The 53514-nt window shown below is 68.5% G+C and carries 59 protein-coding genes, 1 tRNA gene and 1 pseudogene (1 of these 61 only partly in view); 31 read left to right on the forward strand and 30 right to left on the reverse strand.

All coding sequences use genetic code 11. The features are described 5' to 3' along the window. The 3 genes and pseudogenes from Q8N10_RS11080 to rimM all read left to right on the forward strand — a co-directional run. Positions 1 to 961: pseudogene (locus Q8N10_RS11080) on the forward strand (signal recognition particle protein); the annotation flags it as partial. 19 nt (positions 962 to 980) lie between these two features. Beyond that, positions 981 to 1556 (forward strand): 30S ribosomal protein S16, encoded by a 576-nt coding sequence (rpsP, locus tag Q8N10_RS11085; protein WP_304775379.1) that lies wholly within the window; start codon positions 981 to 983, stop codon positions 1554 to 1556. Positions 1557 to 1582: 26 nt separating this feature from the next. Continuing rightward, the gene (gene rimM, locus Q8N10_RS11090; protein ID WP_304775382.1) at positions 1583 to 2104 is read left to right on the forward strand and encodes a ribosome maturation factor RimM; all 522 of its coding nucleotides are present in this window, start codon (positions 1583 to 1585) and stop codon (positions 2102 to 2104) included. Positions 2105 to 2114: 10 nt separating this feature from the next. Here rimM and Q8N10_RS11095 read toward each other — a convergent pair whose 3' ends face one another. Next, positions 2115 to 2912, reverse strand: coding sequence for an isocitrate lyase/phosphoenolpyruvate mutase family protein (locus tag Q8N10_RS11095; RefSeq protein WP_304775384.1), 798 nt, complete (start codon positions 2910 to 2912; stop codon positions 2115 to 2117). A 98-nt stretch (positions 2913 to 3010) separates the two neighbouring features. After that, the gene (locus Q8N10_RS11100) at positions 3011 to 3259 is read right to left on the reverse strand and encodes a zinc-finger domain-containing protein (protein WP_304775452.1); all 249 of its coding nucleotides are present in this window, start codon (positions 3257 to 3259) and stop codon (positions 3011 to 3013) included. A 246-nt stretch (positions 3260 to 3505) separates the two neighbouring features. On the opposite strand from Q8N10_RS11100, the gene Q8N10_RS11105 reads away from it, so the two are divergent. From Q8N10_RS11105 to Q8N10_RS11115, 3 genes are all read left to right on the forward strand, one after another. After that, entirely contained in the window at positions 3506 to 4456 is a 951-nt protein-coding gene (locus Q8N10_RS11105; RefSeq protein WP_304775387.1) for an ABC transporter ATP-binding protein, read from the forward strand. 46 nt (positions 4457 to 4502) lie between these two features. Continuing rightward, a tRNA-Arg gene (locus tag Q8N10_RS11110) sits at positions 4503 to 4579 on the forward strand. 298 nt (positions 4580 to 4877) lie between these two features. Next, positions 4878 to 6395 (forward strand): MFS transporter, encoded by a 1518-nt coding sequence (locus Q8N10_RS11115; RefSeq protein ID WP_304775389.1) that lies wholly within the window; start codon positions 4878 to 4880, stop codon positions 6393 to 6395. Here Q8N10_RS11115 and Q8N10_RS11120 read toward each other — a convergent pair. The 6 genes from Q8N10_RS11120 to Q8N10_RS11150 all read right to left on the reverse strand — a co-directional run bounded on the left by Q8N10_RS11120 (position 6392) and on the right by Q8N10_RS11150 (position 10460). After that, positions 6392 to 7168 (reverse strand): tyrosine-protein phosphatase, encoded by a 777-nt coding sequence (locus Q8N10_RS11120; protein WP_304775391.1) that lies wholly within the window; start codon positions 7166 to 7168, stop codon positions 6392 to 6394. The two genes, Q8N10_RS11115 and Q8N10_RS11120, sit on opposite strands and share 4 nt — an antisense overlap. A 49-nt stretch (positions 7169 to 7217) precedes the next feature. Then, positions 7218 to 7424 carry a hypothetical protein gene (locus Q8N10_RS11125; RefSeq protein ID WP_304775394.1) on the reverse strand — a complete coding sequence of 69 codons (207 nt, stop codon included), beginning with the start codon at positions 7422 to 7424 and terminating at the stop codon, positions 7218 to 7220. Between the two features lie 186 nt (positions 7425 to 7610). Further along, the gene (locus Q8N10_RS11130; protein WP_304775395.1) at positions 7611 to 8357 is read right to left on the reverse strand and encodes a hypothetical protein; all 747 of its coding nucleotides are present in this window, start codon (positions 8355 to 8357) and stop codon (positions 7611 to 7613) included. A gap of 226 nt (positions 8358 to 8583) precedes the next feature. Further along, entirely contained in the window at positions 8584 to 9243 is a 660-nt protein-coding gene (locus Q8N10_RS11140) for a hypothetical protein (protein ID WP_304775400.1), read from the reverse strand. 51 nt (positions 9244 to 9294) lie between these two features. Next, the gene (locus Q8N10_RS11145; protein ID WP_304775402.1) at positions 9295 to 10107 is read right to left on the reverse strand and encodes a heme-dependent oxidative N-demethylase subunit alpha family protein; all 813 of its coding nucleotides are present in this window, start codon (positions 10105 to 10107) and stop codon (positions 9295 to 9297) included. Next, the gene (locus Q8N10_RS11150) at positions 10104 to 10460 is read right to left on the reverse strand and encodes a VanZ family protein (protein WP_304775404.1); all 357 of its coding nucleotides are present in this window, start codon (positions 10458 to 10460) and stop codon (positions 10104 to 10106) included. The genes Q8N10_RS11145 and Q8N10_RS11150 overlap by 4 nt, the downstream gene beginning before the upstream one ends. Before the next feature lie 68 nt (positions 10461 to 10528). On the opposite strand from Q8N10_RS11150, the gene Q8N10_RS11155 reads away from it, so the two are divergent. Together Q8N10_RS11155 and Q8N10_RS11160 are read left to right on the forward strand one after the other, a co-directional pair. Then, positions 10529 to 11185, forward strand: a complete 657-nt coding sequence (locus tag Q8N10_RS11155) for an HAD-IA family hydrolase (protein ID WP_304775406.1) — start codon at positions 10529 to 10531, stop codon at positions 11183 to 11185. Next, complete coding sequence (locus Q8N10_RS11160) at positions 11182 to 11490, forward strand: 4a-hydroxytetrahydrobiopterin dehydratase (protein WP_304775409.1); 309 nt, start codon at positions 11182 to 11184, stop codon at positions 11488 to 11490. The genes Q8N10_RS11155 and Q8N10_RS11160 overlap by 4 nt, the downstream gene beginning before the upstream one ends. Here the strand turns inward: Q8N10_RS11160 and Q8N10_RS11165 are convergent. Then, entirely contained in the window at positions 11487 to 11879 is a 393-nt protein-coding gene (locus tag Q8N10_RS11165; protein ID WP_304775412.1) for a Tat pathway signal protein, read from the reverse strand. The genes Q8N10_RS11160 and Q8N10_RS11165 overlap by 4 nt on opposite strands. A 189-nt stretch (positions 11880 to 12068) precedes the next feature. Between Q8N10_RS11165 and pseB the strand changes: the two genes are divergently transcribed. Then, complete coding sequence (pseB, locus tag Q8N10_RS11170; protein WP_304775415.1) at positions 12069 to 13133, forward strand: UDP-N-acetylglucosamine 4,6-dehydratase (inverting); 1065 nt, start codon at positions 12069 to 12071, stop codon at positions 13131 to 13133. Further along, on the forward strand, positions 13133 to 14296 hold the full coding sequence (gene pseC / locus Q8N10_RS11175; protein ID WP_304775416.1) for a UDP-4-amino-4,6-dideoxy-N-acetyl-beta-L-altrosamine transaminase: 1164 nt from the start codon (positions 13133 to 13135) through the stop codon (positions 14294 to 14296). The genes pseB and pseC overlap by 1 nt, the downstream gene beginning before the upstream one ends. 58 nt (positions 14297 to 14354) lie before the next feature. Here the strand turns inward: pseC and Q8N10_RS11180 are convergent, their stop codons facing one another. Next, positions 14355 to 16076: a hypothetical protein gene (locus Q8N10_RS11180; RefSeq protein ID WP_304775418.1), complete on the reverse strand. Its 1722-nt coding sequence runs from the start codon at positions 16074 to 16076 to the stop codon at positions 14355 to 14357. A gap of 183 nt (positions 16077 to 16259) precedes the next feature. Here Q8N10_RS11180 and Q8N10_RS11185 point away from each other — a divergent pair, with 183 nt between their 5' ends. The 5 genes from Q8N10_RS11185 to Q8N10_RS11205 are packed head-to-tail and all read left to right on the forward strand — an operon-like array spanning position 16260 to position 19703. Beyond that, positions 16260 to 16967, forward strand: coding sequence for a response regulator transcription factor (locus Q8N10_RS11185; RefSeq protein WP_305337389.1), 708 nt, complete (start codon positions 16260 to 16262; stop codon positions 16965 to 16967). Next, complete coding sequence (locus Q8N10_RS11190) at positions 16936 to 18537, forward strand: stimulus-sensing domain-containing protein (protein ID WP_304779895.1); 1602 nt, start codon at positions 16936 to 16938, stop codon at positions 18535 to 18537. The genes Q8N10_RS11185 and Q8N10_RS11190 overlap by 32 nt, the downstream gene beginning before the upstream one ends. Further along, positions 18534 to 19019 (forward strand): HPr kinase/phosphorylase, encoded by a 486-nt coding sequence (locus Q8N10_RS11195; protein ID WP_304779892.1) that lies wholly within the window; start codon positions 18534 to 18536, stop codon positions 19017 to 19019. Before Q8N10_RS11190 ends, Q8N10_RS11195 begins: the two co-directional genes overlap by 4 nt. A gap of 10 nt (positions 19020 to 19029) precedes the next feature. After that, entirely contained in the window at positions 19030 to 19434 is a 405-nt protein-coding gene (locus Q8N10_RS11200; protein ID WP_304779890.1) for a PTS sugar transporter subunit IIA, read from the forward strand. Further along, positions 19431 to 19703 (forward strand): HPr family phosphocarrier protein, encoded by a 273-nt coding sequence (locus Q8N10_RS11205; protein ID WP_304779887.1) that lies wholly within the window; start codon positions 19431 to 19433, stop codon positions 19701 to 19703. Before Q8N10_RS11200 ends, Q8N10_RS11205 begins: the two co-directional genes overlap by 4 nt. A gap of 72 nt (positions 19704 to 19775) precedes the next feature. Here the strand turns inward: Q8N10_RS11205 and Q8N10_RS11210 are convergent, their stop codons facing one another. The 5 genes from Q8N10_RS11210 to bioB all read right to left on the reverse strand — a co-directional run bounded on the left by Q8N10_RS11210 (position 19776) and on the right by bioB (position 23443). Beyond that, positions 19776 to 20177 (reverse strand): GxxExxY protein, encoded by a 402-nt coding sequence (locus Q8N10_RS11210; protein ID WP_304779882.1) that lies wholly within the window; start codon positions 20175 to 20177, stop codon positions 19776 to 19778. Positions 20178 to 20229: 52 nt separating this feature from the next. Then, the gene (locus Q8N10_RS11215; protein WP_305663922.1) at positions 20230 to 20991 is read right to left on the reverse strand and encodes an ABC transporter permease; all 762 of its coding nucleotides are present in this window, start codon (positions 20989 to 20991) and stop codon (positions 20230 to 20232) included. Continuing rightward, on the reverse strand, positions 20988 to 21947 hold the full coding sequence (locus Q8N10_RS11220) for an ABC transporter ATP-binding protein (protein ID WP_370690215.1): 960 nt from the start codon (positions 21945 to 21947) through the stop codon (positions 20988 to 20990). The genes Q8N10_RS11215 and Q8N10_RS11220 overlap by 4 nt, the downstream gene beginning before the upstream one ends. Before the next feature lie 78 nt (positions 21948 to 22025). Then, on the reverse strand, positions 22026 to 22412 hold the full coding sequence (locus Q8N10_RS11225; protein ID WP_304779901.1) for an MmcQ/YjbR family DNA-binding protein: 387 nt from the start codon (positions 22410 to 22412) through the stop codon (positions 22026 to 22028). A gap of 38 nt (positions 22413 to 22450) precedes the next feature. Further along, positions 22451 to 23443 carry a biotin synthase BioB gene (bioB, locus tag Q8N10_RS11230; protein WP_370690214.1) on the reverse strand — a complete coding sequence of 331 codons (993 nt, stop codon included), beginning with the start codon at positions 23441 to 23443 and terminating at the stop codon, positions 22451 to 22453. A 56-nt stretch (positions 23444 to 23499) separates the two neighbouring features. On the opposite strand from bioB, the gene Q8N10_RS11235 reads away from it, so the two are divergent. The 4 genes from Q8N10_RS11235 (at position 23500) to Q8N10_RS11250 (ending at position 28520) form a co-directional block, all read left to right on the forward strand. Next, the gene (locus tag Q8N10_RS11235) at positions 23500 to 24942 is read left to right on the forward strand and encodes a CYTH and CHAD domain-containing protein (protein WP_304779874.1); all 1443 of its coding nucleotides are present in this window, start codon (positions 23500 to 23502) and stop codon (positions 24940 to 24942) included. A gap of 96 nt (positions 24943 to 25038) precedes the next feature. Next, positions 25039 to 26430: an adenosylhomocysteinase gene (gene ahcY / locus Q8N10_RS11240; RefSeq protein ID WP_305336614.1), complete on the forward strand. Its 1392-nt coding sequence runs from the start codon at positions 25039 to 25041 to the stop codon at positions 26428 to 26430. A 123-nt stretch (positions 26431 to 26553) separates the two neighbouring features. Beyond that, the gene (locus tag Q8N10_RS11245) at positions 26554 to 27399 is read left to right on the forward strand and encodes a bifunctional hydroxymethylpyrimidine kinase/phosphomethylpyrimidine kinase (RefSeq protein WP_304776209.1); all 846 of its coding nucleotides are present in this window, start codon (positions 26554 to 26556) and stop codon (positions 27397 to 27399) included. After that, positions 27396 to 28520 (forward strand): serine hydrolase domain-containing protein, encoded by a 1125-nt coding sequence (locus tag Q8N10_RS11250; protein ID WP_304776217.1) that lies wholly within the window; start codon positions 27396 to 27398, stop codon positions 28518 to 28520. The genes Q8N10_RS11245 and Q8N10_RS11250 overlap by 4 nt, the downstream gene beginning before the upstream one ends. Positions 28521 to 28768: 248 nt before the next feature. Here Q8N10_RS11250 and rarD read toward each other — a convergent pair whose 3' ends face one another. Both rarD and Q8N10_RS11260 read right to left on the reverse strand, forming a co-directional pair. After that, positions 28769 to 29677, reverse strand: a complete 909-nt coding sequence (rarD, locus tag Q8N10_RS11255) for an EamA family transporter RarD (protein ID WP_304776208.1) — start codon at positions 29675 to 29677, stop codon at positions 28769 to 28771. A 161-nt stretch (positions 29678 to 29838) separates the two neighbouring features. After that, positions 29839 to 30876 carry an aspartate-semialdehyde dehydrogenase gene (locus Q8N10_RS11260; protein WP_304776206.1) on the reverse strand — a complete coding sequence of 346 codons (1038 nt, stop codon included), beginning with the start codon at positions 30874 to 30876 and terminating at the stop codon, positions 29839 to 29841. A gap of 95 nt (positions 30877 to 30971) precedes the next feature. Between Q8N10_RS11260 and Q8N10_RS11265 the strand changes: the two genes are divergently transcribed. Further along, the gene (locus tag Q8N10_RS11265) at positions 30972 to 31436 is read left to right on the forward strand and encodes a PaaI family thioesterase (protein ID WP_304776204.1); all 465 of its coding nucleotides are present in this window, start codon (positions 30972 to 30974) and stop codon (positions 31434 to 31436) included. A gap of 86 nt (positions 31437 to 31522) precedes the next feature. On the opposite strand, the gene Q8N10_RS11270 is transcribed toward Q8N10_RS11265, so the two are convergent. After that, positions 31523 to 31933: an EVE domain-containing protein gene (locus Q8N10_RS11270; RefSeq protein ID WP_304776202.1), complete on the reverse strand. Its 411-nt coding sequence runs from the start codon at positions 31931 to 31933 to the stop codon at positions 31523 to 31525. 94 nt (positions 31934 to 32027) lie between these two features. Between Q8N10_RS11270 and Q8N10_RS11275 the strand changes: the two genes are divergently transcribed. From Q8N10_RS11275 to Q8N10_RS11285, 3 genes are all read left to right on the forward strand, one after another. After that, the gene (locus tag Q8N10_RS11275; RefSeq protein ID WP_304776200.1) at positions 32028 to 32627 is read left to right on the forward strand and encodes a DUF6134 family protein; all 600 of its coding nucleotides are present in this window, start codon (positions 32028 to 32030) and stop codon (positions 32625 to 32627) included. Positions 32628 to 32737: 110 nt separating this feature from the next. Continuing rightward, entirely contained in the window at positions 32738 to 35539 is a 2802-nt protein-coding gene (locus Q8N10_RS11280) for a pitrilysin family protein (RefSeq protein ID WP_304776197.1), read from the forward strand. Next, the gene (locus Q8N10_RS11285; RefSeq protein ID WP_304776195.1) at positions 35536 to 37659 is read left to right on the forward strand and encodes a tetratricopeptide repeat protein; all 2124 of its coding nucleotides are present in this window, start codon (positions 35536 to 35538) and stop codon (positions 37657 to 37659) included. Before Q8N10_RS11280 ends, Q8N10_RS11285 begins: the two co-directional genes overlap by 4 nt. A 6-nt stretch (positions 37660 to 37665) precedes the next feature. Here Q8N10_RS11285 and leuB read toward each other — a convergent pair whose 3' ends face one another. The 6 genes from leuB to Q8N10_RS11315 all read right to left on the reverse strand — a co-directional run bounded on the left by leuB (position 37666) and on the right by Q8N10_RS11315 (position 42990). Then, positions 37666 to 38718 (reverse strand): 3-isopropylmalate dehydrogenase, encoded by a 1053-nt coding sequence (gene leuB, locus Q8N10_RS11290; protein ID WP_304776194.1) that lies wholly within the window; start codon positions 38716 to 38718, stop codon positions 37666 to 37668. A gap of 21 nt (positions 38719 to 38739) precedes the next feature. Further along, positions 38740 to 39042: a putative quinol monooxygenase gene (locus Q8N10_RS11295; RefSeq protein WP_304776192.1), complete on the reverse strand. Its 303-nt coding sequence runs from the start codon at positions 39040 to 39042 to the stop codon at positions 38740 to 38742. Further along, the gene (leuD, locus tag Q8N10_RS11300; protein WP_304776189.1) at positions 39039 to 39650 is read right to left on the reverse strand and encodes a 3-isopropylmalate dehydratase small subunit; all 612 of its coding nucleotides are present in this window, start codon (positions 39648 to 39650) and stop codon (positions 39039 to 39041) included. Before leuD ends, Q8N10_RS11295 begins: the two co-directional genes overlap by 4 nt. Before the next feature lie 7 nt (positions 39651 to 39657). After that, the gene (locus tag Q8N10_RS11305; protein WP_304776187.1) at positions 39658 to 40509 is read right to left on the reverse strand and encodes a VOC family protein; all 852 of its coding nucleotides are present in this window, start codon (positions 40507 to 40509) and stop codon (positions 39658 to 39660) included. Beyond that, positions 40506 to 41933, reverse strand: coding sequence for a 3-isopropylmalate dehydratase large subunit (gene leuC, locus Q8N10_RS11310; protein ID WP_304776215.1), 1428 nt, complete (start codon positions 41931 to 41933; stop codon positions 40506 to 40508). Before leuC ends, Q8N10_RS11305 begins: the two co-directional genes overlap by 4 nt. A 79-nt stretch (positions 41934 to 42012) precedes the next feature. Beyond that, positions 42013 to 42990, reverse strand: coding sequence for an NAD-dependent epimerase/dehydratase family protein (locus Q8N10_RS11315; RefSeq protein ID WP_304776185.1), 978 nt, complete (start codon positions 42988 to 42990; stop codon positions 42013 to 42015). An 89-nt stretch (positions 42991 to 43079) separates the two neighbouring features. Between Q8N10_RS11315 and Q8N10_RS11320 the strand changes: the two genes are divergently transcribed. Continuing rightward, positions 43080 to 43973, forward strand: coding sequence for a LysR family transcriptional regulator (locus Q8N10_RS11320; RefSeq protein ID WP_304698263.1), 894 nt, complete (start codon positions 43080 to 43082; stop codon positions 43971 to 43973). After that, positions 43973 to 44443: a GFA family protein gene (locus Q8N10_RS11325; protein ID WP_304776183.1), complete on the forward strand. Its 471-nt coding sequence runs from the start codon at positions 43973 to 43975 to the stop codon at positions 44441 to 44443. Before Q8N10_RS11320 ends, Q8N10_RS11325 begins: the two co-directional genes overlap by 1 nt. Positions 44444 to 44502: 59 nt before the next feature. Here Q8N10_RS11325 and rplS read toward each other — a convergent pair whose 3' ends face one another. Both rplS and trmD read right to left on the reverse strand, forming a co-directional pair. Next, positions 44503 to 44916: a 50S ribosomal protein L19 gene (gene rplS, locus Q8N10_RS11330; RefSeq protein ID WP_304698266.1), complete on the reverse strand. Its 414-nt coding sequence runs from the start codon at positions 44914 to 44916 to the stop codon at positions 44503 to 44505. A gap of 25 nt (positions 44917 to 44941) precedes the next feature. Next, complete coding sequence (trmD, locus tag Q8N10_RS11335) at positions 44942 to 45652, reverse strand: tRNA (guanosine(37)-N1)-methyltransferase TrmD (RefSeq protein ID WP_304776181.1); 711 nt, start codon at positions 45650 to 45652, stop codon at positions 44942 to 44944. Between the two features lie 106 nt (positions 45653 to 45758). On the opposite strand from trmD, the gene Q8N10_RS11340 reads away from it, so the two are divergent. Continuing rightward, the gene (locus Q8N10_RS11340) at positions 45759 to 46625 is read left to right on the forward strand and encodes an acyl-CoA thioesterase II (RefSeq protein ID WP_304776179.1); all 867 of its coding nucleotides are present in this window, start codon (positions 45759 to 45761) and stop codon (positions 46623 to 46625) included. 15 nt (positions 46626 to 46640) lie between these two features. Here the strand turns inward: Q8N10_RS11340 and grpE are convergent, their stop codons facing one another. Then, positions 46641 to 47279, reverse strand: a complete 639-nt coding sequence (grpE, locus tag Q8N10_RS11345) for a nucleotide exchange factor GrpE (protein WP_304776177.1) — start codon at positions 47277 to 47279, stop codon at positions 46641 to 46643. A gap of 2 nt (positions 47280 to 47281) precedes the next feature. Further along, on the reverse strand, positions 47282 to 48358 hold the full coding sequence (gene hrcA, locus Q8N10_RS11350) for a heat-inducible transcriptional repressor HrcA (RefSeq protein ID WP_304776175.1): 1077 nt from the start codon (positions 48356 to 48358) through the stop codon (positions 47282 to 47284). A 98-nt stretch (positions 48359 to 48456) separates the two neighbouring features. Between hrcA and rph the strand changes: the two genes are divergently transcribed. After that, positions 48457 to 49176, forward strand: coding sequence for a ribonuclease PH (gene rph, locus Q8N10_RS11355; RefSeq protein WP_304776173.1), 720 nt, complete (start codon positions 48457 to 48459; stop codon positions 49174 to 49176). Between the two features lie 330 nt (positions 49177 to 49506). Here the strand turns inward: rph and Q8N10_RS11360 are convergent, their stop codons facing one another. After that, positions 49507 to 49746: a helix-turn-helix transcriptional regulator gene (locus tag Q8N10_RS11360; protein ID WP_304776171.1), complete on the reverse strand. Its 240-nt coding sequence runs from the start codon at positions 49744 to 49746 to the stop codon at positions 49507 to 49509. 2 nt (positions 49747 to 49748) lie between these two features. After that, a complete protein-coding gene (locus Q8N10_RS11365; protein ID WP_304776168.1) occupies positions 49749 to 50279 on the reverse strand; it encodes a DUF2975 domain-containing protein in 531 nt (176 codons plus the stop codon). A 420-nt stretch (positions 50280 to 50699) separates the two neighbouring features. Here Q8N10_RS11365 and rdgB point away from each other — a divergent pair, with 420 nt between their 5' ends. The 4 genes in view from rdgB to Q8N10_RS11385 are tightly spaced (at most 43 nt apart) and all read left to right on the forward strand, a layout consistent with a single transcriptional unit that may run on beyond the window. Beyond that, complete coding sequence (rdgB, locus tag Q8N10_RS11370; protein WP_304776165.1) at positions 50700 to 51299, forward strand: RdgB/HAM1 family non-canonical purine NTP pyrophosphatase; 600 nt, start codon at positions 50700 to 50702, stop codon at positions 51297 to 51299. Continuing rightward, a complete protein-coding gene (hemW, locus tag Q8N10_RS11375) occupies positions 51296 to 52450 on the forward strand; it encodes a radical SAM family heme chaperone HemW (protein WP_304776163.1) in 1155 nt (384 codons plus the stop codon). Before rdgB ends, hemW begins: the two co-directional genes overlap by 4 nt. A 43-nt stretch (positions 52451 to 52493) precedes the next feature. Continuing rightward, positions 52494 to 53366 (forward strand): 16S rRNA (cytidine(1402)-2'-O)-methyltransferase, encoded by an 873-nt coding sequence (gene rsmI / locus Q8N10_RS11380; protein WP_304776160.1) that lies wholly within the window; start codon positions 52494 to 52496, stop codon positions 53364 to 53366. Then, positions 53363 to 53514, forward strand: the start of a protein-coding gene (locus tag Q8N10_RS11385) for a YraN family protein (protein WP_304776158.1). The gene runs 223 nt beyond the window's last position; the window shows 152 of its 375 coding nt (coding positions 1–152); it begins with the start codon at positions 53363 to 53365; its stop codon lies beyond the right edge, outside the window. The genes rsmI and Q8N10_RS11385 overlap by 4 nt, the downstream gene beginning before the upstream one ends.

Raw genomic sequence — 53514 nt, forward strand, 5'->3', positions numbered from 1 at the left:
CGCCGGGCGCACGACGCTCGACGAGGCGATGATGAGCGAGGCCGCCGAGATCGCGCGGATCGCCAATCCGTCGGAAACCCTGCTGGTGGCCGACAGCCTCACCGGCCAGGACGCGGTGCGCACCGCCAAGGCCTTCCATGAACGCCTGCCGCTCACCGGCCTGGTGCTGACCCGGGCCGACGGCGACGGCCGCGGCGGCGCGGCGCTCTCGATGCGCGCGGTCACCGGCCTGCCCATCAAGTTCCTGGGCGTCTCGGAAAAGATCGACGGCCTGGACGTCTTCGACGCCGCCCGCGTCGCCGGCCGTATCCTGGGCCAGGGCGACGTCATCGCCCTGGTGGAGAAGGCCAGCGCCGATCTCGACGTCGCCAAGGCCGAGGCCATGGCCAAGAAGCTGGCCAAGGGCCAGTTCGACCTGGACATGATGGCCGACCAGTTCGCCCAGATGAAGAAGATGGGCGGCATGGAAGGCCTGATGGGCTTCCTCCCCGGCGTCCAGAAGATGAAGAAGCAGATCGCCGAGGCCAATATTTCCGACAAGGCCCTCGAACGGCAGGCGGCGATCATCTCCTCGATGACCAAGCTGGAGCGCAAGAAGCCCGACATCCTGGCCGCGTCGCGCAAGCGCCGGATCGCCAAGGGCGCGGGCGTCGACGTCTCCGAGGTCAACCGCCTGCTGAAGCAGCATCGCCAGATGGCCGACGCCTTCAAGGCGATGAGCAAGGACGGCGGCAAGGGCTTCGCCCGCATGGCCGGCATGATGGGCGGAGGCGGCGGGGCGGACCGGCTGAAGTCGCTCGGTGGCGGCAAGCTGGCCATGCCCGACCAGAACCAACTCGAGGAGCTCGGCAAGATGGCCGGGGGCGGGGGCAAGCTGCCCGGCCTCGGCGACGGGCTCCCCAAACTTCCTGGCCTGGGCGGCGGCCTGCCCCCCGGCTTCAATCCCTTCAAGAAATCCTAGAGATAACAAGGACTGAACTATGCTGAAGATCCGTCTCGCCCGTGGCGGCGCCAAGAAGCGCCCCTACTATTCCATCGTCGTCGCCGACAGCCACTCGCCCCGCGATGGCCGCTTCATCGAGAAGGTGGGCACCTACAACCCGCTGCTGAAGCGTGACGACCCCAGCCGCGTCACCCTGAAGCTGGAAAGCATCCAGGCCTGGATCGCCAAGGGCGCCCAGCCCACCGACCGCGTCGCGCGCTTCCTGGCCCAGGCCGGCGTCGTGAAGTGGGAACACGGCAACAACCCCAACAAGGGCAAGCCCGGCAAGAAGGCCGTCGAGCGTACGGAAGAGCGCGCCCAGCGCGACGCCGCCGCCGCCGCCGCCCTGGAAGAAGCCAAGAACGCCCCGGCTCCCGAGCCGGAACCCGAAGCCGCTCCGGTTGAAGAGGCTCCGGCCGCTGAAGCCCCCGCCGCCGAGGAAGCCCCGGCTGCTGAAGACGCGCCCGCCGCTGAAGCTGCTCCGGCCGCTGAAGAAGCCCCTGCCGCTGCTGAACCGGTCGCCGAGGAAGCCGCTGCCGAGCCGGCCGCCGCGGAAGACAAGGCTGAAGGCTAAGGCTTGAGACGGAGGCGGTAAGTCCCATGGCTGACCGCCTCCTCCAGGTCGCCCGCGTCGCCGGAGCCTTCGGCGTGCGCGGGGAGATCCGCATCACCACCTTTACCGAAGACCCTCTTGCGCTCGCGACCTACAGGGTCCTGACGCGTGAGGACGGGTCCCCGGGCCTGACCATCACGGCGGCGCGGGCGGTGAAGGGGGCGGTGATCGCCAGGGCTGCGGGTATAGACACCCGGGACCAGGCTGAGGCCCTGCGCGGCCTCAAGCTGTTCATCGCCCGCGAGGCCCTCCCCGCTCCCGATGAAGACGAATTCTATCACGCCGACCTGCTGGGCCTGACCCTCGAGACTCCCGAGGGCGAGCTGATGGGCAAGGTGAAGACCATCCAGGACTTCGGGGCCGGCGACCTCATCGAGGTCCAGCCGCCGATGGGCGCGAGTTGGTGGCTGCCCTTCACCCGAGAGACGGTGCCGGAAGTCCGCATCGCCGAGGGCAAGCTGATCGCCGTGCGCCCCGCCGAGATCGACGGCGACGCCGAAGAGGGCTGAGCCTATCGGCTTAGCCGAACCGCTTGTTGAAGCTCGGCAGACCTTCCGACAGCGGGGTGAGGCGATCGGACTCACCGTCCTTCAGATAGGCCGCCGTGGCCCGCGCCAGGGTCCCGTAGGCCGCCGCGAACAGGCCGCCTCCGGAGGATAGCCGCCGGACGCCCGCCGCCTCCAACCTGGCCGCGTTGGGCAGGCCGGGTCGCGCCATGGCGTTGACCGGCAGGGCGATCTCCTTGGCGAGCACCGTCAGCAGGGCTTCGTCGGTGGGGCCGGGAACGAAAATCCCGTCCGCGCCGGCCGCGGCGTAGGTTCTGGCCCGCGCCAACACCTCCGCCTGCGCGGCCTCGCCGGCGGCCAGGCCCTTCAGATAGACGTCGGTGCGGGCGTTGATGAACAGGGCGACGCCGGCCTGGTCGGCGGCTTTGCGCACCGCTTCGATCTTGCGGGCGTGCAGGGCGGCGTCACGCCGGCCGTCCTCCAGGTTGATTCCGACGGCGCCGGCGCCCACCACCGCCTTGACGGTTTCGGCCAGCTCAGCGAGGTCATCGGTGTAACCGCCCTCGATGTCGGCGGTCAGCGGGACCTTCAGGACCCGGCTGATCTCGGCGATGGCGGTCAGCAGCAGGGGGACCGGGAAGAAATCGCCGTCCGCATAGCCGTGGGCCCAGGCGACGGCGGCGCTGGAGGTGGCCACGGCCTTGGCGCCGGCGTCCTCCATGATCGCGGCGCTGGCGGCGTCCCAGGCATTTGGGAGGACCAGGATTTCGGGGCCGGCGTGCAGGGCCTTGAAGGCGGCGGCTTGGATCATGGGCGTCTCCTCTTATCGTCTAGGACGGTATAGGAGGCGCCACCGTGACATGCTCGCGGATATCGGACGCAAACAGAGCCCGCGAACCGGCAGAACGATCAGTGGCCGTGCGGGCCCTCATAGACGCCCGGCGCCAGACGCTCGTCCTCGGGGCCCTCGGTTCCGTGGGCCAGGACGAAGCGGCGGTCGCAATAGGGGCACTCGACAAAGGTCGCCTCACCCATCTCCAGCCAGACCCGCGGATGGCCCAGAGCCCCGCCGACGCCGTCACAGGCGATGCGGCCCGAACGCACCACGACAGTTTCCGGGGCGGGCAAGTCGGGCGTCAGGGCCGGCTTGGCCGGCATGGGCTCGACGTGAGCGCCCTGGTTGGGGACGGGGGTGGCTTTACGGGCCATGATGCAGACTCTCCGACAGCGGACGCCTTGGCGAAGGGTCCACAGGAGCCCCAATCTTTTTGAGAATCAAAAAGCAGGGACCAAAACTTCAGGGCGTGACGGGCGTCCGAACCGGCTTCCACTTCGGACTGTCACGCCCTAGGTATGCGACCATAGCTTTACGCGTCAATCGCGCCTGTTTTCGAAAAGTCCCGCATGACCCTTCCCGACTACGCCATCGAGGCCAAGGGCCTGGTGAAGACCTATCCCGCCACCAAGACCACCCCCGAGATGCTGGCGCTGAAGGGCATCGACCTGGTCATTCCGCGCGGCTCGATCTTCGGCCTGCTGGGGCCAAACGGGGCGGGCAAGTCGACCTTCATCAACATCCTGGCGGGCCTTTGCAAGAAGACCTCCGGCACGGTCTCCATCTGGGGCCGGGACATTGACGAGCGTCCCCGCGACGCGCGCGCCGCCATCGGGGTGGTGCCACAGGAGATCGCCGCCGACCCCTTCTTCACCCCCCGCGAGAGCCTGGAGGTCCAGGCGGGCATGTACGGCGTGCCGGCCAAGGAGCGCCGGACCATGGAGCTGCTCAACGCGCTCGGCCTCGGCGACAAGGCCAACGCCTATGTCCGCCAACTCTCCGGCGGCATGAAGCGCCGGCTGATGGTGGCCAAGGCGATGACCCATAACCCGCCCGTCCTGATCCTTGACGAGCCCACGGCGGGCGTCGACGTCGAACTTCGCAAACAGCTCTGGAACTATGTGGTGGAGCTGAATCGCAAGGGCGTCACCATCGTGCTCACCACCCACTATCTGGAAGAAGCCCAGGAGCTCTGCGACCAGATCGCCATCGTCAACCGGGGCCAGGTGGTGGCCTGCGAACCCACCGGCACCCTGCTGGCCCGCATGGACATCCGCAACGTGGTGGTGACGCCGGAAGAACCGGTGACCGCGGCCCCGACCCTGCCAGGCTTCGAGACCAAGCTGCGCCCGGCCGGCGCCTTCGCCGTGTCCTATCGCACGGGTCAGTCCAGCGTGGAGCAGGTGCTCGCCGCCGTGCGCGCCGCGGGCCTGCACATCAAGGATATCGCCACCGAGGACCCGGACCTGGAGGACGTCTTCGTGTCCCTCACCTCGGCCCCCGCGCCCATCGACGCGTGAGCCTTCCGTTCGGCGCGGCTTTCCGCTAGAAGCGCGTTTCCGAAACGCACCCGTAGCTCAGCTGGATAGAGCGTTGCCCTCCGAAGGCAAAGGTCACACGTTCGAATCGTGTCGGGTGCGCCAACGGACTTCCCAAGAAACTCGGGCTTCGGGCCCGCCAGTTGGTGGCCGAGCGGACCGTTGTCGGCTGCGCGCTGGCTAGCGGGCGGTGAGCCAGGCGACCGTCTTGCCCGACGCTTCAAGAGTTCCCGCACCCTTGTGCTGAGGGACACCGCGGCCGGCTGACAACCGACGCAGGCCCGTCCTGCGGATAGATCCCGGCGCGTGACGTCGGGCCCGATTGACACCCCCCGCGGCCGGCCCACTGATAGGCGAATTCATCCGGCGTTACGACCGGCGTCTATTTTTGTAGGAAACCATAATGGCCAGCTCGGCGCAGATTCCCGGCGCGCGCGTACCTCTTCGCACCAAATTCTTCTTCGGCCTCGGCGCCACCGCCGAAAGCATCACCCTGGCCGCGGTCGGCGGCTATGCGATGTTCTACTACAATCAGGTCCTGGGCTTGCCCGCGACGCTCGCGGGTCTCGCGATCACGGTCAGCCTGGTGCTGGACGGCTTCGCTGATCCCATCGTCGGCTCACTGTCGGACCGAACGCGCGGCAAGCTCGGCCGCCGCCACCCCTACATGTATCTCGCCCCCGTCCCGGTGGCCCTCTGCATCGTGGCGCTGTTCAATCCCCCAGCGGCCTTCTCGCACCTGTGGCTGTTTGTCTGGTTCTCGGGCTTCATCGTCACCCTGCGGGTGTTCATGGCCGTCTACCACGTGCCGCACCTGGCGCTGGGGGGCGAGCTTTCGGGCGACTACACCGAGCGCAGCCGGATCATGAGCTGGAACAACCTGCTCGGCATGATCGGCACGGCCGGCACCAGCTTCGTGGCGCTGACCTTCTTCTTCCACAAGACCGCGGAGTATCCGCGCGGCCTGCTGAACCCCCACGCCTATACGCCCTTCGCCTTCGCAGTGGCCGGCTCGGGCATGCTGCTGCTGCTCGCCTCGGCCTGGTTCACCCGCGACCGCATCGCGCTGCTGCCCAAGACCCCCGACGACCTGCCGGCCTTCAGCCCCTTCGAGTTCATGAAGGACATGGGCAGCGCCTTCTCCAACCGGAACTATGTCTTCCTGCTGATCGCCTATTTCTTCCTGTCCCTGATGCTTGGTATTCGCCAGGGCCTGGGGCTCTACATGAACACCTTCTTCTGGGAGTTCACGTCCGAGCAGATCCGCTGGTTCGTGATCGGCACCATCAGCGGCTACTTCCTCGGGTTCGCCACCGCGGCCAGGCTGCACGGGCGGTTCGACAAGAAGATCGCCATCATCGTCACCTGCGTCCTGCTCGCGACGATCCCGGCCATCGCGCCGAGCCTGCGGATTCTCGGGCTGTTCCCCGAACCGGGCCAGCCGATGCTGCTGCCGTTGATCATCATCTTCACCGGCCTGGGCTCCTGCGTGGCCAGCATCATGAGCATCAGCGTCATGTCGGCCCTGGCCGATATCGCCGACGAGAATGAGGTCCGCTACGGCTACCGGCAGGAGGGGGTGCTCTATTCGACGCGGGCCCTGTTCTCCAAGATCGATGCCGCCATCGGTCACTTCTTCGCCGGCATGGCCCTGGACATCGTGGCCTTCCCCGAGAAGGCGCAGCCGGGACAGGTCGATCGCCAGACCCTGATGGACCTGGCTCTGGTGGACGCGCCCATCGCCACCATTCCGGGCCTGATCGCGGTGTTCTTCTACGCCCGCTACAAGATCAACCGGAAGAGCTACGACGCGACCCAGGCCCAGCTCCAGGTCCTGCGCCGCGAGCGTGCCGCCAAGGCCGCGCCGGCCGGCCAGCCGGGCGCCGAGCCGGACGGCATGGTGGGTGAAACCACGACCTAGACGATCAGGCGGGCGCGGATGGCCTCACGGGTCGCCGCGTCCGCCCCTATCGCATCGAGATAGGCCTCGATCGAACCGCTGCGCGCCTGGATCGAGGCGAAGGCGGCGTCCAGATAACTGGCCTCGACCCCCAGGAAGGCGCGCACCGCGGTTTCCGACGGCCGCTTGCCGAGAGACGCCTCCAGGGCCTGGGTGATCATCGGCAGTCGCGCATCGACCCGGGCGGCGAGGTTGGTGAGCAGGTAGTCGGCGCGGACGTCGTCGTCGTGGACGCCGAGCACGTGGTGGGTCAGGGCCGCCAGCAGACCCGTGCGGTCCTTGCCGGCCGTGCAGTGGATCAGCACCGGGCCTTCGTCCTTGGCCAGGGCGGCGAAGTAACGGCCGAACAGCTCCTGATGGCGCGGCTCGAAGGGCGCCTTGTCGTAGTAGTCGAGGAAGAAGGCCCGCGCGCTTTCCGGGGTCAGGTCGGTCTCGCGAAGAAAGGCCACATGCGGCGCCTCGGTCTGATCGCCCAGGTCACACTGGATCACCTGGGCCGCGAAGCCCTCGTGGCGCAGGCTGGGATCATTGTCCCGCTCGCGAGGGCGGCGCAGGTCCACCACGATGGCGAGCTTGAGGTCGGCCATCACCGCCAGATCGGCCGGCGTGGCGCGGGCCTGATGGGCGGCGCGGAACAGCTGGCCCGAGGCCACGCGTCCCCCGCGCACGGCATACCCACCGTAGTCGCGGAAGTTCTCGACGCCCTCGAGGGGCAGGATGCGGGGATCGGTCATGAGCGCTTCCATGAGGCTCATGACCTAGACAACAAGTGTGACGGCTGGCCTAGAGCTGGTTGTACTCGCCGCAGCGGCACTTCACGACCACTTCGCGGGCCGAGGCTTCATCCTGGCCCACGAGGATCACCGCGTCGCAGGCGCCGCAGGTGAAGGCCGCGCCGATGTCTGAGGTCTTGTCGAGGTCGATGGCGACCGCTTCCACCAGGTCCCGACGGCCGATGAACAGGCTGGGGAACACACGCATCGAAGTCATAATCATCGAAATCGCCTCACTATGGCTCAAACTCACGGGGTCCAGAGCTGACCCTGCAAGAACCAAGGTTATGAACTGCAATTGCTGCAATGCAATGACAACCAGCGCCCTTTGCGCGCAAAGGTTCCCGGCGCTCGATGGGCGAACAACTTGCGCGGCGCAGCATCGCCAGCGCCCGATTTGCGATCAGCGGGCCTGAGCGTCCATCAGGCTGCCCGCATAGGCGGCGTGACCGACATGGGTCAGGCGGGTTTGGAAGTCGGCGAACACCTGACCTCCCAGGTCACGCCATCGGCTGCAAAAGGCATAGTCCTCCGAGAGATGCTCGCCGGTGTCCGGCTCGATGAAGGTCTCGAAGATCATGGCGGCCTGCTTCGGCCCGCCACCGGAGGTGTCGCTGAGCCGCGCCTTGAGTTCCGGATGGGCGGCGGCGACCCGCTCCACCACGACGCGCTTGATCAGCATGAAGCCCGTCCCGAGATAGGCCACCGGGCCAAAGCCGTCGTCATCGATCTCGACACTGTTGTTGGGCGTGGGGATGAAGCGGACCACATAGCCCACGGAGGCGGCCATCAGGTCGCGTTTGCCGTCGATCGCGGCCTGGCGCACCTTGGCCCAGTCGATGCTCTTGATGGGATAGACGCCGCCCACCAGGTCGCGATCGGCGTCCAGCAACCGGAAAACCTGCTCGGGCCGAAAACCGATGTCGGCGTCAACGAACAGCAGGTGGCTGGCGTCGCTTGTCAGGAACTTGTCGGCCATGGCCGCACGGGCCCGGGTGATCAGGGCGTCGCCGCCTCCCAGTTCCACGGTCAGTCCCACGCCCCGCGCCGCGCAGGCGGCCTGGAGGTCCAGGACCGAGCGCATGTAGTGGATGTGAGCCAACCCGCCATAGCAGGGTGTCGCCAGAAAGATCGATGCGGCCTTGGCCATGAAGCCCCCTTGTTTCGGAGTGAGCTTCCCGTGCGCCGCCCCGCAGGGCAAGGCGTCTAGTAGACCAGATCAAAGCTCGCGAGCGCTGCGGCGGCGGTGAGGAAGAGGATCACCGCCAGGATTTCATAGCGTTTGAAGAGGGGGCCGTTCGGCGATCGCATCTTGGTCTCCTGGGCGTCCCGGGATGGGACACCGAGGTTTTGTCAGGGCAAGCGTGAGGCCAGCCTCAGGGGCGCGCGGGAACCTTGCCGGGCCAGGTGAGGAAGCCGTTGCGGTCGCGGCCGGCGGATTCGCGCGGGGCGCAGCCTCCGCAGCCACGCCCGCCACCACGACTGTCGTAGCCGCCGCGCTCCTGGTAGCCGCCGTGGTGCTCATAACCTCCGGCATAGCGACGACCGCCGGAGCTTTCCGACTGTTCGGAATAGCGCTCGCTGAAGGTTTCACGGTCCTCGACGCTCACCACCCGGCCCTGGATGCGGCGATCTTGGACGTCGACATAGCCGTCATACTCGGGGGCGGGCGCGGCCGCATATGAGCGCTGCTGGGCATAGGCGTACTCGCGCACCTCCCCATAGTCGCGCTCGACTGCACGCTCGGCATCATGGCGCTGGACTTGGGTGACACGGCGCGCGGCGGGGCGAGCCGCCTGACGGTGTACGGCCGGACGATAGGCAGGTTGTTTCGGCTCCGGCGTCATGGCGGTTGGCTGATCGGCGATCGGGGTGGGCGCGGCGGCCGGCGGACAGCTGGCCGGCGTCGCGGCCGGCTTGCAGCAGCAGTCGGCGGGCTTGGCCGCAGGCGCCTGGGCGATCCTCAGGGCGCCGGTGGAATCGCAGGCGGCTAGGGCCAGGAAGGCCAGGGGGGGAATGAGGGAGCGCAGGCGCATAGCTGGGTCTTCCGGCGGCTCGAAAACGAGGGTCGGAGCCACCGTTGGAGATCAGGCGCCGTTAACGCTGTGACTTTCACCGTGCGCGCGAAGAAAGCTCTCCACCAACTCGGCGTAGAGGTGAAATCCCTTATAGGCCGCGAAATCCGGGGCGGCCGAACGCCAGGCGCGGGCGAAGGCCGCCAGGCGCTCCGGACTTTCCAGCAGGGCCGCAAACGGCGTCAGCCACACCCGGATGGTGAAGAGCACGCCGCCGGTGTCGGGCAGCCGGCGCACGGTCTGGCGTTCCACCCGGGTGAACAGCGCCTGTTCGACATCCCCAGGCGAGATCTCGGCGATGCGAGCGCGGACCGGGGCGGAGAACGGGGTGAAGGATTGATCGGAATTGACCACCGACCAGTTGCGCCGTTGCAGGATCAGGCCGGGACGCAGGCCGTCGAAGATGCGCGCCAGCCGCACCAGGAAGCGGTCATTGAAGCCGTTCACCGGGCCGTGGATGTCGGCCAGGCTCTTTCCCAACACGTCGGCGGCGGTGAAGAAGGTCGGCGCCGAGAGGCTCAGCGCGCTGACCCGCCAGTGACCGCCGGCCTTCTCCACCAGCACCAGGTCGTCGGCGACGGCGCGCGAGGCGGCGTAGAGCGGCGGCAGGTCGGCGGCGGGCGCGACCCCGATCAGAGCGGCGACCTCCTTCTGACCTGGCCGTGACGCCCCCGTCTCACCCCAGACCAGGTCGCGGTGGTGGGCGTAGAGGGCGTCCTTGCGCGCCGCGGGGTCGGCCTCTCCCCCCTCCAGCCAGCGGGCCTCGTCGATAGGCGCCAGGCCGATGGCGAAGTCGGCGCCCTCCTCCCAGGGACGGTGGCTCATCGCCGCCGCAGCCTCTCGATCAGGGCGTAGAGCGCCAAGGCCGCCACGACCCCCAGGGTGTCGGCCATCAAATCGCGCCAGTCGCCGTGCCGGCCGAACCCCATGGTCGCCTGCAGCAACTCCACCACCGCGCCCACGGCGATGGCGAAGGCGGCGATGGCGCGAGGCCGATGGTGCGAAAGCAGCAGGCCCGTCATCGTCAGGACGAACCAGGCGATGCTGTGCTCGATCTTGTCGCCCATGGGCGCCGAGGGCAGCTCCTGCTGCGGGATCAGGCACATGGCCAGCAGGATGGCGGTGGCCACGGCATAGAGGGCCAGGCGCAGCGGGCGAGGCAGGGAAGCGAGAAACATGTCCCCTAACTTGCACGTCTCCCCTTGCGTCTCTAGCGTCGCGCCGATTTTCAAGGACGGAGCGGGTAATGGCGGTCGAGGCGGTGATCTGGGATTTCGGCGGGGTGTTCACCTCCTCGCCCTTCGAGGCTTTCGCCCGCTATGAGAGCGAGAACGGCGTGCCCAAGGACCTGATCCGACGGGTCAATTCCACCAATCCCGACACCAACGCCTGGGCGCTTTTTGAGCGGAACGAGATAGACACCAAGGGCTTCGATCAGCTCTTCCTGGAGGAGTCGACCGTGCTCGGTCATCCGATCCCCGGCAGCCACGTCCTGCCCCTGCTGTCGGGCATGGTGCGGCCGCGCATGGTGGCGGCGCTGAAGGCCTGCAAGGAACACTTCAAGGTGGGCTGCATCACCAACAACATGGTCAGCATGCATTCCCCGGGCGCCGACGCCCCGCAGCGTGCGGCGGGCGCCATGGGTCAGATCATGCCGCTGTTCGACCACATCATCGAAAGCTCCAAGGCCGGCGTCCGCAAGCCCGACCCGAAGATCTACCTGATGATGTGCGAGGCCCTGTCGGTTGATCCCCAGAGCTGCGTCTATCTCGACGACCTGGGGATCAACTGCAAACCGGCCGCGGCGCTCGGGATGAAGGCCATCAAGGTGGTGGATGTCGACCAGACCCTGGCCGAGTTGGGCCTCGCCACCGGCCTCACCTTCGACGGGGTCGCCGCGTGAGCCGCCCAGACAAGATCGGCGCGGCGGCGGCCCTGGCCAAGCTGCCCGGCTGGAACGCCCTGGGCGGCGACCGCGACGCCATCACCCGCACCTATCTGTTCCCCGACTTCAACACCGCCTTCGGCTTCATGGCCCGGGCCGCCCTGATGGCCGAGAAGCTGGACCACCATCCGGAGTGGTTCAATGTCTACAACCGGGTCGAGGTCACCCTGGCCACCCACGACGCCGACGGGGTGACCGAGCTGGACGTGACCCTGGCCGCCTTCATGGATAACGCGGCCCACCACGCGGGGCTGAAGAACTAGTTCACCAGGATGGTGCCCAGCAGCAGCTTGCCGCCCGGGCCGCCGAGCACTCGGTCGGTCTCGCGCTGCAATTCGCGGGCGATGAACTCGGCGTTGGGGGCGGTGGAGGGCGACAGGCCCGAGGCGTAGATCTGCAGGGCCTGCACAAATCCCGCCCGGAACCGAGGGACCAGCAGATCAGCCCTGGCCCGCTGGTCGGTGTTGGGAATGTCGATTCCCGTCTCCACGGTCAGTACGCCGCGCCGGCCGTCGGGCCGCATGATGGTGGCCGTCAGGGTTGGAAGCTGCAGGTAGGAAAGCCCGCCGCCCTTCTTCTTTTCGGTCTTCTCCCCGCCGCCAGACGCCTGGGCGGCCACCGGCAGGGCGGCGGCGAGGGCGGCGAGACTCATCAGACGGCGGCGATCCATGCGTGACGGTGTGCCGCATTATGGTTAGCGGTCTCTTTACGCGGGGCGTTCGACAGTGCGGCGAAGATTCGCACGACCGATCACGCATGTGATCGGTCTTCTGGGTTAGAGCGGGCGCGGGCGGAAAACCGGTTCCCACTTTTTCTCGCCCGCTCTTGATGGAGCCCGCCCTTGGGCCGTTTCGCGCCAACCTCTCTCGATCTCGACGGCAAGGTGATCCTGGTCACCGGCGGCACGGGATCCTTCGGCAAACGCTTCATCGAAACCGTGCTGCTGCGCGCCAGGCCGCGCAAGCTGATCGTCTATTCCCGCGATGAGCTGAAGCAGAGCGAGATGCAGACCGACCTGGCCGAGAAGTTTCCGGCCGAGCAACTGACCTGCATGCGGTTCTTCCTCGGCGATGTCCGCGACCGCGAGCGCCTTACCCTGGCTCTGCGCGGGGTCGACATCGTGATCCACGCCGCGGCCCTCAAGCAGGTGCCAGCGGCGGAGTACAACCCGTCCGAGTGCATCCACACCAACATCATCGGCGCCGAGAACGTGGTCTGGGCCTGCCTGACCAACCGGGTGCAGCGGGTGATCGCGCTCTCCACCGACAAGGCCTGCAACCCGGCCAATCTCTACGGCGCCACCAAGCTGGCCTCCGACAAGACCTTCGTGGCGGCCAACAACCTGTCGGGCGACATCGGCGCCAAGTTCTCCGTCGTCCGCTATGGCAATGTGGTGGGTTCGCGGGGCTCGGTGGCCCCGGTCTTTCAGCGGCTGCTGGCGCGAGGCGCCACCGAGCTGCCGATCACCGACCCGCGGATGACCCGGTTCTGGATCACCCTGAACCAGGGGGTCGACTTCGTGCTGTCATCTCTGTCGCTGATGCGCGGCGGCGAGATCTTCGTGCCCAAGATCCCGTCGATGAAGATGACCGCTCTCGCCGAGGCCATGGCGCCCGGCGTGCCCATCAAGGTGATCGGCATCCGGCCGGGCGAGAAGCTGCACGAGATGATGATCTCGGTGGACGACGCCCGCACCACCGTCGACCTGGGGGACCGCTACGCCATCGAGCCGGCCTTTGTGGAATACACCCGCGAGAGCTACGCCAAGACCCATCCCATGGCGGCGGACGGCTTCTGCTACGCCAGCGACACCAATGACGAGTGGCTGAGCGGCGAGGGGCTGATGGAGCTGATCAACGATCCGGCGCCGGTGGCCCCGCCCCTGCGGCGGCGGCTGACCGACTGATGGCGGGGCCGCTGCTCCCCTATGGCCGCCAGACCATCGAGGACGACGATATCGCCGCCGTCGCCGAGGCCCTGCGCGGCGACTTCCTGACCACCGGCCCCCTGGTCGAGGCCTTCGAGACCGCCTTCGCCGAGGAGGTCGGGGCGCGCCACGCCGTCGCCTGCGCCAACGGCACGGCGGCCCTGCACCTGGCCATGCTAGCGCTCGATGTGCAGCCGGGCGAGGTCTGCATCGTCCCCTCCATCACCTTCCTGGCCACCGCCAACTGCGCCCGATATGTCGGCGCCGAGGTGGTGTTCGCCGACGTCGATCCGGCGACCGGCCTGATGACGCCCGACACCTTGGCGCAGGCCCTGACCCGGGTGGGCGATCGCCGGCTTCGCGCCGTCCTGCCGGTCCACCTGCGCGGCGACACCGCCGAGCTTCCGGCGCTGGCGGCCCTGGCCCAGACCGCCGGCGCCGTGCTGGTGGAGGACGCGCCCCATGCGCTCGGCTCCACCATGAGCTTCGGCAATACCAGCGAGAGGGTGGGCGACGGACGCCACTCGGCCATGGCCACCTTCTCCTTCCACCCGGTCAAGACCATCGCCACCGGCGAGGGCGGCATGGTCACCACCAATGATGACCGGCTGGCCCAGCGCCTGAAGACCCTGCGCAGCCACGGGATGGTGCGACCGGAAGGGGCCGATCCGTGGATCTATGAGATGCCCGAGCCGGGCTTCAACTACCGCCTGCCCGACATCCTCTGCGCCCTGGGGCTTTCCCAGGTGGCCAAGCTCGACCGCTTCGCGGCGCGGCGAAAGGCGCTGGCCGGCCGTTATCTAGCAGCCCTGAAGCCGCTGGCGCCGCTGGTCACGCCCGCGGCCCGGCCCGACTGGAGCGACCCGGTCCTGCACCTGATGGTGGTCCTGATCGACTTCCAGGTCGCGGGCAGGACGCGCCGCCAGGTGGTGGACGACCTCAAGGCGCGCGGGGTGGGGACCCAGGTCCACTACATCCCCGTCCACACCCAGCCCTACTACCGCGACCGCTACGGGCCGATGGACCTGCCAGGGGCCCAGGAATGGTACCGGACCTGCCTATCGCTGCCGCTTTATCCCGGCATGGCCGATGAGGATGTGGACCGGGTGATCGTGGCCCTGTCTGAGGTTCTGGGGCTCTGAGGGCAGGTTTAGGCGCCGGCTGAAGTGGTTCACCGCCCCTGATTTCGATATATCGGAATCAGGTCGCCGCGGCGACAGCGGTCATGGCCTGCAGCAGGACGCGGACCTCGCCCATGCGTTCGGGGGCGCGGGCCAGTTCGGCGCGGGTGTCGTCGCGACGGACCAGTTTCAGGGCCTCGGCGCGGGCGCGGTCGGCAGTGGGGCCGAGGGGGGCGGTGTCGCCGATGGCCATGCGCAACAGGGTCATCAGCCGTTGGACCGGCCCCTGGGAAGACTTGACGACGACGGCGACGATCTTGGAGTCGGCCTCCACCATGCCGCCAACATCGCCGATCTTGGCCTGGATCGGACCATAGTCCTCCGGCGCCAGGCCGGCCCGGGCCGCCTGTTTCTGCAGCTTGGCCAGGACTTCCAGCTTCACCGCCGGGCTATCGGAGCTGAGCCGGAACTCCTTCTCGAAGCGCATGCCGCTGACATTGGCCGACAGAAAGCGGCCGGCCTGACGCTTGTTGGCGGCGCCGATGACATTCTCCACCAGCCACATCAGGGCCTCGACCTCGGCGCGGGAGGTGCGGCTGGTTCCCAGATAGGCCTCGACGAAGTCGCCGGTGACCAGCATCCGGGAGCGGGTGACGAAGGCCTCCTGCACATCGTCCAGGGAGATCATGGTCCCGGCCGCGCAGGTGAGCGCCATGGCCAGGGCCCGCATGACCGCGATCTCACCCTCAGCGTCTCCAGGCCGCAGACGGCGCGGGCCGGTGAGGTCGCGGACGACGCGCTTGGCGATGGCCAGGCGCACCGCGCCGAAGTCCTCGGTGGAGAGCCAGCGGGCCAGGCGCTGGCCGGTCTCCGACAGGGGCGGCATCATCCGCTGCACCGAAGGTTCGATGCGCATGAGGGCGTCGACCGGATCACAGGCCACCAGCCGGGTCATGGCCGCCAGGCGCGCGCCCAGGTCCAGGTCCTTGCCGATGATGTCGTCCAGGCCGGACTTGGAGCCCAGGATCTCGGCCAGGGGCTGTTCGATGACCGCGAGCGCCAGGGCGCGCGGCGGTCCGGCCAGGGGGGCGGAGTCGGCGAGATCCAGCAGGCGGGTGACCTTTTCGGTCCAGCTGCGGGCCGGTGCGATGGAGACCGCGACCCCGGCGCCCAGCAGATAGGCGCGCTCCGGGTGCTGGGCCACGCGCTCGGCGGCGCGGGCGAAGCCTTCCTTGTCGAGGTTGGGCAGGTCGCCCTTGCGGGTGTCCTTGAGCAGCCGCTCGATGGCGCGCTCCACCAGGCCCTGGAAGACGCGGATCAGTTCATGGACCGACAGGCCCCGGGCCTGCGCCTCGGGAATGGCCAGCTTCTGGATCGCGTGCTGCAGGTCGGTGCCCGAGGCCTCGAGCTCTTCCACCAGGTCAGCCCGGTGCAGCAGTTCGAAGGGCGTCGCGCCCTTGCGCTCCAGGAAGCCCTCCAGCAGGCGGCCGATCCGGTCGCGGGCGTGGATGGTGTAGAGGTCCTGCGGGCTGACGCAGAGCGGGTCGTTGTCTTCCTTGACCTTGGACTTCTTCGGCGGCTCGGCGTTGCCCAGGTTGAGAATTCCGACCGACTGGAACTCGCGGGTCTCGGGATCGAGGGTTTCCTTGGTGACGCGGACCGCGGCCACCTTGCCCTCTTTCATCATGTCGTTGGCGGCCGCCAGCGCCGCGGCGCGGTTCTCGGTCGCAAGATCAAGCGCCCAGCCGCCAGCCGGCGTCCGTTTGCTGAAAACCTCGTAGTGAACCTGAGCGCCGTCCATAGTCCCCCCAAGAACAGGCACTGTGACGCAACAACCCTAAAAACAGTTTACTGCGACAAAGTGGCGCTCGCGGCGGCTGACGCGTTAAGGAGACAGCCGCCGCCTCGCCGCCCGCCCCATTGAGGCCACGCTGCGGGGCGACTAGCTTCCGTCAGGCTTCCAGGAAGGAATTTGTTCGAGCCCATGGCCAAGATCACACTGGTGGACGACGACGAGAACATCGTCACGTCGGTCAGCCTCGCCCTCGAGAGCCACGGCCACACCGTGAAGGCGTATTTCGACGGCGCCGCCGGCCTGGCCGCGCTGGAGAACGATCCGCCCGACCTGGCCATCCTCGACGTGAAGATGCCGCGCATGGACGGCATGGAAGTGCTGCGCCGGCTGCGCCGGACGTCGGACCTGCCGGTGATCATCCTGACGTCCAAGGACGAGGAGATCGACGAGATCCTCGGCTTCAACCTCGGCGCCGACGACTACATGCACAAGCCCTTCAGCCAGCGGCTGCTGATCGAGCGGGTGAAGGCGGTGCTGCGCAGGGCCGGGGCCGACGCCGAGGAGGCGCTGGCCACCCCCGGCGACACCAGCGCGCGGGCCTTGAAGCGCGGCAAGCTGACCCTGGACCCCGCCCGCCACGACTGCCTGTGGGAAGGCCGCCCGGTGAAGTTGACGGTGACCGAGTTCCTGCTGCTGCAGTCCCTGGCCCAGCGGCCCGGCTTCGTGAAGAGCCGCGACAACCTGATGGACGCCGCCTACGACGATCAGGTCTATGTCGATGACCGCACCATCGACAGCCACATCAAGCGGATGCGGAAGAAGTTCCGCGAGGTCGACCCTGAGTTCGACGGCATCGAGACCCTTTATGGCGTCGGATACCGATACCGCGAGACCTGACCCGGGACGCCTGTCCTCATGGTTCAGCTGGCTGCCAGGCTCGCGCCTGGGGCGGCTCATCGTCGTGCTCAACCTGCTGGGCCTGACGATCCTGATCGCCGGGGCCCTGGTGCTGAACGAACTGCGGCGCGGGCTGGTCAACGCCCGCATCGACAGCCTGACCACCCAGGGCGAGCTGATGGCCACCATCATCGACCAGGCGGCCACGGTGGGCGAACCGCTGCCGGCCATGGACGGCGCCTATGCCAGCCAGATCCTGCAGCTGCTCTCCAATCCCCGCACCCAGCGCGCGCGGCTGTTTGACTCCAAGGGCCGGCTGATCGCCGACAGCTACTGGGTGGCCGACCGGGTGGAGTGGAAGGTGCTGCCGCCGGCCCGGGCCCGCGACGACGATCCCGGCTTCTCCCTGCAGCTCAACAAGGGCCACGAGCCCCCCGGTCCGCAGCCCGAGGTCAAGAAGGCCCTGGCCTTCGAGGTGGCCCAGGCCCTGAACGGCAAGCACTGGTCAGGCATGCGCCCCGGCGACGACGGCGAGCGGGTGGTGTCGGTCTCGATCCCCATCCAGCATGTCCAGGCCGTGCTGGGCGTCCTGACCCTGGAGGCCAGCGACGTGGACCAGATCATCGCCCGCGAGCGGATGGCCCTGATCCCCTTCATCCTGATCGCCATCGGGGTGACGCTGGCCTCCTCCCTGCTGCTGAACAGCCTGATCGCCCAGCCGGTGCGCCGCCTGGCCCGGGCCGCCGACCGGGTGCGCCTGAGCCGCGCGCGCTCCATCTCCCTGCCCGATATCGCCAAGCGCGACGATGAGCTTGGCGACCTGACCCGGTCCCTGCAGGACATGACCCACGTGCTGAGCGAGCGGATGGACGCCATCGAGCGGTTCGCGGCCGACGTGGCCCACGAGATCAAGAACCCGCTGACCTCCCTGCGCTCAGCGGTGGAGACCCTGGAACTGGTGAAGGACCCGGCGGCCCGCGAGCGGCTGCTCGCCATCCTGCAGCAGGACGTCACCCGCCTGGACCGTCTGGTGACCGATATCTCCAACGCCTCGCGGCTGGACGCCGAGCTCTCGCGGGAGGATCCCAAGGCCTTCGACCTGGGCCACCTGATCGGCGAGGTGGTGCAGCTCTACAAGGACACCGCCAAGCCCGGCGAGCCCACCGTGGCCTACGCCCCGCCCGACGTGCTGGAGCCGATCATGGTCTCGGGGCGCGAGGGGCCGCTTGGCCAGGTGCTGCGCAACCTGGTGGACAACGCCCGCTCCTTCAGTCCGCCGGGCGGCGAGGTGCGGGTCAGCCTGGAACGCAACAAGGGCGAGGCGAGCGTCGCGGTCCAGGACGACGGGCCCGGCATCCCCCCCGACAATCTGGAGACCGTGTTCGAGCGGTTCTACACCTCGCGGCCCAAGGGCGCGGCGTTCGGCGGCAATTCGGGGCTTGGCCTCTCCATCGCCCGTCAGATCGTCGCCGCCCAGGGCGGGACGATCCGGGCGGAGAATCGGATGGGCGCGGACGGCCAGGTGGCCGGCGCCCGCTTCATCGTGGTGCTGCCCGAGGCGCGGCGGTGATCCATCACGCCGGATTGATCGCCGGCTTCGTCGGCGGCGGCTGGCGTGGGGTCCTGATCCAGGGCCCCTCGGGCGCCGGCAAGAGCGACCTGGCCCTGCGCTGCCTGGACCAGGGCTTTCGATTGGTGGCCGATGATCGGGTTGAGCTCTGGATCAGCGGCGGGGGTCTCTACGGACGCGCGCCCGAAACCCTGTCCGGCCGGATGGAGGTGCGGGGGCTCGATGTCCTGCCCGAGCCGGCCCTCCCCTGGTCTCGTGTCAGCCTCTGTGTGCGGCCCGGAACGCCCGACCGCATCCCCGAACCCGCCTTCACCGATGACTTCGGGTTGAAGATACCCCTGCTGACTCTCGCCCTGCTTGAGTCTTCGGCGCCCGCGAAGCTGACTCGCGCGTTACGACATCTTGGAGACGGTCGATTTGGAGCGTATCTAGGCGGCCTCGCGGCCGGCGTTCCGCCGCAGCCGGGTGGGGATTCCCGTTGAGAAAGTTCGCATGATCGGCCTCGTGATCGTAACGCACGGGCGCTTGGCCGAGGAATTCGTCTTCGCCATGGAGCATGTGGTGGGCCCGCAGACCGCGGTCGCCGCCATCTGCATTGGGCCGGAGGACGACATGGAAAAGCGTCGCCAGGACATCCTGGCGGCCTGCGCAAGCGTGGACGCCGGGGATGGGGTCATCCTGCTCACCGACATGTTCGGCGGCACGCCCTCCAACCTGGCCATCTCCGTCATGGAGCAGACCAAGGCCGAGGTGATCGCGGGCCTGAACCTGCCGATGCTGATCAAGCTGGCCAGCGTACGCACCAAGCTGTCGCTTCAGGAGTGTGTGGCCCACGCCCAGGAGGCCGGCCGCAAGTACATCTCCGTCGCCTCCTACGTGCTGGCCGGCGAGAAATGACGACGAGCCGCTCGGTCGAGATCGTCAACAAGCGGGGCCTGCACGCGCGGGCCTCGGCCAAGTTCGTCAAGATGGCCTCGACCTTCGACGCCGAGGTGACGGTCTCCAAGGACGGCTCCACGGTGGACGCCCGCTCCATCATGGGCCTCATGATGCTCGCCGCCGGCCCCGGCTGCTGCATCGAGATCCAGGCCGAGGGCGCCGAGGCTGGACCGGCTCTCGAAGCCCTGGCCAAACTCGTCGCCAACCGGTTCGACGAGGACGAGTAGGTCTCGAAGCCTGGCGTTCTGGCGAAGCCAGAAGAAGAATGTCCACGAACCACACGAACCACACGAACGGGTTCAGAGGGCGAGGCGCTCAATGCGGGCCTTTGGCATGGCGCCGAAGTTCACGAGCAGACCTAGGCGCATTCCGGACGCCTTCAGGTAGTTCAGGACCTGCGCCCGATGCTCGGGCGCGAATTCGCGCAGGGCTTTGATCTCAACGATGATGGTGTTGAAGCAGACGAAGTCCGGGACATAGGTCTGCCTCAGCGCCTGGCCCTTGTAGGTCAGGCTCAACGGCCGCGAAGCGGCGAAGGGTATTCCACGGGCTTCGAACTCGATACTCAGCGCCTCCTGGTACACGGCTTCAAGGAAACCGGCGCCAAGCTCTCGATTGACCTCGAAGATCGCGCCTTGGATCCGAAACACCTCATCCGGATAGAGCACCCGTTCGTGTGGTTCGTGTGGTTCGTGGACCATTCTTCTTAGCGCGCAGCTTCACCCGAATGGCCAAGCTAGCTCGCGTTCAGTCCTACGTCTTCAGCTTGTAGCCGGTCTTGAAGATCCAGGTGATGGCGGCCAGGCAGAGCAGCATGAAGCCGAAGGTGGCCGCCAGGCTGACGCCGACGCTGACGTCGGACTTGTCGTAGAAGGCCCAGCGGAAGCCGGAGACCAGGTAGCCCACCGGGTTGAAGAGGGTGATCTTCTGCCAGATCGGCGGCAGCATGCTGATCGAATAGAAGCTGCCGCCCAGGAAGGTCAGCGGCGTGACGATCATCATCGGCACGATCTGCATCTTCTCCCAGCCGTCGGCCCAGATGCCGATGACGAAGCCGAACAGGCAGAAGGTCACCGCCGTGAGCGCCAGGAAGGCGATCATCACGAAGGGGTGGGCGATGGTGAAGGGCACGAAGAGCCGCGCCGTGGCCAGGATGATGAGACCCAGGATCACCGACTTGGTGGCCGCGGCCCCCACATAGCCGATGACGATCTCCACCGGGGAGATCGGCGCCGACAGCACCTCGTAGATCGTGCCCGACCACTTGGGCATGTAGATGCCGAAGGAGGCGTTGGAGATGCTCTCGGTGAGGATCGCCAGCATGATCAGGCCCGGCACGATGAAGGCGCCGTAGCTGATGCCGTCGATCTGCGTCATCCGCGAGCCGATCGCCGAGCCGAAGACGATGAAATAGAGAGAGGTGGTGATCACCGGCGAGGCGATGGACTGCAGCACCGTGCGCCAGGTGCGGGCCAGCTCGAAGTGATAGATGGCGCGGATCGCATGCAGGTTCATCGCGGGGTCCTCACCAGGCTGACGAAGATTTCCTCAAGCGAGCTCTGGCTGGTCTGGAGGTCCTTGAAGTCGATGCCGTGCTTGGCCAGCCGGCGCAGGAGCTCGGCGATGCCGGTCTCCTGGCTCTGGGTGTCGAAGGTGTAGACCAGCTCGGCCCCGTCGGCCGACAGCTCCAGCGGTTCGTCCGCCAGCTCCTTGGGCAGGGCGGTGAGCGGTTCCTGCAGGTGCAGGGTCAGTTGCTTCTTGCCGAGCTTGCGCATGAGGACGTCCTTGTCCTCCACCAGGATCAGCTGGCCTGCGCTGATCACCCCGATCCGGTCGGCCATCTCCTCGGCCTCCTCGATATAGTGGGTGGTGAGGATGATGGTGACGCCGCTGTCGCGCAGGCCCCGGACCATCTGCCACATGTCGCGGCGCAGCTCGACATCGACCCCCGCTGACGGCTCGTCGAGGAACAGGATCTGCGGCTCGTGGCTCAGCGCCTTGGCGATCATCACGCGGCGCTTCATGCCCCCCGACAGGGCCATGATCTTCTCAGCCTTCTTGTCCCACAGGGAGAGCTGGCGAAGGATCTTCTCGATATAGGCGGGATTGGGCGGCTTGCCGAACAGGCCGCGGCTGAACTTCACCGTGTCCCAGACGCTTTCGAAGGCGTCGGTGGAAAGCTCCTGCGGCACCAGACCGATCTTGCCACGGGCGGCGCGGTAGTCGGCGACGATGTCATGGCCATCGGCCAGAACCTGGCCCGAGCCCGGATTGACGATGCCGCAGATGATGCTGATCAGCGTCGTCTTGCCGGCGCCGTTGGGGCCCAGCAGGGCGAAGATCTCGCCCTTGCGGATATCCAGGTCGATCGACTTCAGGGCCTGGAAGCCCCCGGCATAGGTCTTGGAGAGACCTCTCACGGATATGATCGGCTGCACGCGGGCTCCGGGGTCATCGGGGGTCCCGCAGATATGCGCGGGTGGGGGGTCAAGCTAGTCCGCAGGACGAATAAGGGGCGCCCAGGCCGACATCGGCCAAGCTTTAATCGCTCAGGCGCCGGTTTCTGTCAGCAGCCGCGAAAGGGCCCTGGGCGCCATGGCGACATAGCTCTGGCGCACCCAGCCCTTCAGGGTGTCGAGCTCCGCCAGGATGTCATCTTCAGGACCAAAGTGCGAGATGGCCCATCTGTTCTCCCGGTACCAGGGTGAACCTTGCCGCATGAACGGGAGGTCCTGGACCATCTCGTAGGAGATCGGCAGCTTGACGGTGAGCGTCAGGGCGTCTGACGCTTGCGCCTTGTCGCCGAAGACGGCGAAGCCCTTGCCCCGCACCCGCAGGTAGCGGGTCTCGCCCCAGCCGGGCGCCAGGTCTGTCTCCGGCAGGCTCAGGGCGTAGGCGGTGAGTGCGGCTTCGGCCTGTTGGTGCGGCGTGGGCATGGCCTGAAACTACCACCGCCCACGCCTTTGCGAAGCGTCTAGGCGCCGACGCCCATGGTCATGGGGCGCAGGCCCAGGTCGGCCATCAGGGCCGCGTCGGTGTCCTTGTCCGGGTTGGCGGTGGTCAGCAGGCGCCCGCCGATGAACATGGAGTTGGCGCCGGCCAGGAAGCACAGGGCCTGCAGTTCGCGGCTCATATGCTCGCGGCCGGCCGACAGGCGCACCACGGTCTTGGGGCAGAGGATGCGGGCCACGGCGATCATGCGGACGAACTCGATGCCGTCCACCGGCGTGGAGTCCCCCAGCGGCGTGCCCGGAATGGGCATCAGGTCGTTGATGGGCAGCGAGTCGGGATGGGCCGGCAGGGTGGCGAGCGTATGCAGCAGGCCCGCGCGATCGCGGCGGGTCTCGCCCATGCCGACGATGCCGCCGCAGCAGGTGCTCATCCCCACCGAGCGCACGGCCTCCAGGGTGTCGAGGCGGTCCTGGTAGGTGCGGGTGGTGACCACCTTGTCGTAGTAGTCGGGGCCGGTATCGAGGTTGTGGTTGTAGTAGTCGAGGCCGGCGTCCTTCAGGGACTGGGCCTGGTCTCGGGTCAGCATGCCGAGCGTCGCGCAGGTCTCCAGGCCCAGCGCCTTCACGCCGGCGATCATCTCGGCCACCTTGGGCACATCGCGGTCCTTCAGGTCGCGCCAGGCCGCGCCCATGCAGAAGCGCTGCGCCCCGCCGGCCTTGGCCTCGGCAGCCGCGGCGATCACGGTGTCGGCGTCCAGCAGCTTGGATGCGGTGGTCGCGGTCTTGAAGTGCTGGGACTGGCTGCAATAGCCGCAGTTCTCGGGACAGCCGCCGGTCTTCACCGACAGCAGCTGGGAGAGCTGGACCTCGGTGGGGTCAAACCACATGCGGTGGACTTGCGCCGCGCGGAACACCAGGTCCATGAACGGCAGCTCGAACAGCGCTTCCACCTCCTCCAGGGACCAATCGTGCCGCGGTTGCGTTTCATCAAGGACGGCGTGGAAGGGGGCGTTCATGGTGCACTCCTCGTATGGGCGCCCATTCTGAATCGGGCGGCAGGAGCATCTAGCGCATGGGCGCCGACGAGATCGAGTTGAAGTTCCTCTGCGAGCCGCAGGATGTGACGGCCCTGCTGGCCGCCGCCCCGCCAGGGCTGGAGGAAACCAAGCAGTTCACGGCCGTCTATTTCGACACGCCGGACGGCCACCTGCAGGCCGCCCACGTCTCGTTGCGTCTGCGGGAGAGCAACGGCAAACGCGTCCAGACCCTGAAGCGTGGCGACGGTTTCGCCCGCGAGGAGCACGAGGCCAAGGTCTCCGGCGACGCCCTGAACCTGACCATGCCGGCGGTGAAGGCGGCCCTCAAGCCCGCCCAGCGCAAGGCCCTGGAGCCGGTCTTCACCGTTCGCGTCACTCGCCAGCAGCGGACCTTCACCTATGCGGGGGCGCAGATCGAGTTGGCCCTCGACCAGGGGGACATCACCACGGGCGACAAGCGCAGCACCCTGTGCGAGCTGGAGCTTGAGTTGAAGTCGGGCGACCCGGCGGCGCTCTTCGCCCTGGCGCGCCAACTTTCGGTGACCGCGCCGCTCTATCTTTCCTTCGACGGCAAGGCCTCGCAGGGCCAGGCCCTTCGCGCCGGGACGGAGCGCGAACCCCGACGGCACGACAAGGCGCCCCTGCGCCGGGGCGGGACGGCGGGCGAGGCCTTCCAGACCATCGCCCGCAACGCCCTGGTCCAGATCGCCGCCAACGGCCTGGTGCTGCGCGAGGCCGAGAGCCAGGACGCCCTGCACCAGCTCCGCGTCGCCGTGCGCCGGCTGCGCAGCGCCATGAGCACCTTCAAGGCCGTGGTTGACGATCCGCGGCTGGCCGACCTGAAGGCCGAACTGAAATGGCTGTCGGGCGCCTGCGACGAGGCCCGCGACCTGGACGTCTTCGCCCAGGACAATCTGGAGATCGCCGGCGACCGGACCCCGCTGGCCCCCAAGATCGCCGCCGCCCGCGCCCAGGCCCATGCCAAGACGGCCGCCGCCGTCGCCTCCAAACGCTTCCGCGACCTGGTGCTGGAGACCACCGCCTGGGTGGAGACCGGCGCCTGGCGGAGCGGGGATCGCGCTGGCCGCTCGGCCCGGGACTTCGCCGCCAAGGCTCTGGACCGCCGCTGGAAGAAGCTGCTGAAACTGGGTCACGACCTGCGGGCCCTGGACGACGCGGGCCGCCACACCGCCCGGATCGCGGCCAAGAAGCTGCGCTACGCCGCCGAGGCCTTCGCCCCCCTGTTCACGGCGCAGCCCGGCCGCCGGTACATCAAGAAGCTGAAGGCGTTGCAGGACACCCTGGGCGACCTCAATGACGCCGCCGTGGCCAAGACCCTGGTGGCCAGGCTGGCCACCGATGACTCCGACGCCGCGCGCGACCTGATCTCGGCGCGCGACGCCAAGCGGCCAAAGGCCCTGAAGGCGGCGGCCAGACAGATGAAGGCCCTGACCGAGGCCAAGCCGTTCTGGCGGTGACCGCGACATATAAAGATATCTTTATATCACAGTTGCAGGCTTGCCCGTGCGCGGCTATAGAGCCCGCAATTGCATTCGCGCCGACAGGAAGCCCTGATGACCGACTATGTCGTGAAAGACATCACCCTCGCCGACTTCGGTCGCAAGGAAATCGAGATCGCCGAAACTGAAATGCCGGGCCTGATGGCCGTCCGCGCCGAGTTCGGCAAGGCCCAGCCGCTGAAGGGCGCCCGCATCGCCGGCTCCCTGCACATGACCATCCAGACCGCCGTGCTCATCCAGACCCTGGAAGCCCTCGGCGCCGAAGTCCGCTGGGCCTCGTGCAACATCTTCTCCACCCAGGACCACGCCGCCGCCGCCATCGCCGCGGCCGGCACCCCGGTCTTCGCCATCAAGGGCGAGAACCTGGTGGAGTACTGGGAATACGCCCACCGCATCTTCGAGTGGCATGACGGCGGCTATCCGAACCTGATCCTCGACGACGGCGGCGACGCCACCCTGCTCTGCGTGCTCGGCCCCAAGGCCGAGCAGGACATCAGTGTCCTGGCCAACCCGCAGAACGAGGAAGAAGAAGCCCTGTTCGCCGTGATGAAGCGGTACCTGAAGGAGAAGCCCGGCTTCTATTCGGGCATCCGCGACGCCTGCAAGGGCGTGTCGGAAGAGACCACCACGGGCGTCCACCGCCTGTACCAGATGTCGGAACGCGGCGAGCTGCCGTTCCCCGCCATCAACGTCAATGACAGCGTCACCAAGTCCAAGTTCGACAACCTCTATGGCTGCCGTGAGAGCCTGGTGGACGCCATCCGCCGCGGCACCGACGTCATGCTCTCGGGCAAGGTCGCCGTGGTCCTGGGTTATGGCGACGTGGGCAAGGGCTCGGCCGCTTCGCTGCGCAACGGCGGCGCCCGCGTCATCGTCACCGAGATCGACCCGATCTGCGCCCTGCAGGCGGCCATGGAGGGCTACGAAGTCCAGACCATGGAAGACATCGCCGACAAGGCCGACATCTTCGTCACCGCGACCGGCAACAAGGACGTCCTGACCGTCGATCACATGCGGCGGATGAAGAACAACGCCATCGTCTGCAACATCGGCCACTTCGACAGCGAAATTCAGGTCGCCGGCCTGAAGAACTTCAAGTGGGACAAGATCAAGGATCAGGTCCACCACGTCGAGTTCCCGGACGGCAAGAAGATCATCCTGCTGTCGGAAGGCCGCCTGGTGAACCTGGGCAACGCCACCGGCCACCCCAGCTTCGTGATGAGCGCCTCCTTCACCAACCAGACGCTCGCCCAACTCGAGCTCTGGACCAATGGCGCCAAGTACGAAACCAAGGTCTACACCCTGCCCAAGCACCTCGACGAGAAGGTGGCCATGCTCCACCTGGGCAAGCTCGGCGCCAAGCTGACCACGCTCTCCAAGGACCAAGCCGACTATATCGGCGTGCCCGAGGCCGGCCCGTTCAAGCCCGATCACTACCGCTACTAGGTTCCAGCCTTCGTCATCCCCGGCGCCGGCGATTCTCCAGTCCGCCGAGCCCCCCAAGCGCCGGGGATGACGTTTTGTTTGTTGAGCTAGCGCCGCCCTGTGGGCTCGGCTAACAAGCCTGCCATGCCGCTAGCGCTCGTCATCTCCAGTCATGTCGCCGCCAGCCGTGTCGGCGGGACCGCCCAGGCCCAGGCCCTGGCGCCCTTCCGCATCGACACCATGGTGGTGCCCACCGTCCTCTATGGCCGCCACCCCGGCTGGGGCGCCCCCGGCGGGGCCTCGGTTCCGGTGGAAGCCATCGAAGGCATGCTGGACGGCATCGAGGCCAACGGCCTGTTCGCCCAGACCGACCTGGTGCTCACCGGCTATTTCGCCTCCGCCGCCCAGGTTCGCGCCGCCGCCCGCGCCATCGACGCCGTGCGGGCCGCCCCGCGCGAGACCGGCGTCCGCAAACCCATCATCATCGTTGATCCCACCATCGGCGACGCCGGCAAGGGCCTCTATGTCGCCGCCGACGTGGCCGACGCGGTGATCGGCGAGCTGGTCCCCCGCGCCGACATCGTCGCCCCCAACGCCTGGGAGCTGCAGCGCATGACCGGGGCCGAGACCCGCGATCCGACCCAGGCCCTGCACGCCGCCCGCCTGCTGGGCCGCCCGGTGATGGTGTCGTCGGTGCAGCGCGGCGGCGAGATCGGGGTGATCTATGCCGACAAGAAGGAAGCCTGGCTGGCCGCCCATCCCCGCGCCGACAGCGCTCCAAAGGGCACCGGCGACCTGCTGTCGGCCCTGTTCGGCGCGGCCCTCATCGATGGGCTGACCACCTCCTACGCCCTGGCCCGCGCCGTCGGCGGGGTGGCCGAGACCATCAGCGCCGCCCAGATCTGGAACGCCGCCGAACTGCCCGTCGTGGCCATGGCCCAGAGACTGAAGGCCGCGTCGCCGACGGTGCGCATGGAGCGGCTGATCTGACCGAGATCTTCGGAACCTGCGCCCCCGTCTTCTACGCGGTCCGGGAGGCCTTCGAGGCCAACTTCGCCAGGGGCGAGGAGTTGGGCGCGCGGTTCTCCCTGGTCCGCAAGGGCGAGGTTCTGGTCGACCTCTGGGCCGGGTTCGCCGACCGTCAGCGCACGCAGCCCTTCAGCGACACGACGCTCACCAGCATCTTCTCCAGCACCAAGGCCATCGCCGCCCTGCTGATCGCCCGGCTGGTGGACGCCGGTAAGCTGGACTACGGCCAGACCGTCGCCAGTGTCTGGCCCGAGTTCGCCGCGAACGGCAAGGCCGCTATCACCGTCGAGCAGGCCATGAGCCATCAGGCGGGGCTTTCGGGGTTCCCAGATCCCATGGAGCCGTCCCTGTGGTTCGACTGGAACGCCATCTGCGCCAAGCTGGCGGCCATGGCGCCCCTGTGGCCGCCCGGAACCGCCAGCGGCTATCACCCGGTGACCTTCGGCTATATCGCCGGGGAGATCTTCCGCCGGGTGGACGGCCGGACCATGGGAACCGCCCTGCGCGAGGACCTCGCCGTCCCCTTCCGACTGGACCTGTGGATCGGCCTGCCGGACGCTGAGCACGGCCGCGCCGCCGACATGCAGCGCCCCAAGGGCCCGGCGAAGTTCGGGGAGATCAACGAGGCCACTCGGGCGGCCTTCCTCACCCCCTGGTCCTCCGCCGGCGGGCGCGGTCAGGCCGAGTGGCGGCGCACGGAGATCCCCTCGGCCAACGGCCACGCCACGGCCCTGGCGCTCGCCCGCCTGTTCGGGGCCCTGGCCGATGACGGCTGGCTGGACGGGGAGGTCATCCTGTCGCCGGCCTTGATCGCCGAGGCGTCCCGCGAGCGTATCGGTGGCCAGGATCTGGTCCTGCCCTTCGAGATGAGCTGGGGGGCGGGCTTCATGCGCAACGCCCCGGTGAAGGTCTGGGGGCCCGGGGAGCAGACCTTCGGCCACTCCGGCTGGGGCGGTTCCTGCGTGTTCGCCGACCCGCAGACGGGGCTGGCCGGGGCCTATGTGATGAACCGCCAATCCACCGACCTGATCGGCGACCGCCGCCCCAAGGCGCTGATCGAGGCGGCCTACGGGTCCTTATAACGCCGCTCGCCCGGGCGCAGGCCCGGGGCCCAGTTTCACCTCCGACCCTGGGTGAGGATTCCCATGTTCGTGTGGTTCGTGGACAACCGGATGGGCCTCGACGCCGTGAGGGCTTCAAGACTTGGAACCACGAACCACACGAACCACACGAACGGGCGGGCAACTACGAGCGCCCGGCATGCATTGGGTCCCGGCCTTGACGGCTTCGCGCCGCCGCTTCGCGGTCGCCGGGAGGCGCGGTGGAGCGGCTAAGCCACCACCGGGCTGGGCAGGGCGCGGCTCCGGCGCCAGGCGCCGTAGGTGAAGACCGCCGCCCCGCCCCAGATGAAGATGAAGGAGATCGCCCGCAGGGGAGTGAAGGCCTCGCCCTGGGTCACGCCGATCACGAAGGCGATGGTGGGGCCGATGAACTGCAGGAAGCCCATGAACGACAGGGGGATCCGCCGCGCCGCCCAGGCGAACAGCACCAGGGGCACCGCCGTGATCGGCCCCGAGGCGATCAGCCAGGCGACGGTGGCGGGGCTGGCCAGGAAGTGGCCGCCGCCCTGGCCCTCCAGCCACAGCACGAAGAAGAAGCTGGGGATGGCCAGCAGCAGGCACTCGATGAACAGGCCGGTCTGGGCGTCGGCCGCCACCTGCTTGCGCACCACGCCGTAGCCGCCGAAGGAGAAGGCCAGGGCCAGGGAGACCAGGGGCAGGTGGCCCAGGGCCACGGCCTGGATGATCACGCCCACCACCGCCAGCATGATGGCGGCCACCCCGATGCGGTCCATGCGCTCGCGGAACAGCAGGGTTCCGGCGGCCATGTTGATCAGCGGGGTGATGTAGTAGCCGAGGCTGGATTCCAGCACCCGGCCGGAATTGACCGCCCAGATGAAGACCATCCAGTTGACGGCGATCAGCCCGGCCGAGAGAGCCAGCCAGGCCAGCACCTTGGGCCGGCGGAAGACGCCCACCACCTGGGCCCACTGGCTGGCGAGCAGCACAAAGATCAGGGCCGTCGGCGCGCCCCAGATGGTGCGGTGGGCCAGGGTCTCCCAGGGGCCGACGCCAAGCTGGCCGATGGCCTGGAAGGCCAGGGGCACGAACCCCCAGATGAAGTAGCAGAGGATCCCGGCCCCCAGCGCCGTGCGGTCGATCGAGGCGGGCTGGGTCACGGGCGGAGCTTTCGAAGCGTCAGCGTCTAGCGGGTTTCCTACCTAGGCGCCGCTCGGCCTACGGCAAGAGTCATTCGCGCAACCCCTCGCGGAGTCCGGACCGGCAATCTCGTGTCACCTGCTCTCCCACTTGTGGGAGAGGGTAGGGGAGAAGAGGCGCCTTAAGCGCTGGCGATGGCCTTGGTCTTGATCAGGCCACGCTCGTGCAGGAGCTGAGCGATCTGGACCGCGTTGAGGGCCGCGCCCTTGCGCAGGTTGTCGGCCACGACCCACAGGTTCAGGCCGTGCTCGACGGTGGGGTCGTTGCGGATGCGGCTGACATAGACCGGGAACTCGCCCTGGGCTTCCTTGGGCGTCATGTAGCCCTGGTCGTTGCGGCTATCGATGACAATCAGGCCGGGGCTCTCGCGCAGCAGGTCGCGGGCCTCGTCCTCGTCCAGGTGCTCGTGGAACTCGACGTTCACCGACTCCGAGTGGCCCACCATGACCGGGACGCGGACGCAGGTGACCGTCAGCTTGATGGCCGGGTCGATCATCTTGTGGGTCTCGTTCCACATCTTCTGCTCTTCGTCGGTGTAGCCGTCGTCCTGGAAGGCGCCGATGAAGGGGATGACGTTGAAAGCGATCTGCTTGGGGAACTTCTTCGGCGGGGTGGCCCCCAGCACGAAGACGTTCTTGGTCTGGTCGAACAGCTCGTCCATGCCTTCCTTGCCGGCCCCGGAGACCGACTGGTAGGTCGAGACCACCACCCGCTTGATCTTGGCCCGGTCATGCAGCGGCTTGAGCGCCACCACCAGCTGGGCGGTCGAGCAGTTGGGGTTGGCGATGATGTTCTTCTTGTGCGCCCAGAGCACGTCGTCGGGGTTCACCTCCGGCACCACCAGGGGCACGTCGGGGTCCATGCGGAAGGCCGAGGAATTGTCGATCACGATGGGACCGGCGGCGCCGATCTTCGGCGACCATTCCTTGGAGAAGGCGCCCGACACGCTCATCAGCACCACATCGACGGTGGAGAAGTCGAACTGCTCCACGTCCTGGCACTTGATGATCTTGTCGCCGAAGGACACCTCGACGCCAATGGAGCGGCGGCTGGCGATGGCGTGGATCTTGTCGATGGGGAATTGAACCTCCTCGAGGATGTTCAACATTTCGCGGCCCACATTACCCGTGGCGCCGACGACGGCTACGCGGTAGCCCATCGGGGTCTCTCCTCATCTCAAAGCGGAGCGTTCCGTTACGCTCCTGGCGTTGAAATCGCAAGGCGAGCGCCCCGATTGATCCTCAGGAGGACCCCATGACCCAGGAAACCGGAATGCCCTTCGCCAATCTCATGGGGGTGGAGATCGTCGAGCGCGCCAAGGACAAGGTGGTGGGCCGGCTGCTGGTGCGGCCCGATCTCTGCACGGCCGGAAACATCCTGCACGGCGGCGCCTTCATGGCCTTCGCCGATGCGCTCGGCGCCATCGGCGGCCACCTGAACCTCGTCCCCGGCTCACGCACCACGACCATCGAGAGCAAGACCAACTTCCTCGGCGCGGCCCGGGAGGGGACCACCGTGACCGGCGAGGCCACGCCCCTGCACATCGGCCGTTCGTCCAGCGTCTGGCAGACGCGGATCACCGGCGAGGACGGCCGGCTGGTGGGCCTGGTGATCCAGACCCAGATGACCGTGGCCCTGGCAGGGGACGCCAGTCTGGCTGCTCTCACCCCTTCCCAGGCATCTGAGCCCGGCAAACGGCGGAGACCTGATCGGGGGTGACGCTCTTACCCGCGCCCAACGCGGTGAAAAGGATCGGAAGTCGCAGGACCGGCCGTGCGCCAGGCCACGCCCAGGACCTCGGCAGGTCAGGCTTCGCCGGCCATCGCCAGGATCGCCTTCCACTCCGCGGGCTCCACGGGACAGACCGACAGACGGAACTGCCTGAACATCTTCATGTCGGCGAGCTTCGGGTTGGCCTTCATCCGGGCCAGGCTAACGGGCTGTTTCAACAGGCGGACCGGGGCGACCTCCACGGCCACGAAGCGTCCGGCCGGGTCGCTGGGATCGAGGAAGGCCTCGCGCACCACCCTGGCGATCCCCACCACCTCCAGCCCCTTCTGGGAGTGGTAGAAGAAGGCCTCGTCGCCCACCTTCATGGCCTTCAGATAGAGGGCCGCCTGGTTGTTGCGGACACCGTCCCAGACCGTCTTGCCGTCGCGGACCAGGTCCTCATAGCTGAACGTCTCGGGCTCGGACTTCATCAGCCAGTGGGCCATCTGCGCATTCCCTTGCCGTGTGCTCGCGATATCGCCGTCCAAGGCGGCGCTTGGCAAGGCGCATCCGGGGCGGGCCTTCACGCGTAGCTCCGGCATGATCGATCGCCGCTTCCTGCTCGCCGCCGGCCTGGCCGCCCTGCCCGGTCTCGCCTTCGCCGCCACCCCGGCCAACCGCCGCCTGGTGTTCAAGGTCCTGCGCAACGGGACACAGATCGGCGAACACCAGATGAGCTTCGCGGGCGACCCGGCCTCCCCCACGGTCACCACCGATGTCCGCATGACCGTGAAGCTCGGGCCCGTCCCCGTGTTCCGCTATCGCCATCACGCCGTCGAGCGGTGGAGCGGCGGCCGCTTCGTTAGCCTGGAGACCACCACCGACTCGAATGGCAAGGCCGAGCGCGTCTCGGCGCGGCGCACGGACGGCGGCGTGGTCATCGAGACCGTCAAGGGCCGGACGAGCGGCTCGGCTGGCCTGCGCCCCTTCACCCATTGGAACCCGGAGGTCCTGTCAGGCCCCCTGTTCAATCCGCAGGGCGGGAAGATCCTGAAGGTCACCGTCCGGCGCGTCGGCGCCAACCACTGGGCGGTGCGTGGCGAGGCGGAGATCGACAACTGGTACGACGAAGCCGGCGTCTGGACGGCCCTGAAGGGCAAGCTCGAGGACGGCTCGCGCATCGAGTACCGGCGCGCCTGATCTTCCAGCTCCCGCCAGGCGGGAGCCCTCTGGCGCCCACAACGCAAACCTGTACCTTGGGTTGAGTCGCCGAGGGGGGTGAGTTGTCGGGTTTACGTGATGCGCTGAGCTTGGCTCTTGCGCTGGCCTTCGCGCCGCTTTGCGCCGCCGCCCAGCCGGCCGCCGCCCCCCTGTTGTCGCAGCCCCTGCCGCAGGATCCCGCCATCCGGCGCGGTGTGCTGCCCAATGGCCTGCGCTACGCGGTTCTCAGCAATCCGACACCCAGGGCCGGCGTCTCGGTCCGCCTGGCGATGGACGTCGGCAGCTACGAAGAGACCGACGCCGAGCGCGGGGCCGCCCACTTCGTCGAGCACCTGGCCTTCCGCGCGACGCGCAGCTTTCCCGAGGGCCTGCTCGAGGCGACCTTCGCCCCCATCGGGGTGGGCTTCGGCCGCGACCACAACGCCACGACCACCCTGCACACCACGGTCTATCAGCTCGACCTTCCCGACACCGAGGACCAGCACCTGGACCTGGCCTTCCGGTGGCTCAGGGACGTGGCCGACGGCCTGACCTTCGACCCCGCCGCCACCAACCGCGAGCGCGGGGTCGTGCTGGCCGAGAAGGAGGCGCGCAACAGTCCGGCGGCGGCCGTCCAGGAGGCCATGACCCGGTTCCAGGGCCCGGAGCTGCGCTCGACCCTGCGCGACCCGATCGGCACGGACGCCGTCCTCAGGTCGATCACCCCCGAGGCGCTGAAGGCGTTCCATTCGCGCTGGTACCGGCCGGAGAATGCGGTGGTGGTCGTTGTGGGCGACCTCCCCGCCGAGGCGCTTGAAGCCCGGGTCAAGGCGGCCTTCTCCTCCTGGACCGCCGCCGGCCCGCCGGCCCCGCCCCCGCCGCCGGGCCGGCTGGACGCCAAGCGGGGCGTGGAGGCCGTTACGACGGCCGCCGCCACGCTTCCGACCACCCTCACCGCCTGCCGGGTGAACCTGATTCCGCCGGCCTCGGAGAGCGACGTCGCCAGCCTGCGCCGCCGCGCCCTGCGCGACATGTGGCGGCACGTGATGGACCGCCGGATGACCCAGGCCAAGCTGCGTGAACCGGGATTGCTCGGAGCCGTCATGGTGTTCTCCGACGACCGGCGCGACGCCCAGAGCGCCTGCCTGCTGATCGTGCCGGCGGGCGAGGCCTGGGAGGCCGCCTTGGCCGCGTCGCAAGGCGAACTCCGGCGCTTCGAACGCGACGGCCCCACCGAGCTGGAGACGGAGCAGGCCCTGCGGAGCCAGCGCGCCAGCCTGCTGTCGGCGATCACCCAGGCCCCGACCCGCAATTCCGGCCTCCTGGCCACAGCGATCGCCGAGAGCGAACTGGAGCGCAGGACCGTTATGGCGCCCCGCGAGGCCCTGCGGCTGTTCAACCTGGCCATGGAGGACGTGACCGCGGCCGATGTGAAACAGGCCTTCCGCCTCGACTGGGCCGGCGCCGGCCCCCTGCTGGGCGTCACCGCGCCGAAGCCGCCCACCGGCGAAGCCTTGGTGGCCGCCTGGACCCGCAATACGAGCGGCGACGCGCCGTCGACCTATACCGACACCAAGGTCGCCAGCTGGGCCTACGGCCCCCTGCCCGCCGCGGGCAAGATCGCAAGGCGCGAGACCCTGCCCGACTTCACCCGCATCCGCTTCCAGAACGGCGTCGTCCTGAATCTGAAGAAGACAAGCTATGAGGCCGGCGCCATCCAGATCTGGATCCAGTTCGGCGCGGGCCGCAGGGAGATTCCCAACAAGGTCTATTTCGCCTCGCACCTCGCCGCCGGCCTGTTTCCCTATGGTGGGGTGGGGCGACACAGCTTCGAGGAGCTTCAGGCCCTGTTCGGCTCCGCCGCTCCGGCCTTCGACATGGACGTCACCGACTACAGCTTCATCATCCGGCACACCGCCTCAACCGATGACCTGATCTACCGGCTGCGACTCCTGTCGGTCTACCTGTCCGATCCCGGATTCCGGGACACCCTGGACGCGAAGATCCCCACCGCCCTGGACATGACCTACAGGACCTTCCGGACCAATCTGGGCCTCGTGGTCCGGCAGGCCCTGGCCGAGGAAGTCGATCCGGGCAGCTCGATGATCATCCCGACCGCGGCCGAGCTCGGCCCGATGGGGTCTCGCGAATTCTCGGGGATGCTGAAGGCCGCCGTCACCGAGGCGCCCCTGGACATCACCCTGGTGGGGGACTTCGACGAGGCCGAGGCGATCTCCCATGTCGCCCAAACCTTCGGCGCCTTGCCCCCGCGGGCTCTGACGGACAGGGTCCGGGCCGACACTTCCTATATGCGCTATCCGCGGACCGCGCCGCCGGAGATCCATACGGTCCATGACGGCCCCGCCGATAAGGCCGCCGTCGCGGTGATCTGGCCGCTCTATGTCGCGACACCGGCCCGACGCCGCGAGGAGTACGCCCTGCGGACCCTGGCGGAGATCTTCAACAACGAGCTGCGCCACAGCGTCCGGGAACGGCTGGGCAAGACCTACGCCCCCCAGGTGGACGCCTCGACGCCCGACGACGCCGACCAGGGCGAGCTGGCGGCCTTGGTGGAAACCTATCCGGCCGACCTGAACATGGTGCGCGACGAGATTCTCACCGTCGCCGCGCGGCTGGCCGCGGGCGGGATAACGCCCGACATGCTGGAGGCGGCCCGCGCGCCGGAACTCACGCGCTGGCGGACCGCGATGCGGACCAACAGCTGGTTGACGAGCGCCCTGAGCGGCTCGTCGATCAATGACCAGAACCTCAGGGACGCCAGGGCCTATGACGCCATGATCTCGGCGGTCACCCTGCAGGATCTCAAACAGGCCGCCGCCACCTGGCTCACCCGCGCCCCGTTCGTGATCACCGCCCTTCCAGCCGCCACGCCTCAGGAGACCGCAAGGTGACAAGGCTTTCCCTCGCCGGGGCCTCCGCCCTGGCCCTCGTTCTGCTGGCTTCCGCGCCGCCGGCCCTCGCCCAGACACCTCAGGACGCCGCGGCCTGCGAAGACGGCGCCAAGCTCGGTCTCGAGGCGAGGCTGCAGGTCTGCGACCGGGTGATCGCCACCGCAACGGCCGCCAGCGCCGCACAGGCCCATGTCACCCGCGCGCACCTGCTGGTGGACGCCGGACGCCCGGAAGAGGCCGAGGCGGACGCCGAGGCCGCGGTGAAGCTGTCGCCGGACGACCCCCAGAGCCTGACCACCCGCGGGGTCGTGCGCTACGAACTGAAGAAGTACGACCTGGCCCTGGCCGACTTCGACACCGCCCTCAAGCGCGACCCGAAGAACGGTGCGGCCCACTACGAGCGCGGGTTGCTCTGGCACTTCGGCAAGAAGGACCTGGCCAAGGCCCGCGCCGACTACGACGCCGCCATCGCCGCCGACCCCAAGAGCTGGCGGGCCTATTACCAGCGCTCCTTCCTCGTCCGACAGGACGTTCCGGCGGCCGGGCTGAAGGATCTCGACATGGCGGTGAGTCTGGCGCCGACGGCGCTCTACCTGCGGCGTGACCGGGGCGCGCTGCTGGAGGAGATGGACCGGCCGGACGACGCCATGGCCGACTACAACGCCGTGCTGCGGGCTGATCCGCAAAACGTCCCGACCCTTTCCTATCGGGCCTATCTGAAATCGGCGCAGGGCGACGCCAGCGGCGCCCTGAAGGACGCCGACCGGGCCATCGCCGCCGATTCCTCCGACGACACCGGATACCAGGCCCGGGGCTATCTGCTTGACCAGGCCGGCGAGCTTGCGGCCGCCGCCCAGGCCTACGAGGCGGCCACCAAGCTCTCCCCCGCCGATGTGGACGCCTGGGTCCGGCTGAGCCGCCTGCACCGGCGGCTGGAACGCTATGACGCGGCCGCCGCCGATATCGACAAGGTCCTGTCGCTGGAGCCCAGGAACGCCCGGGCCCTGTTCGAGCGCGCCATGATCCTGGGCGCCCGGGGCGAGGCCGCCAGGTCGGTAGCCGCCTATGACGCCGCGATCGCGGTCGAGCCCTCCTCGTGGGCCTATTTCAACCGCGGCGCCCAGCGTTCGAAACTGGAGGACCACAAGGGCGCGCTGGCCGACTACATCAAGGCCGCCGAACTCGACCCGAAGGATCCCGACCACCTGTCCTCCCAGGGCTACGAATACGGCATGCTCAAGCAGCCCGATCAGGAGCTGAAGCTCTATGAGGCGGCCCTGGCGCTGAAGCCCGACCACCCCGACGCCCTGCTGAACCGCGCCATCGTCCTGGCCGAACGCCAAGACTGGGCGCGGGCGCTTCCGGCCTATGAGCTGGTGGTGAAGGCCCTGCCCGACCGGGCCGACGTGTGGGTGGCTCTGGGCGAGGTCCGCCAGGCCCTGGAAGACCAGAGCGGCGCCCTGGCCGACTATGACCGGGCGCTCAAGATGGACCCCGCCAACCTCCGGGCGGCGTCCGATCGCGCCGAACTGTTGCGGACGATGGGCCGCTATCCGGAGGCGGTGGCGGCCTACAGCGCGGCCCTGCGTCATCATCCCGCCGAGGTCGACCTGATGGTCGGTCGGGCGCGGGCGCTGAAGTCCAGGGGCCAGGACGACGCCGCCCTGGCCGACTTCAACGCCGCGGCGAAGATGGACCCGACCTCGGCCTACGTCTTCAACGAACGGGGCCGCTACCATCTGGCCCAGGAGCACAGCGAGCTCGCCCTGGCCGACTTCGATACGGCGATCGCCGCCCACCCTGACTATGACGCGGCCTATTTCAACCGCGCGCTCGCCTATATGGGCGAAGGCCGGTACGACCCCGCGATCCGCGATCTCAACAGCTATCTGAAGATGGTCCCCGGCGACGCCGAAGCCCTGTCCGAGAAAGGCGAAGTCTATCGCCAGATGGGCGACCACCTGCGGGCGCTCGAGATCCTCGACGAGGCGATCAAGGCCGATCCGAAGGCGGCGCTGACCTGGTGGCGGCGCAGCCTGGCCAAGCAGGAGCTGGGGGACGCCGCCGGGGCCGCCGCCGACCTGGCCCAGGCCAGGCGCCTGGACCCGACGATCAAATAGGGTCGGTCAGAGGGCGGCCAGCACCGCGTCGCCCATCTGGACGGTGGTGAGCGCGCCGCCGAGATCCCGCGTGCGGGCGCCGGTCTCCAGCGCCTTGTTGACGGCGGCGAAGAGTGTGTCGGCCAGGTCGGTGCGGTCCAGCGACCAGCGCAGGGCCATCTCGAAGGACAGTATCGCGGCCAGGGGATTGGCCAGGCCCTGGCCGGCGATGTCGGGCGCAGAGCCGTGGATCGGCTCATAGAGGCCGGGCTTGCCCGCCACGCCGAGCGCCGCCGAGGGCAGCATGCCGAGCGAGCCGGTGAGCTGGGCCGAGATGTCCGACAGGATGTCACCGAACAGGTTGTCGGTGACCATGACGTCGAACTGCTTGGGGTTCTTGACGATCTGCATGGCGGCGTTGTCGGCCAGGATGTGCTCCAGCTCCACGTCGGCGTAGTCGCGGGCGTGCAGCTCGGTGACCACCTGGCGCCACAGCAGGCCCGAATCCATCACGTTGGACTTCTCGGCCGAGGTCACCTTGTTGCGGCGGCCGCGGGCCAGTTCGAAGGCCACGCGGGCGACCCGCTCGATCTCGGCGGTGGTGTAGACCTGGGTGTCGACGGCGCGCTTGCCGCCGCCGGGCAGGTCCTCGATGAAGCGCGGGCTGCCGAAATAGATGCCGCCGGTCAGCTCGCGGACGATCATGAAGTCCAGGCCCTCCACCACCTCGCGCTTGAGGCTGGAGGCGTCGGCGAGCGGCTGGAAGCACAGGGCCGGGCGCAGGTTGGCGAACACCTCCATGCCGGCGCGCAGGGCGAGCAAGCCGGCCTCGGGACGCTTGTCGCGGGGCACGCCCGCCCACTGCGGGCCGCCGACCGCGCCCATCAGCACGGCGCGCGACGCCTTGGCGGTGGCCAGCGCCTCGTCGGTGAGCGGGGTCCCGTGGGCGTCATAGCTCGCGCCGCCGAACAGCCGCTCCTCGACCTTCAGGTCGGGGGCGAGCGCGCTCACCACGCGACGCACCTGGGCGGTCACTTCGGGTCCGATGCCGTCGCCGGGCAGGAGCAGGAGGTCGGTCATGGGAAGAGCCTTGGGGAGAACTTAAAGCGCGCGCTCGGAAGCGGTCTCGTAGGCGAAGAGCCTGCGGTCGCCAACACCGAACTGGGGCCAGGACGCCCGCCAGGTCGCCATATGCGGCTGCTGGAAATGCGCCTCGATGGCGGCCTGGTCGCGCCAGGCCTCGTAGACGCGGATCAGGCCGGGATCGGCCACGTCGACGGCATAGGAATATTCCAGACAGCCGTCCTCGGCCCGGCTGGCGGCCAGCATGGCCAGCATGTGCGGGCGGAAGGCGTCCAGGTTCTCCGGCGGGACGCGGACCGTGCCGGCGATGATGACGGTCACGCCCGTTCCAGCCAGGGCTCGGAGAGGGCCCGCTTGCTCTCATAGACGTCGATGTCGACGGCGGCGGTGAGGGTCTCGCCGATGGCGTCCAGGCCCTGCAGCATCTTGGCCTTGCGCTGCGGATCGATCTGGAAACTGAAGGCCGCGCCCGAGGGCGAGACCACGGTCTGGGCCTCAAGGTCGACGGTGACCACGTGGTTGCCGCCCTTGGCCTCTTCCATCAGGGCCTGGACCTCCTCGGGTTTCAGCACCACCGGCAGCAGGCCGTTCTGGAAGCAGTTGTTGTAGAAGATGTCGGCGAACGAGGTGGAGATCACGCAGCTGATCCCGAAATCCAGCAGGGCCCAGGGCGCATGCTCGCGGCTCGACCCGCAGCCGAAATTGTCGCCCGCCACCAGGACGCCGACGCCCGAATACTCCGGGCGGTTGAGCACGAAGTCGGTCTTCTCCACGCCCTGCTCGTCGAAGCGGAAGTCGTAGAACAGGCCCTTGCCCAGGCCCTCGCGCTCCACGGTCTTCAGGAACTGCTTGGGGATGATCTGGTCGGTGTCGATATTGGCCATGGTCAGGGGCGCCATGCGCGCATCGAGCTTGGTGAAGGCTTTCATCTGAAACTCAGGCGTTCTGCTGGATGATGAGGGCCGGGGCCGAGGGCACGCCCGAGCGCAGGGTGAAGACCTTGGTGCCGGGCTTGCGGCCCGTGCGGACCTCGGAGACGTCGAAGCCGGCCGCGGCGATCCGGGCGCGGGCCGCGTCGGCGTCGGTGACCCGCCAGGCCAGGCCGCCGAAGCGGTCGGGGGCGTCGGACACCGGTGTCTTCAGGCTGGCGCCCATCTCCACCACCGCCGAGCCGCAGCGGAAGAACAGCTGGCGCACGCCCCATTGCTCGTTGGCGCGGTCGAGGCGCAGGTCGAGGCCGAGCTTGGCGCCGTAGATGGCCAGAGCCCGGTCGGGATTGGCGGTGTTGATCACCACGTGGTCCAGTTCACTCACCGCCGAGGCCTCGCTCTCGACGGGCTCCGACAGCGGCCAGGGCTCGCCGCTGCGGGGCGAATCCACCAGCAGGATGTTGAGGCCCCCGGTGTCGGCGGCGTTCAGCGCCGAGGTCGTCCAGTAGCGCTTGCGGCCGTCGTCGTGGGTCGAGCGGGTTGGGCCGGGCGTGCTGCCCCGCAGGCCGCGGCGCTCGGCCAGCTTCTGCGACGCCTCGGCGTTCTCGACCGTGAAGGCGATGGCCCAGATGCCTTCGCCGTGCTCGGCCAGGTGCTTGCGGATGGTGTCGCCGAAGGCGCCCTCGCCGTGCGGGGTGATGACGTCCAGGGCCATGTTGGGCAGCTGGAACCAGGCGTGGCGGGCCCCGCCGTCGCCGCCGATCCAGTTGGGCTCGCGGCCCAGCAGGGCGCGGTAGCCGGCCACCGCTGCGTCCAGATCGTTCACCGCCAGAGCAATGTGATCCAGGGCCGTGATCACGCCATCATCTCCCGGACATCGACGATGTGGCCGGCGATGGCGGCGGCGGCGGCCATGGCCGGGCTCATCAGGTGGGTGCGTCCGCCCCGGCCCTGGCGGCCTTCGAAATTGCGGTTGGAGGTCGAGGCGCAGCGTTCCCCCGGCGCCAGGCGGTCGGGGTTCATCCCCAGACACATCGAGCAGCCCGGCTCGCGCCAGTCGAAGCCGGCCGCCTTGAAGATGGCGTCCAGGCCTTCTTCCTCGGCCTGTTCCTTCACCAGGCCCGAGCCCGGCACCACCATGGCCCGCACGTGAGGCGCCACCAGGCGGCCGTTCAGGAAGGCGTGCTGCGCCACCGCGGCGGCGGACCTCAGGTCCTCGATGCGGCTGTTGGTGCAGGAGCCGATGAACACCACGTCCACCCTGGCCTCGGTGATCGGCTGGCCGGCGGTGAGGCCCATATAGTCCAGCGCCCGCTCGGCGGAGATCTTCTTGTCCGGGGTGGCGAAGCTCTCCGGCGACGGCACGTTTCCGGTGACCGCCACCACGTCCTCAGGGCTGGTGCCCCAGGTGACGGTGGGCGCGATGTCGGCGGCGTCCAGCACCACCTCGCGGTCGAACACCGCGTCGTCGTCGGAGAAGAAGGTCTTCCAGTGGGCGAGCGCCATCTCCCAGGCCGCGCCCTTGGGCGAGGCGGGGCGGCCCATCATGTAGTCATAGGTGGTCTGGTCGGGGGCCACGAGACCCGCCCGGGCCCCGGCCTCGATGGCCAGGTTGCAGAGGGTCATGCGGCCTTCCATCGAGAGACCCCGGATGGCCTCGCCGGCATATTCGATCACCGAGCCGGTGCCGCCCGCGGTGCCGATGGCGCCGACGATGGCCAGGGCGAAGTCCTTGGCGCCGACGCCGGGACCCGGGGTCCCGTTGACGGTGACGCGCAGGTTCTTCGACTTCTTCTGGCGCAGGGTCTGGGTCGCCAGCACATGCTCCACCTCCGACGTGCCGATGCCTTGGGCCAGAGCTCCGAAGGCGCCGTGGGTCGAGGTGTGGCTGTCGCCGCAGACGATGGTCATGCCCGGCTGGGTGCGGCCCTGCTCGGGTCCCACCACGTGGACGATTCCGTTGCGGATATCGCCCATCGGGAAGAACTCGATGCCGTTGTCCTTGACGTTGCGCTCCAGGGTCTGGAGCTGCAGCCGCGCCTCCTCGTCGGCGACCGCGCCCACGCCCAGCGCCTGGCCCTCGGTGGGCACATTGTGGTCGGCCACCGCGAGCGTGCGGTCGGGACGGCGCACGGAGCGGCCGGCGGCGCGAAGGCCGGCGAAGGCCTGGGGCGTCGTCACCTCGTGGATCAGGTGCAGGTCGATATAGAGGATCGCCTCGCCGTCTTGCTGCGCAACGACGTGGGCGTCCCAGATCTTGTCATAAAGGGTCTTGCCGGACATGGGCGGCATGTAGGGTCGCAGGGCCCCCTAAGTCCAGCACCCCGCGACGAATTCCCCGAGGCCCGCGCAAGGATTTGCCTCAGGCTGCGGCTTTTTGGTCGACCGGGAGGCAACCTTGACCCTGAAGCGCGGTCCGAAGCGCGGTTTCCAGGGGTGTGTGGGGCTCCGCGCCGAGGGTTTTCACCAGCTTGGCGTTGTCCAGCAGGACGGTGTTGTCCCAGAGGTAGCGCATCTCGCTGAGTTCGCGGAGCATCTCCACGAAGGGGGCGAGCGCCCGCAGGGCCAGCCAGGGGAAGCGCTTCACCGTCAGCCTGCGGCCCGCGACACGCTCAAGGGCGGCGATCATCTCGTCGCCGGTGATCTGATGACCGCCGAAGTGGTAGGCGGCGTGGTCGGGCAGGGTGGCCTCGATATCGGCCAGCCGCGCCATGGTCTCGGCGAGGTCGGGCAGATAGGCCCAGGCGTGGCGGATTTCGCGCGGGCCGGGGTAGGCGACGCTCTTGAGCGGCTTGTCCTTGGCGACCATCCCCTCGGTCAGGAAGGAGCTGGCGCTGACCGGGCCGAAGAAGTCGCCGGCCCGGACCACCAGGGTCCGCACGCTGGCGCTTTCCAGCCGCCTCTCCATCGCCACGCGGATCGCGCCCTTGCGGGTCCTGGGGTTCTGCGGCGCGTCCTCGGCCATCATCGGAAAGGCGTCGGGACCGTAGTTGTAGACATTGCCGGGGAAGATGATCCGCGCGCCCGTGGCCTTGGCCGCCGCGATGGTGGCCTCCAGCATGGGCACGGCGAGGCCCGCCCAGTTCCTGTAGCCGGGCGGGCTGGCGCCGTGGACGATCAGCTGCGCGCCCTGCGCCGCCGCCGTCACCTCGGCGGCCGACATGGCGTCGCCCTTCACCCATTCGATCGCGTCCAGGCCGACCGCCTCGCGGGCCGCCCGCGCCGGGTCACGATGCAGGCCGCGCACACGCCAGCCATGCACCAGCAGCGCGGCGGCCACCTCCCCGCCCACCGATCCCGTCGCCCCGATCACCAGAGCGCTCTTGTCTGAGGTCGCCATGTCGCCATCTCCTTGAGAGACCAAGACGATCGGCCCCGGGGAGCGCAGACGAAATTGCGGATATCCGTGACTCAGCTATTCATGAGCGCATGAGCGATCCGACCTGGGACCTGTATCAAAGCCTGCACGCGGTCCTGCAGTCTGGCAGCCTGTCGGCGGCCTCCCGCTCCCGAGGCCTGACCCAGCCCACGATCGGACGGCACATCGAGGCGCTGGAACAGCAGCTGGGCGCACCGCTGTTCCTGCGCAGCCCGCGCGGCCTGACCCCCACTGACCTGGCCCACAGCCTCAAGGCTCACCTGGAGGAGATGCACGCCGCCGCCGCCGCCGCCGCGCGCGACGCCTCCGGCGCGGCCGACAGCGAGAAGGGCTCGGTCCGCATCGCCGCCAGCCTGATTGTCGGGGTCGAGGTGCTGCCGCAGATCCTGGCCGGCTTCATGGAGCAGCATCCGGAGATCGCCATCGAGCTGGTGCTGTCCAACAAGATCGAGGACCTGTCGCGCCGCGACGCCGACATCGCCGTGCGAATGGCCCGCCCGACCCAGGGCGCCCTGGTGGCGCGCAAGGTCGGCATGCTCGGGGTCGGCTTCTATGCGACCCAGGCCTATCTGGACCGGCGCGGCGCGCCAGAGAGCCTCGAGGACCTGGAGAACCACACCATCATCGGCTTCGACCGGGAACGCCCGCCCCTGGAGGCGCTCACCAACATCGAGTTTCCGCGCCCCATCACCCGCGAGATCTTCAGTTTCCGCACCGACGACGACGCCGCCCAGATCTCGGCGATCCGGGCCGGCATGGGGATCGGCGGCGTCCAGCATCAGATCGCTCGCCGCGACGGCCTGGTCCCGGTCCTGGCCAACGCCTTCTCTTTCCAGCTCGAATGCTGGATCGCCATGCACGAGAACCTGAAGGGCAGCCGGCGCATGCGGCTGATGTTCGACCACCTGGTCGCGGGGTTCGGCGAGTATCTGGGGCGCAAGTGATGGGCCGTCTTCCGGACTTCCCCGTCGAGGGCGGCTGCGCCTGCGGGTCCCTCCGCTATCGGCTGAACGCGCCGCCGATCGCGGTCTATACCTGCCACTGCACCGACTGCCAGTCCCTGACCGGCAGCGCCTTTTCCATGGCCATGCCGGTGTTCCGGAAGGATTTCGAGATCACCCGCGGTGAACCCGGAAGCTGGCCGCGCAAGGCCAGTTCGGGGACCGTGATCCCCCAGCGCTTCTGCCCGCAATGCGGCGCCCGAATCTTCACCGAACCGCCGGGCGGGCCGCATTCCCTGACCATTCGGCCCGGCACCCTGGACGACACGAGCTGGCTGCACCCGGTCTCGGCCTTCTGGGTGAAGAGCGCCCAACCCTGGGTCCGGTTCGCCGACGATGTCCTGCAGTACGAGACCCAGCCCACCGACTTCACGCCGGTGATGAAGGCGTGGAAGGCTTGGATCGAGGGCTGAAACGAAAACGGCGGCCCCGTCGCCAGGGCCGCCGTTTGAAACTCGTAGGGTCGGAAGACCTAGTCCTCGGCGGTTTCCGCCGGGGTGACGGTTTCCGGCTTGGCCGCGCCGCCGGTGTAGGAGCGTTCGGCGATCCGGGCCGACTTCCCGCGACGGTCGCGCAGATAATAGAGCTTGGCGCGACGCACGACGCCGCGGCGCTTCACCTCGATGGACTCGATCATCGGCGAGTGGGTCGGGAACACCCGCTCCACGCCTTCGCCGAAGGAGATCTTGCGGACGGTGAAGCTCTCGTTGATGCCGCCGCCCTGACGGGCGATGCAGACACCTTCATAGGCCTGGACGCGCTCGCGCTCGCCTTCCTTGATCTTCACGTTGACGCGAAGGGTGTCGCCGGCTTGGAAATCGGGGATCTTGCGGGTGGCGAGAAGGCGGTTGCGCTCTTCGTCTTCCAGCTGCTGGATGATGTTCATCGGGTGGTCCTCTAGGTCTTCGGGCTTAATCGCCCTTTGGCTGTTGATTGGCGGTTCGCCGCGCCCACAAGTCCGGCCGCTGCTTCCGCGTCGTCTCTTCGCGCTGCTCAGCTCTCCATTTCCGCACCAGGGCGTGATGGCCGCTCAGCAGCACCTCGGGGATATCCAGGCCTTCGAACGTCCGCGGTCGCGTATATTGCGGATGCTCGAGGAGCCCGTCCTCGAAGCTTTCTTCACTCAAACTCTCGGCCTGCCCCAACACACCGGGGACCAGCCGTACGCACGCCTCGATCGTCACCAGGGCCGCCGCCTCGCCACCGGCGAGCACCGCGTCGCCGACGGCGACCTCCTCGAACCCCCGGGCGTCAAGCACCCGCTGGTCCACCCCCTCGAACCGGCCGGCCAGGACGATCAGTCCAGGCCCGTCAGCCCACTTTCGAACCCGCGCCTGGGTCAGGGGCTGACCGCGGGCGCTCATATACAAAAGCGGCCGCCCTCGCCGCTCCACGCTGTCCAGCGCAGAGGCGATGACGTCCGCTCGCATCACCTGTCCCGGGCCGCCACCCGCGGGGGTGTCGTCCAGGAAGCCGCGCTTATCCTTGGAAAATCCCCGAATGTCCACTGTTTCCAAGGACCAGAGCCCCTGCTCACGCCAGGCCGTGCCGATCAGCGAAACGCCGAGCGGGCCTGGGAAGGCCTCGGGAAACATGGTCAGGACGGTGGCGTCGAAGGACATCTGCGGCTTTTGGACCATCGGCGTGCGTAATTCTACCGCCTTGCCCGAGCGCCGCTATGGGCCTAATCCAGCGCCTTTCGCACTTGCAGCATATTTCGAGACGCATATGGACACTCCCGAGAGCCTGCCCGAGACCCTGTCGCTGGAGCGCCTGGAACTGAACCTGTTCCGGGGCGTCAGCCCGTCCATGGGACCGGGCCGCATCTTCGGGGGCCAGGTGATCGCCCAGTCCTTGCTGGCGGCCTATGAGACGGTCGAGGACCGGGTCTGCCACTCGCTGCACTGCTACTTCATCCGCCCGGGCGATCCGCGCGTGCCGATCGTCTTCGACGTGGATCGCTCGCGCGACGGCGGCACCTTCACCACGCGGCGGGTGGTGGCCATCCAGAACGGCAAGCAGATCTTCAACCTGGCGGCCTCCTTCCAGGTCCTGGAAGAGGGCTTCGAGCACCAGGCGCCCATGCCTGACGTGCCCGGTCCTGCAGACCTGGAGGACGACTCCGTCAAGCAGCGCAAGATGATGGAGAAGGCCCCGGAGGAGATGCGCAAGATGATGTCGCGTCCGCGGCCCATCGAGATGCGTTCGGTCGGTCCGTCCTCCTGGAGCAAGGGCCCCAAGCCCGCCGAGAACAGCGTCTGGTTCCGCGCCACGGCCCCCATCGGCGCCGACCCGCACATGCACCAGGTGATCATGGCCTATGCGTCGGACATGAACATGCTCTCGACCGCCATGCGGCCGCACCGCGTGGAATGGCAGACGCCGGGCCTGCAGTCGGCCAGCCTCGACCACGCCATGTGGTTCCACAAGCCGTCCAACTTCAACGAATGGCACCTCTACCACCAGGACAGCCCCTCGGCGTCGGGCGGGCGGGGCTTCGTGCGCGGCTCGATCTACGACCAGAAGGGCGACCTCGTCGCCTCGGTCACCCAGGAAGGCCTGATCCGGCTGCGCAAGCCGGACGCCAAGGCCTAAAACCCCGCGGCCAGGTCAGGCCTTGGTGTCCACCGCGTCGCCATCGTGAGCCGCATCATGGCTGGCGTCGTTGGCCGCATAGGGATTGACCGGGGCGCCCGTGGCTTCCGCAGCCGCGGCGCTCGGCCCCGTGGAGCCCTTGGCCGCCACCACCACCATGGCCGGACGGATCAGCCGGCCCAGCAGTTCGTAACCTGGCTGCAGCACCTGGATCACCCCGCCGGCGCCGACCTCGGTGGAGGGCTGCTCCATCATGGCCTGGTGATGGTGCGGGTCGAACTTCACGCCCTTCTCGGGCTCGATCTTCTTCAGCCCGTTGGTCTCGAAGGCGGCCTGCAGCGACTTGGCCGTCATCTCCACGCCGACGACGAAGTTCTTCACCACCGTGTCGGCGCTGTCGGCCGGGGCGGCGGCGAGCGCGCGGCCCATGTTGTCGGCGGCGGCCAGCAGGTCCTTGCCGAACTTCTGGATGGCGTAGGCGCGCGCGTCATTGGCCTCGCGCTCGGCGCGGCGGCGGGTGTTCTCCGCCTCGGCGGCGTAGCGCAGCACCTGCTCCTTCAGCCCCTTGTTCTCGGCGGTGAGGGCCTCGATGTGGTCGATCGCCGCATCGGCGATCTCGTTGACGTCTTCGGCCGGCGTATGATCGTCGGACATGTTCAATCCTTCACGCGTTCTCGGACCTGGGACAGCACGCGGGCGGTATAGTCCACCAGCGGGATGACCCGGGCATAGTTTAGGCGGGCTGGACCGATCACTCCGATCGCGCCCAGCACCTTCTGACCGCCCGTCATATAGGGCGCGGCGATCACGGCGGAACCCGAAAGCGAAAACAGCCGGGTTTCCGCCCCGATAAAGATGCGCACGCCCTGGGCTTCGTTGACCCCGTCCAGCAGGCCGATGAGCTGTTCCTTCTGTTCGAGGTCGTCGAACAGCATCCTAACGCGCTCGAGGTCGTCCAGGGTCTCCGGGTCGGCCAGAAGATTGCCGCGGCCCCGGACGATCAGGGCGCGCTCGGCCACCTCGCCCCCGCCCCAGGCGGCCAGGCCGTCTTCAACAAGCCGGGCGGCGGTCTCGTTGAGCTGTCGGCGGGCCGCGTCCAGTTCGGTGCGCATCTCGCGCCCGGCCTCGGCCAGGGTCTTGCCGCGCAGACGGGTGTTGAGGAAGTTCGACGCCTCCTGCAGGGCGCTCGGCGTCACCCCGGCGGTCAGGGCCATGAGGCGGTTCTCCACCGCCCCGTCGTCAAAGACCATGACGGCGAGCGCCTGGTCGGCCGAGAGCGACACGAACTCCACGTGCTTCACGCCGGCGTCGCGCACCGGGGTGACCACCACCCCGGCCCCGCCCGCCAGACCCGAGAGGATGGCGCTGGCCTCGTTGAGGGCGTCGTCGAAGGTCTGGCCGCGGCCGGTGAGGCGGTGCTCGATGGACCGCCGCTCCTCCTCGCCGACGTCGCCCACCTCCATCAGGCCGTCGACGAACAGGCGCAGGCCCGCGTGGGTCGGCAGCCGGCCGGCGCTGACATGGGGCGCCCCCAGCAGGCCGAGCTGGGTCAGGTCCTGCATGGTGTTGCGGATCGAGGCCGGCGACAGATGCACCCCCCCCTTGGAAAGCGTGCGCGAGCCCACCGGGTCGCCGGTCTCCAGATAGCTTTCCACGACGCGGCGGAAGATGTCGCGGGCGCGCTCATCCAGGGCGGCGAGCGAAGGCCCGCCGGTCAAGAGCGAGCTGGTCAAGGAGCTAGGCAGGTCAGAACCATGGACGGAACCTCTGTATTCTAGGATAAGCGCGACCCTCTGCGGCGCAAGACGTCGCGCTCATATCCGAGCCCTTCATGCGCCCTTCTGACCGCACTCCCGAGCTTCTTCGCGCCGTGACCATCGAAACCGGGGTCAATCGCTATGCGGAGGGCTCCTGCCTGATCACCTTTGGCCACACCAAGGTGCTGATCACCGCCAGCGTCGAGGACCGGGTCCCGGGCTTCATGCGCGGCCGCGGCCAGGGCTGGGTCACCGCCGAGTACGGCATGCTGCCGCGGGCAACCCACACCCGGGGCCGCCGCGAGGCCTCGGAGGGCAAGCAGTCGGGGCGCACCCAGGAAATCCAGCGCCTGATCGGCCGCTCCCTGCGCGCCATTATCAACCCGACCCTGCTGGGGGAGCGCCAGATCTCCATCGACTGCGACGTGATCCAGGCCGACGGGGGCACGCGCACCGCCGCCATCACCGGCGCCTGGGTCGCCCTGCGCCAGGCCGTCAACTACCTGATGGAGGAAGGCCTGATCACCCAGGACCCGATCACCGACCAGGTCGCGGCGATTTCCTGCGGCATCTACAACGGCGTCCCGGTTCTAGACCTCGAATATGAGGAAGACTCCAACGCCGAGGCCGACGCCAACTTCGTGCTGACCGGCTCGGGCGACATCGTTGAGATCCAGGCCACCGGCGAGAAGCGCGGCTTCAGCCAGGATGAATTCGAGGCCCTGTTCGCCCTGGCCCGCAAGGGGATCAGCGAACTCTGCCTCATGCAGCAGGAAGCCGGCGCCCGGAAATAGAATGCAAAACGGGCGGCCCTGGAGAGGACCGCCCGTTTCGAACGCGACACCGCTGGAGAGCGATGGGTACGGGTCTTAGAGACCGTTCAGCAGCTGGCGGAAGGCCGAGGCGGGCAGACGAGCCAGCTCGTCGGCGAAGGGGGCCATCAGGCGGTCGATCAGGCTTTCAATGGCGCGAGCCATGGGTAGCTCCTTTGTGCAATGCAGCAATTGTTGCAGCGCATATAGGAGCGAAAGCCTTACGTGGCAATATCTAAGCACCGCTCAGTCGAACTATTTTGCACACGCACGCACAGTTTTTTGCCGCGCTGCGTCATCACGCCGCCGTGTTCAGCCGTCGTCGTCGTCCGGCAGGTCGTCGGAGGGCCCGGCCTCGTAGTGCAGCAGGTCGCCGGGCTGGCAGTCCAGCTCGCGGCACAGGGCCGCCAGGGTGGAAAAGCGTACGGCGCGGGCCTTGCCGGTCTTGAGGATCGACAGGTTCGCGATGGTGACGCCGACGCGGTCGGCGAGTTCGGTGAGCGACATGCGGCGTTCCAGCAGCACGCGGTCGAGCAGGACACGAATAGGCATGATCAGATCGTCAGCTCCGCTTCGCGGCGCAGGCGCGCGCCTTCGCGGAACACCTCAGCGAGGACAAACACCACCAGCACCGAGAACCAGGCCGTCAGGCTGAAACCCTGGCTGCTCTTGGTCTGGGCCAGGTCGAGCCAGTCGCCGGCGAAGCGGACGGCGTAGCGCACCAGTTCCAGGCTGCCGAGCGCCAGGCCGATCACCCGCAGGCGCAGCACATTGTCGGGGTGGAAGGGGTCGCCGGCGGTCAGGGTGGCGAAGATCTGGCGCAGCCGCGCCACGATCACCTGCAGGCCGGCCATATAGAGGGCCGCGGCGAGCAGGCCCCCGGCCAGGACAGGACCGCGGCTGACCACCGACGCCCCCTCGGCGCTCAGGGACAGGTTGGCGATCAGATCGGGATTGAAGCTCAGCAGCAGGGCGGCGAGCATCAGGACACCGACGACGCCGATGCCGATCCACAGGGCCACATAGACCACGTCGAGGATGATCTTCAGGAAGCTCGAAACCGAGCCGGGACCCAGGGCGCGCATCAACTGTATCTCCCCGCTGGCGTGGCTCCGCCGCCAACGCGGCGGCTGGCGGCGGGAAGCGTCTGGCTTGAGCACTTCTACTAGCCGACCAGGGCGCCGGCCACCAAGGCCACCACGGGGAGGGCGGCGAGAACGACCACGACTTGCATCAGGGCGCGGTCCATCCAGTTCATCACAGGCGAAAACATGACTTCATCTCCAGGTTTGCGCCGCCTTGGCGGCGCTTGGTGTGGTGGGCGGCCCGTCGCCGCCCGATGTCGATAGTCAATATGGGCGCATCGCTTTTCGATCAAGACAATTATCGAAAAACGATATGAAACATTGGTAATGTTGAGCTTGGAGGCGCGCAAACCCTTGCAATTGAACGGTTCGCGCCTGGCGACTATGGTCCGCGCTCTCGTCCCAACCGGAGGTTTCCCCATGGCGCTCAAGCTCGAACCCGGTGCGCGGCTGGTGGTGGCGACCCACAATCCAGGCAAGGTCGTGGAGATCGCCGCCATCCTGGAGAACCGTTTCTCCCTGGTGACCGCCGGCGAGCTGGGCCTGGCCGAGCCCGAGGAGACCGAGACCACCTTCGTCGGCAACGCCCTGCTGAAGGCCCGCGCCGCCGCCGACGCCAGCGGCCTGATCGCGCTGGCCGATGATTCCGGCCTGTCGGTGGCCGCCCTCGACGGCGCCCCGGGTATCTTCTCGGCGCGCTGGGCGGGGCCGGGGAAGGACTTCGCCGTGGCCATGGGCAAGGTTCAGGAACGGGTGGAAGAGAGCGGCTCGGAGAATCTCGCCTGCTGGTTCACCAGCGCGCTGGCCGTCGCCTGGCCGGACGGCCCCGCCGTCGTCGTCGAGGGCCGGGTGGACGGGACCCTGACCTTTCCCGGGCGCGGAACCCGGGGCTTCGGCTACGACCCCATCTTCACGCCGCTCGGCCACGACCTGACCTTCGGGGAGATGGACCCCGCCGCCAAGGACGCCATGAGCCACCGGGCGCTCGCCTTCGCGAAGCTCAAGGCCGCCATCCTTTGACGCCGCTGGCGCCGCTCGGGGTCTATATCCACTGGCCCTACTGCGCGCGCATCTGCCCATATTGCGACTTCAACGTCCTGCGGGACCGAGGGCGAGGTGAAGAACAGCGCGCCCTGAAGGCCGCCATCCTCGCTGATCTGCGCCGGCAGCGGGAGCTGACCGGCCCCCGAGATCTGACCTCCATCTTCCTGGGGGGCGGCACGCCGTCGCTGATGGATCCCGAGTGGGCCGGGGAGATGATCGCCCTTTGCCGAAGCCTCTGGACGCCCGCGCCGGACCTGGAGATCACCCTGGAGGCCAATCCGACCGACGCCGAGGCCGGGCGGTTCGCGGGCTTCGCCGCCGCCGGGGTGCAGCGGCTGTCCCTGGGGGTCCAGGCCCTGGATGACGCCAGCCTCGCCCTGCTCGGCCGCAACCACGGGGCTGACGAGGCCCGGCGCGCGGCAGCCCTCGGCGCGAAGCTGTTCCCGCGCCTGTCGCTGGACCTGATCTATGCGCGCCCCGGCCAGACCGCCGACGCCTGGCGGGCTGAACTCGCCGAGGCCATCGGCCTGGGCGCCGAGCACCTGTCGCCCTACCAGCTCACCATCGAGGCCGGCACCGCCTTCGACCGCGCCGTGAAACGGGGGACCCTGGTCCCGCCCGGCGAGGACCTGGCCGCCGAACTGTTCGACGTGACCCAGGAGTCCCTGACCGCCGCCGGTTTTTCCGCCTATGAGGTCTCCAACCACGCGCTGGGCGAGGCTGCCCGCTCCCGGCACAACCTCGTCTATTGGCGCGGCCAGGACTATGTGGGCGCGGGGCCCGGCGCCCACGGCCGCCTGACCCTGGACGGCGCCCGCACCGCCACCTTCGCCGCCGCCCGCCCCGCCGACTACATCGCCCAGGTCGCCGAGACCGGCCTCGGCTGGGCGACCCGCGAGACGCTGTCACCCCGACAGGCCGCCGAGGAGCGCCTGCTGGCCGGCCTGCGGATTGAGGAGGGCCTGACCTTCGCCGAGATCACCGCGCTGGCCCTCGATCCCGCCCATCCCGAGGTGCGGCGCCTGATCGACGCCGGCCTCCTCGCCGCCGATCCCGAGCGCCTGCGCGCCACCCCGGCGGGGCGCCTGGTCCTCAACTGGGTCACCAGCCGCCTGGCCCTGGCCTGAGCCCAAGCTTGCCATGGGCGGCCGAACCGGCGATTCCTCGCCCATGTCCCCCCGCCCGCCGCCACCCGAACTCTCGCAAGCGCCCCTGGCGCCGGGCCTCTATCTGGTGGCGACGCCGATCGGCAATCTGCGGGACATCACCCTGCGCGCCCTCGACGTGCTGTCGGCCTGCGACCTCGTCCTGGCCGAGGACACCCGGGTGGCGGGCAAGCTGCTGAGCGCCTACGGCCTGTCGAAGAAGCTGGAGCGCTATGACGAGCACTCCGCCGACCGCGCCGGCCCCAAGGCCCTGCAGATCTTGAGCGAAGGCGGCCGGGTGGCTCTGGTGTCCGACGCCGGCACGCCGCTGGTCTCCGACCCGGGATATCGCCTGGCCCGGGAGGCGATGGCGGAGGGGCTGCCGGTCTATCCGATCCCGGGCGCCTCGGCCCTGCTCGCGGGGCTCACCGTCGCGGGCCTGCCCACCGACCGCTTCCTGTTCGCCGGCTTCCCGCCCCCCAAGAGCGCCGCGCGCCGAACCTTCTTCCAGGAACTGGCCGGCCTGCGGGCCACCCTGGTGTTCTTCGAGGGCGGGTCGCGCGTGGCCGCCAGCCTCGCCGACATGGCCGCCGTCTTCGGGCCTCGCGAGGCCGCCGTGGCCCGCGAGCTCACCAAGCTTTACGAGACCGTGACCCGGGCGCCCCTGGATCAGCTGGCCGCCGACAAGCGGTTCGCGTCCCCCAAGGGGGAGTTCGTCATTGTGGTCGGCCCCGGCCGTGAGGAGGCCGCCACGCAGGCCGATGTCGATACAGCCCTGACCCAGGCCCTGGAGCGCCTGGGCACGGCCGACGCCGCCAGCGAGGTGGCCAAGGCGCTGGGCCTGCCCCGCCGAGACCTCTACAAGCGCGCCATGGCCCTCAAGGACGCCAAGCCGTGACCCCCATCCGCCAGGCCCGTGGGGCGGCGGCCCGGCTGTCGGGCCGGCGCGCCGAGGTCTGGGCGGCGATCTGGCTGATGCTGAAGGGTTACCGCATCCTGGGCTTTCGCCTGAAAACCCCCCAGGCCGAAATCGACCTGCTGGCCCA

The sequence above is a fragment of the Phenylobacterium sp. genome, assembly GCF_030693625.1.
In the GTDB taxonomy this organism is placed as follows: Bacteria; Pseudomonadota; Alphaproteobacteria; order Caulobacterales; family Caulobacteraceae; genus Phenylobacterium; species Phenylobacterium ferrooxidans.

Bases quoted from the DNA above. Each gene is read 5' to 3' on its own strand.
- rpsP (WP_304775379.1), top strand. From the start codon at position 981: ATGCTGAAGATCCGTCTCGCCCGTGGCGGCGCCAAGAAGCGCCCCTAC.
- rimM (WP_304775382.1), top strand. From the start codon at position 1,583: ATGGCTGACCGCCTCCTCCAGGTCGCCCGCGTCGCCGGAGCCTTCGGC.
- Q8N10_RS11095 (WP_304775384.1), bottom strand. From the start codon at position 2,912: ATGATCCAAGCCGCCGCCTTCAAGGCCCTGCACGCCGGCCCCGAAATC.
- Q8N10_RS11100 (WP_304775452.1), bottom strand. From the start codon at position 3,259: ATGCCGGCCAAGCCGGCCCTGACGCCCGACTTGCCCGCCCCGGAAACT.
- Q8N10_RS11105 (WP_304775387.1), top strand. From the start codon at position 3,506: ATGACCCTTCCCGACTACGCCATCGAGGCCAAGGGCCTGGTGAAGACC.
- Q8N10_RS11115 (WP_304775389.1), top strand. From the start codon at position 4,878: ATGGCCAGCTCGGCGCAGATTCCCGGCGCGCGCGTACCTCTTCGCACC.
- Q8N10_RS11120 (WP_304775391.1), bottom strand. From the start codon at position 7,168: ATGACCGATCCCCGCATCCTGCCCCTCGAGGGCGTCGAGAACTTCCGC.
- Q8N10_RS11125 (WP_304775394.1), bottom strand. From the start codon at position 7,424: ATGACTTCGATGCGTGTGTTCCCCAGCCTGTTCATCGGCCGTCGGGAC.
- Q8N10_RS11130 (WP_304775395.1), bottom strand. From the start codon at position 8,357: ATGGCCAAGGCCGCATCGATCTTTCTGGCGACACCCTGCTATGGCGGG.
- Q8N10_RS11140 (WP_304775400.1), bottom strand. From the start codon at position 9,243: ATGCGCCTGCGCTCCCTCATTCCCCCCCTGGCCTTCCTGGCCCTAGCC.
- Q8N10_RS11145 (WP_304775402.1), bottom strand. From the start codon at position 10,107: ATGAGCCACCGTCCCTGGGAGGAGGGCGCCGACTTCGCCATCGGCCTG.
- Q8N10_RS11150 (WP_304775404.1), bottom strand. From the start codon at position 10,460: ATGTTTCTCGCTTCCCTGCCTCGCCCGCTGCGCCTGGCCCTCTATGCC.
- Q8N10_RS11155 (WP_304775406.1), top strand. From the start codon at position 10,529: ATGGCGGTCGAGGCGGTGATCTGGGATTTCGGCGGGGTGTTCACCTCC.
- Q8N10_RS11165 (WP_304775412.1), bottom strand. From the start codon at position 11,879: ATGAGTCTCGCCGCCCTCGCCGCCGCCCTGCCGGTGGCCGCCCAGGCG.
- pseC (WP_304775416.1), top strand. From the start codon at position 13,133: ATGGCGGGGCCGCTGCTCCCCTATGGCCGCCAGACCATCGAGGACGAC.
- Q8N10_RS11180 (WP_304775418.1), bottom strand. From the start codon at position 16,076: ATGGACGGCGCTCAGGTTCACTACGAGGTTTTCAGCAAACGGACGCCG.
- Q8N10_RS11185 (WP_305337389.1), top strand. From the start codon at position 16,260: ATGGCCAAGATCACACTGGTGGACGACGACGAGAACATCGTCACGTCG.
- Q8N10_RS11190 (WP_304779895.1), top strand. From the start codon at position 16,936: ATGGCGTCGGATACCGATACCGCGAGACCTGACCCGGGACGCCTGTCC.
- Q8N10_RS11200 (WP_304779890.1), top strand. From the start codon at position 19,030: ATGATCGGCCTCGTGATCGTAACGCACGGGCGCTTGGCCGAGGAATTC.
- Q8N10_RS11205 (WP_304779887.1), top strand. From the start codon at position 19,431: ATGACGACGAGCCGCTCGGTCGAGATCGTCAACAAGCGGGGCCTGCAC.
- Q8N10_RS11210 (WP_304779882.1), bottom strand. From the start codon at position 20,177: ATGGTCCACGAACCACACGAACCACACGAACGGGTGCTCTATCCGGAT.
- Q8N10_RS11215 (WP_305663922.1), bottom strand. From the start codon at position 20,991: ATGAACCTGCATGCGATCCGCGCCATCTATCACTTCGAGCTGGCCCGC.
- Q8N10_RS11225 (WP_304779901.1), bottom strand. From the start codon at position 22,412: ATGCCCACGCCGCACCAACAGGCCGAAGCCGCACTCACCGCCTACGCC.
- bioB (WP_370690214.1), bottom strand. From the start codon at position 23,443: ATGAACGCCCCCTTCCACGCCGTCCTTGATGAAACGCAACCGCGGCAC.
- Q8N10_RS11235 (WP_304779874.1), top strand. From the start codon at position 23,500: ATGGGCGCCGACGAGATCGAGTTGAAGTTCCTCTGCGAGCCGCAGGAT.
- ahcY (WP_305336614.1), top strand. From the start codon at position 25,039: ATGACCGACTATGTCGTGAAAGACATCACCCTCGCCGACTTCGGTCGC.
- Q8N10_RS11245 (WP_304776209.1), top strand. From the start codon at position 26,554: ATGCCGCTAGCGCTCGTCATCTCCAGTCATGTCGCCGCCAGCCGTGTC.
- Q8N10_RS11260 (WP_304776206.1), bottom strand. From the start codon at position 30,876: ATGGGCTACCGCGTAGCCGTCGTCGGCGCCACGGGTAATGTGGGCCGC.
- Q8N10_RS11265 (WP_304776204.1), top strand. From the start codon at position 30,972: ATGACCCAGGAAACCGGAATGCCCTTCGCCAATCTCATGGGGGTGGAG.
- Q8N10_RS11270 (WP_304776202.1), bottom strand. From the start codon at position 31,933: ATGGCCCACTGGCTGATGAAGTCCGAGCCCGAGACGTTCAGCTATGAG.
- Q8N10_RS11275 (WP_304776200.1), top strand. From the start codon at position 32,028: ATGATCGATCGCCGCTTCCTGCTCGCCGCCGGCCTGGCCGCCCTGCCC.
- leuB (WP_304776194.1), bottom strand. From the start codon at position 38,718: ATGACCGACCTCCTGCTCCTGCCCGGCGACGGCATCGGACCCGAAGTG.
- leuD (WP_304776189.1), bottom strand. From the start codon at position 39,650: ATGAAAGCCTTCACCAAGCTCGATGCGCGCATGGCGCCCCTGACCATG.
- leuC (WP_304776215.1), bottom strand. From the start codon at position 41,933: ATGTCCGGCAAGACCCTTTATGACAAGATCTGGGACGCCCACGTCGTT.
- Q8N10_RS11315 (WP_304776185.1), bottom strand. From the start codon at position 42,990: ATGGCGACCTCAGACAAGAGCGCTCTGGTGATCGGGGCGACGGGATCG.
- Q8N10_RS11320 (WP_304698263.1), top strand. From the start codon at position 43,080: ATGAGCGATCCGACCTGGGACCTGTATCAAAGCCTGCACGCGGTCCTG.
- Q8N10_RS11325 (WP_304776183.1), top strand. From the start codon at position 43,973: ATGGGCCGTCTTCCGGACTTCCCCGTCGAGGGCGGCTGCGCCTGCGGG.
- rplS (WP_304698266.1), bottom strand. From the start codon at position 44,916: ATGAACATCATCCAGCAGCTGGAAGACGAAGAGCGCAACCGCCTTCTC.
- trmD (WP_304776181.1), bottom strand. From the start codon at position 45,652: ATGTCCTTCGACGCCACCGTCCTGACCATGTTTCCCGAGGCCTTCCCA.
- Q8N10_RS11340 (WP_304776179.1), top strand. From the start codon at position 45,759: ATGGACACTCCCGAGAGCCTGCCCGAGACCCTGTCGCTGGAGCGCCTG.
- grpE (WP_304776177.1), bottom strand. From the start codon at position 47,279: ATGTCCGACGATCATACGCCGGCCGAAGACGTCAACGAGATCGCCGAT.
- rph (WP_304776173.1), top strand. From the start codon at position 48,457: ATGCGCCCTTCTGACCGCACTCCCGAGCTTCTTCGCGCCGTGACCATC.
- Q8N10_RS11360 (WP_304776171.1), bottom strand. From the start codon at position 49,746: ATGCCTATTCGTGTCCTGCTCGACCGCGTGCTGCTGGAACGCCGCATG.
- Q8N10_RS11365 (WP_304776168.1), bottom strand. From the start codon at position 50,279: ATGCGCGCCCTGGGTCCCGGCTCGGTTTCGAGCTTCCTGAAGATCATC.
- rdgB (WP_304776165.1), top strand. From the start codon at position 50,700: ATGGCGCTCAAGCTCGAACCCGGTGCGCGGCTGGTGGTGGCGACCCAC.
- rsmI (WP_304776160.1), top strand. From the start codon at position 52,494: ATGTCCCCCCGCCCGCCGCCACCCGAACTCTCGCAAGCGCCCCTGGCG.